Source organism: Ligilactobacillus sp. 110_WCHN (assembly GCF_030518115.1).
GTDB lineage: Bacteria > Bacillota > Bacilli > Lactobacillales > Lactobacillaceae > Ligilactobacillus > Ligilactobacillus aviarius_C.
Genome location: NZ_JAULLI010000002.1, coordinates 57,672 through 115,342 on the forward strand (window position 1 = coordinate 57,672; position 57,671 = coordinate 115,342).

General features: G+C 43.0%; 56 protein-coding genes (2 of these 56 cut by a window edge). 6 read left to right on the top strand and 50 right to left on the bottom strand.

Annotated features, from left to right (window positions below; translation table 11 throughout):
- From Q3C15_RS01195 to hisS, 3 genes are all read right to left on the bottom strand, one after another.
- Positions 1 to 130: the start of an AbiH family protein gene (locus Q3C15_RS01195; protein WP_302703571.1), read on the bottom strand. 458 nt of this gene lie to the left of the window's left edge; only the first 130 of its 588 coding nucleotides appear in the window; it begins with the start codon at positions 128 to 130; the stop codon falls past the left edge of the window.
- Positions 131 to 238: 108 nt separating this feature from the next.
- Positions 239 to 2,020, bottom strand: a complete 1,782-nt coding sequence (gene aspS, locus Q3C15_RS01200) for an aspartate--tRNA ligase (RefSeq protein ID WP_064212944.1) — start codon at positions 2,018 to 2,020, stop codon at positions 239 to 241.
- Between the two features lie 15 nt (positions 2,021 to 2,035).
- Positions 2,036 to 3,313: a histidine--tRNA ligase gene (gene hisS / locus Q3C15_RS01205; RefSeq protein WP_302703574.1), complete on the bottom strand. Its 1,278-nt coding sequence runs from the start codon at positions 3,311 to 3,313 to the stop codon at positions 2,036 to 2,038.
- Between the two features lie 373 nt (positions 3,314 to 3,686).
- Between hisS and Q3C15_RS01210 the strand changes: the two genes are divergently transcribed.
- Positions 3,687 to 4,580: an N-acetylmuramoyl-L-alanine amidase gene (locus Q3C15_RS01210; RefSeq protein WP_283573180.1), complete on the top strand. Its 894-nt coding sequence runs from the start codon at positions 3,687 to 3,689 to the stop codon at positions 4,578 to 4,580.
- Between the two features lie 179 nt (positions 4,581 to 4,759).
- Here the strand turns inward: Q3C15_RS01210 and Q3C15_RS01215 are convergent, their stop codons facing one another.
- The 12 genes from Q3C15_RS01215 to Q3C15_RS01270 all read right to left on the bottom strand — a co-directional run bounded on the left by Q3C15_RS01215 (position 4,760) and on the right by Q3C15_RS01270 (position 16,252).
- On the bottom strand, positions 4,760 to 5,392 hold the full coding sequence (locus tag Q3C15_RS01215; protein WP_302703577.1) for an HAD-IA family hydrolase: 633 nt from the start codon (positions 5,390 to 5,392) through the stop codon (positions 4,760 to 4,762).
- A gap of 18 nt (positions 5,393 to 5,410) precedes the next feature.
- Positions 5,411 to 5,857 carry a D-aminoacyl-tRNA deacylase gene (dtd, locus tag Q3C15_RS01220; RefSeq protein WP_057827375.1) on the bottom strand — a complete coding sequence of 149 codons (447 nt, stop codon included), beginning with the start codon at positions 5,855 to 5,857 and terminating at the stop codon, positions 5,411 to 5,413.
- A gap of 13 nt (positions 5,858 to 5,870) precedes the next feature.
- On the bottom strand, positions 5,871 to 8,096 hold the full coding sequence (locus Q3C15_RS01225; RefSeq protein WP_283599049.1) for a bifunctional (p)ppGpp synthetase/guanosine-3',5'-bis(diphosphate) 3'-pyrophosphohydrolase: 2,226 nt from the start codon (positions 8,094 to 8,096) through the stop codon (positions 5,871 to 5,873).
- Between the two features lie 63 nt (positions 8,097 to 8,159).
- Positions 8,160 to 8,489 (bottom strand): hypothetical protein, encoded by a 330-nt coding sequence (locus Q3C15_RS01230; RefSeq protein ID WP_302703581.1) that lies wholly within the window; start codon positions 8,487 to 8,489, stop codon positions 8,160 to 8,162.
- Between the two features lie 35 nt (positions 8,490 to 8,524).
- Positions 8,525 to 9,286, bottom strand: coding sequence for a 16S rRNA (uracil(1498)-N(3))-methyltransferase (locus Q3C15_RS01235; protein ID WP_302703583.1), 762 nt, complete (start codon positions 9,284 to 9,286; stop codon positions 8,525 to 8,527).
- A 1-nt stretch (position 9,287) separates the two neighbouring features.
- The gene (gene prmA, locus Q3C15_RS01240) at positions 9,288 to 10,172 is read right to left on the bottom strand and encodes a 50S ribosomal protein L11 methyltransferase (RefSeq protein WP_302703584.1); all 885 of its coding nucleotides are present in this window, start codon (positions 10,170 to 10,172) and stop codon (positions 9,288 to 9,290) included.
- A gap of 10 nt (positions 10,173 to 10,182) precedes the next feature.
- Positions 10,183 to 10,665 (bottom strand): DUF3013 family protein, encoded by a 483-nt coding sequence (locus tag Q3C15_RS01245; protein WP_302703586.1) that lies wholly within the window; start codon positions 10,663 to 10,665, stop codon positions 10,183 to 10,185.
- A 229-nt stretch (positions 10,666 to 10,894) separates the two neighbouring features.
- The gene (locus Q3C15_RS01250; protein WP_302703588.1) at positions 10,895 to 12,181 is read right to left on the bottom strand and encodes an extracellular solute-binding protein; all 1,287 of its coding nucleotides are present in this window, start codon (positions 12,179 to 12,181) and stop codon (positions 10,895 to 10,897) included.
- 28 nt (positions 12,182 to 12,209) lie between these two features.
- Positions 12,210 to 13,496, bottom strand: coding sequence for an MBL fold metallo-hydrolase (locus Q3C15_RS01255; RefSeq protein WP_302703589.1), 1,287 nt, complete (start codon positions 13,494 to 13,496; stop codon positions 12,210 to 12,212).
- Complete coding sequence (locus Q3C15_RS01260; protein WP_302703590.1) at positions 13,480 to 14,298, bottom strand: carbohydrate ABC transporter permease; 819 nt, start codon at positions 14,296 to 14,298, stop codon at positions 13,480 to 13,482. Before Q3C15_RS01260 ends, Q3C15_RS01255 begins: the two co-directional genes overlap by 17 nt.
- Complete coding sequence (locus tag Q3C15_RS01265) at positions 14,295 to 15,173, bottom strand: carbohydrate ABC transporter permease (protein ID WP_283579623.1); 879 nt, start codon at positions 15,171 to 15,173, stop codon at positions 14,295 to 14,297. Before Q3C15_RS01265 ends, Q3C15_RS01260 begins: the two co-directional genes overlap by 4 nt.
- Before the next feature lie 2 nt (positions 15,174 to 15,175).
- Positions 15,176 to 16,252: an ABC transporter ATP-binding protein gene (locus Q3C15_RS01270; protein ID WP_302703593.1), complete on the bottom strand. Its 1,077-nt coding sequence runs from the start codon at positions 16,250 to 16,252 to the stop codon at positions 15,176 to 15,178.
- Positions 16,253 to 16,558: 306 nt separating this feature from the next.
- Here Q3C15_RS01270 and Q3C15_RS01275 point away from each other — a divergent pair, with 306 nt between their 5' ends.
- Entirely contained in the window at positions 16,559 to 17,518 is a 960-nt protein-coding gene (locus Q3C15_RS01275; protein WP_302703595.1) for a nucleoside hydrolase, read from the top strand.
- 115 nt (positions 17,519 to 17,633) lie between these two features.
- Positions 17,634 to 17,984 carry a hypothetical protein gene (locus Q3C15_RS01280; RefSeq protein ID WP_302703597.1) on the top strand — a complete coding sequence of 117 codons (351 nt, stop codon included), beginning with the start codon at positions 17,634 to 17,636 and terminating at the stop codon, positions 17,982 to 17,984.
- 169 nt (positions 17,985 to 18,153) lie between these two features.
- Here Q3C15_RS01280 and Q3C15_RS01285 read toward each other — a convergent pair whose 3' ends face one another.
- Positions 18,154 to 18,642 carry a hypothetical protein gene (locus tag Q3C15_RS01285; protein ID WP_302703599.1) on the bottom strand — a complete coding sequence of 163 codons (489 nt, stop codon included), beginning with the start codon at positions 18,640 to 18,642 and terminating at the stop codon, positions 18,154 to 18,156.
- Positions 18,643 to 18,862: 220 nt separating this feature from the next.
- Here Q3C15_RS01285 and Q3C15_RS01290 point away from each other — a divergent pair, with 220 nt between their 5' ends.
- On the top strand, positions 18,863 to 19,828 hold the full coding sequence (locus tag Q3C15_RS01290) for a LysM peptidoglycan-binding domain-containing protein (RefSeq protein ID WP_302703600.1): 966 nt from the start codon (positions 18,863 to 18,865) through the stop codon (positions 19,826 to 19,828).
- A gap of 152 nt (positions 19,829 to 19,980) precedes the next feature.
- Here Q3C15_RS01290 and greA read toward each other — a convergent pair whose 3' ends face one another.
- The 9 genes from greA to Q3C15_RS01335 form a co-directional block, all read right to left on the bottom strand.
- Positions 19,981 to 20,454 carry a transcription elongation factor GreA gene (greA, locus tag Q3C15_RS01295; RefSeq protein ID WP_057827360.1) on the bottom strand — a complete coding sequence of 158 codons (474 nt, stop codon included), beginning with the start codon at positions 20,452 to 20,454 and terminating at the stop codon, positions 19,981 to 19,983.
- A gap of 14 nt (positions 20,455 to 20,468) precedes the next feature.
- Positions 20,469 to 21,125 carry a uridine kinase gene (gene udk / locus Q3C15_RS01300; protein ID WP_302703602.1) on the bottom strand — a complete coding sequence of 219 codons (657 nt, stop codon included), beginning with the start codon at positions 21,123 to 21,125 and terminating at the stop codon, positions 20,469 to 20,471.
- Positions 21,126 to 21,143: 18 nt separating this feature from the next.
- Positions 21,144 to 22,355, bottom strand: a complete 1,212-nt coding sequence (gene mltG, locus Q3C15_RS01305) for an endolytic transglycosylase MltG (protein ID WP_368045390.1) — start codon at positions 22,353 to 22,355, stop codon at positions 21,144 to 21,146.
- A gap of 55 nt (positions 22,356 to 22,410) precedes the next feature.
- Positions 22,411 to 24,831: a phenylalanine--tRNA ligase subunit beta gene (gene pheT / locus Q3C15_RS01310; protein ID WP_302703604.1), complete on the bottom strand. Its 2,421-nt coding sequence runs from the start codon at positions 24,829 to 24,831 to the stop codon at positions 22,411 to 22,413.
- A 14-nt stretch (positions 24,832 to 24,845) separates the two neighbouring features.
- Positions 24,846 to 25,892: a phenylalanine--tRNA ligase subunit alpha gene (gene pheS, locus Q3C15_RS01315; RefSeq protein ID WP_057827358.1), complete on the bottom strand. Its 1,047-nt coding sequence runs from the start codon at positions 25,890 to 25,892 to the stop codon at positions 24,846 to 24,848.
- A 327-nt stretch (positions 25,893 to 26,219) separates the two neighbouring features.
- Positions 26,220 to 26,561, bottom strand: coding sequence for a helix-turn-helix domain-containing protein (locus Q3C15_RS01320; protein WP_057827357.1), 342 nt, complete (start codon positions 26,559 to 26,561; stop codon positions 26,220 to 26,222).
- A 140-nt stretch (positions 26,562 to 26,701) separates the two neighbouring features.
- Positions 26,702 to 27,190: an HD domain-containing protein gene (locus Q3C15_RS01325; RefSeq protein ID WP_057827356.1), complete on the bottom strand. Its 489-nt coding sequence runs from the start codon at positions 27,188 to 27,190 to the stop codon at positions 26,702 to 26,704.
- A gap of 114 nt (positions 27,191 to 27,304) precedes the next feature.
- Complete coding sequence (locus Q3C15_RS01330) at positions 27,305 to 28,075, bottom strand: RNA methyltransferase (RefSeq protein WP_057827355.1); 771 nt, start codon at positions 28,073 to 28,075, stop codon at positions 27,305 to 27,307.
- 163 nt (positions 28,076 to 28,238) lie between these two features.
- A complete protein-coding gene (locus Q3C15_RS01335; protein ID WP_278851231.1) occupies positions 28,239 to 28,427 on the bottom strand; it encodes a hypothetical protein in 189 nt (62 codons plus the stop codon).
- A gap of 243 nt (positions 28,428 to 28,670) precedes the next feature.
- On the opposite strand from Q3C15_RS01335, the gene Q3C15_RS01340 reads away from it, so the two are divergent.
- Both Q3C15_RS01340 and Q3C15_RS01345 read left to right on the top strand, forming a co-directional pair.
- Positions 28,671 to 29,015: a hypothetical protein gene (locus tag Q3C15_RS01340; protein ID WP_064207805.1), complete on the top strand. Its 345-nt coding sequence runs from the start codon at positions 28,671 to 28,673 to the stop codon at positions 29,013 to 29,015.
- 18 nt (positions 29,016 to 29,033) lie between these two features.
- Positions 29,034 to 29,633: a hypothetical protein gene (locus tag Q3C15_RS01345; protein ID WP_302703609.1), complete on the top strand. Its 600-nt coding sequence runs from the start codon at positions 29,034 to 29,036 to the stop codon at positions 29,631 to 29,633.
- 82 nt (positions 29,634 to 29,715) lie between these two features.
- Here Q3C15_RS01345 and Q3C15_RS01350 read toward each other — a convergent pair whose 3' ends face one another.
- From Q3C15_RS01350 to purL, 25 genes are all read right to left on the bottom strand, one after another.
- Positions 29,716 to 30,453 (bottom strand): hypothetical protein, encoded by a 738-nt coding sequence (locus Q3C15_RS01350; RefSeq protein ID WP_302703611.1) that lies wholly within the window; start codon positions 30,451 to 30,453, stop codon positions 29,716 to 29,718.
- A 14-nt stretch (positions 30,454 to 30,467) separates the two neighbouring features.
- Positions 30,468 to 31,259, bottom strand: a complete 792-nt coding sequence (locus tag Q3C15_RS01355; protein WP_302703613.1) for a hypothetical protein — start codon at positions 31,257 to 31,259, stop codon at positions 30,468 to 30,470.
- Positions 31,260 to 31,355: 96 nt separating this feature from the next.
- The gene (locus tag Q3C15_RS01360; protein ID WP_302703615.1) at positions 31,356 to 32,312 is read right to left on the bottom strand and encodes a hypothetical protein; all 957 of its coding nucleotides are present in this window, start codon (positions 32,310 to 32,312) and stop codon (positions 31,356 to 31,358) included.
- The gene (locus tag Q3C15_RS01365; protein ID WP_302703617.1) at positions 32,305 to 32,901 is read right to left on the bottom strand and encodes a hypothetical protein; all 597 of its coding nucleotides are present in this window, start codon (positions 32,899 to 32,901) and stop codon (positions 32,305 to 32,307) included. Before Q3C15_RS01365 ends, Q3C15_RS01360 begins: the two co-directional genes overlap by 8 nt.
- A gap of 12 nt (positions 32,902 to 32,913) precedes the next feature.
- Complete coding sequence (locus Q3C15_RS01370) at positions 32,914 to 33,411, bottom strand: DUF4947 domain-containing protein (protein WP_283596531.1); 498 nt, start codon at positions 33,409 to 33,411, stop codon at positions 32,914 to 32,916.
- A gap of 143 nt (positions 33,412 to 33,554) precedes the next feature.
- Entirely contained in the window at positions 33,555 to 34,481 is a 927-nt protein-coding gene (locus Q3C15_RS01375) for an alpha/beta hydrolase (protein WP_302703621.1), read from the bottom strand.
- Positions 34,482 to 34,602: 121 nt separating this feature from the next.
- Positions 34,603 to 35,529 (bottom strand): manganese-dependent inorganic pyrophosphatase, encoded by a 927-nt coding sequence (locus Q3C15_RS01380; RefSeq protein ID WP_057827343.1) that lies wholly within the window; start codon positions 35,527 to 35,529, stop codon positions 34,603 to 34,605.
- Between the two features lie 40 nt (positions 35,530 to 35,569).
- Positions 35,570 to 36,535: a LysR family transcriptional regulator gene (locus tag Q3C15_RS01385; protein WP_057827539.1), complete on the bottom strand. Its 966-nt coding sequence runs from the start codon at positions 36,533 to 36,535 to the stop codon at positions 35,570 to 35,572.
- 295 nt (positions 36,536 to 36,830) lie between these two features.
- Entirely contained in the window at positions 36,831 to 37,454 is a 624-nt protein-coding gene (gene pyrE, locus Q3C15_RS01390) for an orotate phosphoribosyltransferase (RefSeq protein WP_283573201.1), read from the bottom strand.
- 1 nt (position 37,455) lies between these two features.
- On the bottom strand, positions 37,456 to 38,172 hold the full coding sequence (gene pyrF, locus Q3C15_RS01395; protein ID WP_283573202.1) for an orotidine-5'-phosphate decarboxylase: 717 nt from the start codon (positions 38,170 to 38,172) through the stop codon (positions 37,456 to 37,458).
- Positions 38,162 to 39,106 (bottom strand): dihydroorotate dehydrogenase, encoded by a 945-nt coding sequence (locus Q3C15_RS01400; protein WP_204778746.1) that lies wholly within the window; start codon positions 39,104 to 39,106, stop codon positions 38,162 to 38,164. The genes pyrF and Q3C15_RS01400 overlap by 11 nt, the downstream gene beginning before the upstream one ends.
- 12 nt (positions 39,107 to 39,118) lie before the next feature.
- On the bottom strand, positions 39,119 to 42,295 hold the full coding sequence (gene carB, locus Q3C15_RS01405; RefSeq protein WP_302703633.1) for a carbamoyl-phosphate synthase large subunit: 3,177 nt from the start codon (positions 42,293 to 42,295) through the stop codon (positions 39,119 to 39,121).
- Positions 42,288 to 43,373 carry a carbamoyl phosphate synthase small subunit gene (locus Q3C15_RS01410; RefSeq protein WP_278851260.1) on the bottom strand — a complete coding sequence of 362 codons (1,086 nt, stop codon included), beginning with the start codon at positions 43,371 to 43,373 and terminating at the stop codon, positions 42,288 to 42,290. Before Q3C15_RS01410 ends, carB begins: the two co-directional genes overlap by 8 nt.
- A gap of 1 nt (position 43,374) precedes the next feature.
- Positions 43,375 to 44,655 carry a dihydroorotase gene (locus Q3C15_RS01415; RefSeq protein ID WP_204778740.1) on the bottom strand — a complete coding sequence of 427 codons (1,281 nt, stop codon included), beginning with the start codon at positions 44,653 to 44,655 and terminating at the stop codon, positions 43,375 to 43,377.
- The gene (locus tag Q3C15_RS01420) at positions 44,655 to 45,605 is read right to left on the bottom strand and encodes an aspartate carbamoyltransferase catalytic subunit (protein WP_302703635.1); all 951 of its coding nucleotides are present in this window, start codon (positions 45,603 to 45,605) and stop codon (positions 44,655 to 44,657) included. Before Q3C15_RS01420 ends, Q3C15_RS01415 begins: the two co-directional genes overlap by 1 nt.
- 181 nt (positions 45,606 to 45,786) lie before the next feature.
- Entirely contained in the window at positions 45,787 to 46,314 is a 528-nt protein-coding gene (gene pyrR / locus Q3C15_RS01425; RefSeq protein ID WP_057827336.1) for a bifunctional pyr operon transcriptional regulator/uracil phosphoribosyltransferase PyrR, read from the bottom strand.
- A 138-nt stretch (positions 46,315 to 46,452) separates the two neighbouring features.
- Positions 46,453 to 47,358, bottom strand: a complete 906-nt coding sequence (locus Q3C15_RS01430) for an RluA family pseudouridine synthase (protein WP_283599015.1) — start codon at positions 47,356 to 47,358, stop codon at positions 46,453 to 46,455.
- Positions 47,351 to 47,803 carry a signal peptidase II gene (gene lspA, locus Q3C15_RS01435; protein ID WP_302703636.1) on the bottom strand — a complete coding sequence of 151 codons (453 nt, stop codon included), beginning with the start codon at positions 47,801 to 47,803 and terminating at the stop codon, positions 47,351 to 47,353. The genes Q3C15_RS01430 and lspA overlap by 8 nt, the downstream gene beginning before the upstream one ends.
- 70 nt (positions 47,804 to 47,873) lie before the next feature.
- Positions 47,874 to 49,532: a formate--tetrahydrofolate ligase gene (locus Q3C15_RS01440; protein WP_302703641.1), complete on the bottom strand. Its 1,659-nt coding sequence runs from the start codon at positions 49,530 to 49,532 to the stop codon at positions 47,874 to 47,876.
- A 59-nt stretch (positions 49,533 to 49,591) separates the two neighbouring features.
- Positions 49,592 to 50,842: a phosphoribosylamine--glycine ligase gene (gene purD / locus Q3C15_RS01445; RefSeq protein WP_302703646.1), complete on the bottom strand. Its 1,251-nt coding sequence runs from the start codon at positions 50,840 to 50,842 to the stop codon at positions 49,592 to 49,594.
- A gap of 18 nt (positions 50,843 to 50,860) precedes the next feature.
- Positions 50,861 to 52,399, bottom strand: a complete 1,539-nt coding sequence (purH, locus tag Q3C15_RS01450; protein ID WP_302703647.1) for a bifunctional phosphoribosylaminoimidazolecarboxamide formyltransferase/IMP cyclohydrolase — start codon at positions 52,397 to 52,399, stop codon at positions 50,861 to 50,863.
- The gene (purN, locus tag Q3C15_RS01455; RefSeq protein WP_302703649.1) at positions 52,396 to 52,995 is read right to left on the bottom strand and encodes a phosphoribosylglycinamide formyltransferase; all 600 of its coding nucleotides are present in this window, start codon (positions 52,993 to 52,995) and stop codon (positions 52,396 to 52,398) included. Before purN ends, purH begins: the two co-directional genes overlap by 4 nt.
- The gene (purM, locus tag Q3C15_RS01460; protein WP_302703651.1) at positions 52,992 to 54,056 is read right to left on the bottom strand and encodes a phosphoribosylformylglycinamidine cyclo-ligase; all 1,065 of its coding nucleotides are present in this window, start codon (positions 54,054 to 54,056) and stop codon (positions 52,992 to 52,994) included. Before purM ends, purN begins: the two co-directional genes overlap by 4 nt.
- Positions 54,046 to 55,503, bottom strand: coding sequence for an amidophosphoribosyltransferase (gene purF / locus Q3C15_RS01465; RefSeq protein WP_302703652.1), 1,458 nt, complete (start codon positions 55,501 to 55,503; stop codon positions 54,046 to 54,048). The genes purM and purF overlap by 11 nt, the downstream gene beginning before the upstream one ends.
- Positions 55,479 to 57,671, bottom strand: partial view of a phosphoribosylformylglycinamidine synthase subunit PurL gene (gene purL, locus Q3C15_RS01470; RefSeq protein WP_302703686.1) — the 3' portion only. 33 nt of this gene lie beyond the right edge of the window; 2,193 of the gene's 2,226 nt are visible here — the last part of the coding sequence; the start codon falls outside the window, past its right edge; it ends in the stop codon at positions 55,479 to 55,481. Before purL ends, purF begins: the two co-directional genes overlap by 25 nt.

Consider the following 57,671-nt stretch of genomic DNA (forward strand, 5'->3'; position numbering starts at 1 on the left):
TACTTATAAGTTTTCTTAAAATTTCTTTTTTCTTGAATGTGAAATAATCCTTAAAACTAGTTTTAAGTCCACAATGCAAGTCAAAGCCATTTCCTAGAATTATTAATTGGTCGGCATTATTAATTGTCACTATATCCTCTCCCGTAACAAATCAATCAATACTACTTTACACTATAACAATAAAAAAAACACCCCCAACCATTCCGGCGGGAGTGTTCCCTATCTATTCAGTTATTAACTATTCTTCACTATCTTCCTTGCCCTCATCTGCAACTTCGATGTGTAAGTCTTCAAGCTGTTGCGGTGCAACTTCGCTTGGAGCGTGAGTCAATGGTTCGGTTGCCTTTGAGTTCTTCGGGAAGGCAATAACTTCACGAATGTTGTCCTTCTTAGCAAGCAACATTGCGAACCGGTCTAATCCTAAAGCAAGACCGCCATGTGGTGGGAAGCCGTAGTCCAACGCATCCATAAACCAGCCGAATTGTTCTTCGGCGCGTTCCTTGGTGAATCCAAGGGCTTTGAACATGTCTTCTTGAACTTCGCGTTGGTGGATCCGGATTGAACCGCCGCCAAGTTCGTAACCGTTCAAGACGATGTCGTAACTTTGAGCGTGGCACTTGTGCGGATCCGTCTTCAATAATTCAAGGTCTTCTTCATTTGGCATTGTGAATGGGTGGTGAGCAGCGATGTATTGTTGGAATTCTTCGCTGTATTCGAACAGTGGCCAGTCAACGACCCAGATAAATGCAAATTCATCTTCGTTGATCATGCCTTGTTCCTTGGCAATTTCCTTCCGCAAGTAGCCTAATGAATCAGCAACGACTTTGCGGGTTGAAGCAACGAAGAGCAATAAGTCACCTGGTTTAGCTTCAGCAGCTTCAAGGATTTGGTCACGGCGATCCTTGAAGAATTTGGCGATTGGTCCTTGCAAACCATCGTCAGTAACCTTCATCCATGCTAAGCCCTTCGCACCAAAACGCTTGATGTATTCTTGTTTAGCATCGATTTGTTTCCGTGAGTAAGCATCAGCGCCACCAGGAACGGCAATTGCCTTAACTTGGCCGCCATCTTCAAGGGTTGAATCAAAGACCTTAAAGCCGGCACCCTTCACAGCAGCTGACATGTCTTTCAATTCCATGCCGAAGCGGATATCTGGTTTGTCAGAACCGTAACGATCCATGGCTTCGTCCCATGTAATGTGCTTGATTGGGGTTTGAATATCAATTCCAAGCGTATCCTTCATTACGGCTTTCAATAATCCTTCCGTCATTTCCATGATTTCGTCTTGATCCATGAATGACGTTTCAATATCGATTTGGGTAAATTCTGGTTGCCGGTCACCCCGTAAGTCTTCATCCCGGAAGCACCGTGCAATTTGGTAGTAACGGTCAAAGCCAGCGCCCATCAACAATTGCTTGAACAATTGTGGTGATTGCGGCAATGCGTAAAAGTGTCCTGGATATACCCGTGAAGGAACTAAGTAATCCCGGGCCCCTTCAGGAGTTGACCGTGTCAAGTATGGCGTTTCAATGTTGATGAAGTGGTTTTCATCAAGGTAACGGTGGACCGTTTGGGTGATGCGGTTCCGGATCATCAATGCTTTTTGCATTTCTGGCCGGCGCAAATCAAGGTAACGGTACTTCAACCGCATGTCATCGGTTGCGTTGGTGTTGTCAGTGATTTCAAATGGCGTTAATTTGGCCTTGTTTAAAATGTGGACGTCACTGACTTCAACTTCAACTTTTCCGGTCTTCATGTTCGGGTTGATGGCATTTTCGTCCCGCGCAACAACCTTGCCGACAACTTCGATAACGTATTCGCTTCTCAATGAGTCGGCGATCTTCAATGCATCCGGGCCGAATTCTTGACTGAAGACTAATTGAACAATGCCTTCCCGGTCCCGTAAATCAATAAAAATCAAGTTTCCCAGGTTCCGCCGTTTTTGAACCCAGCCTTTTAATACAACTTCTTGGCCTAAATACTTTTCATCAACGAGGCCTGCATATGTCGTTCTTCTCAAAATAAACTTCCTCCGCTACTTAATTACTTTTGCAAAATCATTGATCACATCGTCAAGGGAAACGCTGATTTCGTTTCCGGTTTCCATATTCTTCACGTTTGCCTTGTTTTCTTGTAATTCACGTTCACCGATCGTGATCGTGTACTTGGCATTCAAGCGACTTGCGGTCTTAAATTGGCCCTTTGGCTTGCGGTCAAGGTAATCGCGATCAGCCGTGTATCCTTGATGGCGCAATGCTTGAACGATTTCTAATGACTTAACGTTTGTTTCGCCACCAATGCCGACAACGTAAGCATCCAGTTCATCATCCAACGGCAAATTGTCTTGTTCAGTATCCAACACAAGCAATAACCGTTCAACCCCAAGACCAAAGCCGATCCCAGGGGTTGCAGGACCACCGAGTTGTTCAACTAACCCGTTGTAACGGCCACCGGCACAAACCGTTGTCCACTTGCCGCCAAAGGCCTTTGAATCACTCATGATTTCAAAGATCGTGTGGTTGTAGTAGTCCAATCCCCGCACCATGTTGGCATCGACTTCGTATTCAATGCCGAGGTCTTCAAGCAATTGTTTAACCGTATCAAAGTGCTTTTGGGAATCTTCCGTCAAGAAATCAAGGATCGATGGTGCATTTTCAACGATCTTTTGGTCATTTTCATCCTTACTGTCAAGGACCCGCAATGGATTCTTGTGCAACCGTTCCTTTGAGTCTTCTGATAATTGATCTTCAAATGGTTCAAGGTAGTCGATCAATGCTTGGCGATAGTTCTTCCGTGTTTCCAAATCACCTAAAGTATTGATCACCAGTTTCAAGCTGTGAACCCCAACTGAATTCAATAAGTCCATTGCCATTGCGATAACTTCAACGTCAAGCGTTGGGTTATCAACGCCGAAAGCTTCAACCCCGATTTGGTGGAATTCACGTAACCGTCCGGATTGTGGCCGTTCATAACGGAACATTGGTCCCATGTAGTAAACCTTATATGGCTTTTGATATTCTGGTCCGTATAACTTGTTTTCAACAAATGACCGCACAACGCCCGCGGTTCCTTCCGGCCGTAACGTAATATGCCGATCACCCTTATCGTGGAAATCGTACATTTCCTTCGTTACGATGTCAGACGTTTCCCCTGAAGTCCGTGAAAAGACTTCAAAGTTTTCAAATGTTGGTGTCCGCATTTCGTGATAACGGTACTTCTTGAATAACTCACGTGCTTTGGCTTCAACATATTGCCATTTTGCAGATTCATCTGCCAAAATATCAGCTGTTCCCTTTGGTTTTTGATACTTCAAAAGACTCATTCCTTCCATTCAAATTCCGATTAAAAAGAAAACGCCCCTGTCATTGCTGACAAGGGCGCACACTGTGCACGGTACCACCTTAACTTCTTACTTTAGAATAACGCTCATCACGGTACATCAGTACACCTCAAAAGTGTCTTCGTTAAATCGCACCTGTAAATTCACACCAACCATCTACTCTCTGAAATTGCAAATTCAACTACTGGTCTTTCTCACCGGTCTTTTTCGTTACCTAAAGTTTACAAAGGAAAATTAACAAAGTCAAGCGTGATTGTTACAAAACTCTTAAATTCCGCGGTTAGTTGCACTAAGTCAAAATATTTTGCTAATATGGTATTTGATAATATCTTTGGAGATTTGATTTATGAAAGAAAACAATCAGTTAAAAGTTGAGGATACGTTCGGCTTTCTTTGGATTCTTTTAATTGGGGTTGCGCTTTTTTTAGGTTACCGGACATATACCTATATGCAACAGATGCCAATCGAAACTGAAGATGCCGCGCTTTACCAGCAACCGAGTGTGTTTGCGCATAAAGACCGTGACTTGGCAAAGGGCAGCCGGGTCAAAGTATTGAAACACAAGTACAACTGGGTCTACGTTAAAACCAATGAAGATCAGTACGGTTGGATGGGAACCTGGATGATCAATTCGAAGTATCACAATCCGGTTAATAACCTTTCTGAAGCCACGATCGTGATCGATGCCGGCCACGGTGGTGCCGATTCCGGCGCCCTGTCAACGAACGGCAAAAAAGAGGAAAAGACGTTCACCCTGCGCTATGCCAAACAACTTCAGTCAAAATTGAAAAAGGCCGGCGCGCGCGTTTACATGACCCGTGACAGCGACAAAACCGTCAGCTTAAGCAAACGGCCTGAACTGGCTGAAAAAGTCCATGCCGATGCGTTCATCAGTTTCCACTTTGACTCATCACCGCAGGACAACAGCGCGAGCGGATACACGACGTACTACTACCATAAGGATAATGGTTCATTCCGGTTAGCCAAGGACATCAATAGTCAGCTGACGTCGATGGGCCTGGATAACCGGGGTGTTGATTTCGGGAACTTCTTAGTTTTACGGGATAACACCCAACCAGCCGTCTTGCTTGAAAGCGGCTATATCAATTCTGACCGTGATTTAAGCTTTATCGATGACAGCAGTTATGAAAATAAAGTCACAAACGATGTCGTTAAGGGCTTGCAATTATACTTTGAAGGTAAAGATGAAAACGCGTTGATCGCAAATGATCCAAATTAAAAAAGAAGAGGATGTGATTAGTCACATCCTCTTTCGTTATATCTGCATAATCGGGTTCCAAAACAAACGAGCTACGACGCGAAGCTAGTGAAGTTCGAAAACCTCCGAATCTATGCTGACGCGATTCGTTCGCTTTTCTGCTTCCACCACACTCGTTTTTACTGTTTTGTCACACTTTTCTATTTAATCCAATTCAAAATATCATGCATATCTTGAATGCGGTGTTCCGGTGATGCTGGTTCGATGATCAGATCATCCGGATCAAATAAAATCCCGCTCATCTTAGCGTTGTGAGCCGCCGCAATATCAAGCACCCGGTCACCGACCATGACGCAGTTTTGCGGATCAAGGTCATACTTTTCAACTAATGAATTCAATGAAGCTGGATTTGGTTTCCGCGGAAACTTCTTTTCAGCTGTGACCGCATCCGTGAAGTACTTCTTCAAGTCAAACTTGGCTAACATTTCCAATGAACTCTTGTTCCGGTGGGTCATTAAGTAGTTGTGCCCGCCGTTCGCAACGACCTTGGCCAACACTTCTTGAACCCCGTCAAACGGCCTCATCTTGTCTTCAAGCTTGGCTTCAATTGGATTATATTCTTCACGCAATGCTTCTGGTTCTTCTTCAAGGTTGTTTTGAGTCCGGTAGTATGCAAACGTCTTTCCTAACGAAGTTTGCCGCATATGCCGATAAACTTCATCCTGATCAAGCTTGACACCTTTTTGTTCAAAGACATCCATAAAGGCTTCAACCATGCCTGGATACGTGTTGTATAACGTCCCGTCAAAATCCCAGAAAAATTCTTGATACATTATCGTCACTCTTTCCGCTTATTTTTGGTTCGAATCGTAAATGATCGTTATCGGCCCGTCATTGACCAATGCCACGTCCATGTCGGCTCCAAACTGACCGGTTTGAACTTCAATGCCGTATGACCGGAGTTTTTCATTGAAGTAGTGGTAATTCTCCTTGGCCAATTCTGGCTTTTGTGCTGCCCCAAAGCCTGGCCGGTTGCCGTTCTTGGTTGAGGCATACAAAGTAAATTGCGATACCGATAAAATTGCGCCTTGAACCTGTTTGATTGACAGGTTAATTTTACCATTTTCATCGGCAAACAACCTAGCATTTGCAACTTTGCGCGCAATGTAGTCGATATCTTCGATCGAATCATCGTGGGTAAAGCCGACTAACAGCATGTAGCCCTTGCCGACTTTGCCAATTACCTGATCATCAACCGTTACACTTGCGGATTTAACCCGTTGTAAAACTACTCTCATCTTATGATCTCCTTTAGTGAATTGGACGTTCAACCAGGTAAACGTCCGGTACCCGTTTGATGTTATCGATCAGCCGTTGCAGGTGTTCCTTATTGCGAACGCCGACCACGATACTGATCACCATCATTTGATTATGGTCAACATTTCCGTTGACGGACTTCAACGTCTTCGTTGAATTATTGACCATTTGCAAAATGTCGCTTAATAATCCAGTTCGATTATAGCCTTGAATCTTCAATTCTGCATCATATAACTTATGTTCACTTGGCAAGCCGTTCCATGAAACATCGATCAACCGGCTGCCATTTTCATTTTCAACCTGAACATTCGGACAATCAACGCGGTGAATTGATACTCCGCGCCCTTTTGTAATGTAACCCACGATTTGATCACCCGGAATCGGGTTGCAGCACCGACTAAGGCGCACCATCATGTTATCGATCCCGGCAATTAAAATGTGGTCATTATTCTTCCCGCTTCGTGGAGCTTCCTTTGCCGGATTTTCAATTTGCTTGTGATCTTCAAGTAGCTCTTTTTCCTGTTGTTTACGTTGCTCATCCGCCCGCTGTTGCCGAATATCCTTTGTCAGCAGGTTCACGATTCCCAACGGTTGCACGTTACCAAAGCCGATTCCGGCATACAACTCATCCACCGATGGCAGTTGCTTTTTATCAAGTACCCGCTGAATGTTTTTTTCGGTTAAAACTGCGCGCGGATCAAAGCCCTCTTCAACTAGCGCGTTATGCAAGATTTCTTGACCTTTTTCCCGATTTTGAATGTAATCGCGCTTCTTGAAGAATTTCCGGATCTTGTTGCGCGCGCGGTTCGTGTGAACGAGCTTCAACCAGTCATTACTTGGGCCGGCAGAGTTCGCCGACGTTAAAATATCGACAATGTCGCCGTTTTTAATTTGATAATCCAACGGAACGATCTTGCCATTGACCTTGGCGCCCGTGGCATGGTTTCCAATTTCCGTGTGGATCGCATAGGCCATATCAAGCGGACCGGCACCTTTTGGCAATTCGGTTACATCGCCTTTCGGGGTAAAGGCGTAAACACGATCACTAAATAGATCGCCTTTAACGCTTTCCATAAAGTCCTTGGCGTTGGCTGCTTCATCTTGCAATTCGATGATTTCCTTAAACAGGTTCAGCTTGTCGCCCGTTGCGGTTTCCTTGACCGGACTCTTCTTGCCTTCCTTGTAGGCCCAGTGTGCTGCGATCCCGTATTCCGCTACCCGATGCATTTCTTCAGTCCGAATCTGAACTTCAAACGGTTTGCCTTGCGGACCGATAACCGTTGTGTGCAGTGATTGGTACATGTTGGCTTTTGGCATTGCAATGTAATCTTTAAACCGCCCTGGCATTGGTTTCCACCGCGTATGAATCGCTCCTAAAACGGCATAGCAATCCTTAATCGATTTGACAACAACCCGCACCGCTAACAAGTCATAAATCTGGCTGAATTGCTTGTGCTGATCACGCATCTTCCGATAAATCGAATAAATATGTTTCGGCCGTCCATAAATTTCACAATCAAGATTCAAGTCCTTAATAGCATCTTTGATCTCTTCAATCGCTTCGTTGATATACTTGATCCGTTCGGTCCGCTTGGCATCCATCAAATGCACGATGCGGTAATACTGTTGGGGATTCAAGTAGCGCAACGAAATATCTTCAAGTTCCCATTTGATCGTACTGATTCCAAGCCGATCAGCTAATGGTGCATAAATTTCAAGGGTTTCATTTGCAATTCGGCGTTGCTTATCCGGTCGCAAATGATTCAACGTTCGCATATTGTGCAAACGGTCCGCCAATTTAACGATGATTACCCGCAAATCTTTGGCCATCGCCAGTAACAGTTTCCGGTGGTTTTCGGCTAACTGTTCCTGATGCGATTTGTAGCGAATCTTACTTAATTTGGTAACCCCATCAACAATTACTTCAACATCATGGTTGAAAAGCTCACCAATGTCTCCCAATGTCACGTTCGTATCTTCAACAACGTCATGTAAAAAGCCGGCCGCAACCGTTTCAGGATCCATCTTCAAATCAGCCAAAATTCCCGCAACCTGGATCGGATGAATAATGTATGGTTCACCCGATTGCCGGGTTTGTTCACGGTGAACGTAAGTCGCAAACTTGCAGGCTTTCTTTACTAATTCAACGTGTTCTTCATTCATATATTGACTGCACATTTGAAGCACATCGTCAGCAGTCCAAATCACTTCTTTATCCATTCATCTTCACCCGTTTCAATTTAAATCATAGTAAAAATGAGACTGTTACCAGCCTCACTTTCGTTAGTTCTTCGTTATTCCGTACGCCAAAAGACTTGCTGCAAGGTAGACTACTCCAACAACCCGTAAAATTCCCATAAAGAAACCTCCCGCCGTGATCACAAATAAAATTGGGAAGAACAATAATGGAATCCATGAGTCGTCATTCTTGCCGGCATATAACCCGACAAGGACAGAAAAAATCATATCAAAGCCAAACATAACAAAGCCGATCTTCGTAACGTCATTGGCCTTGCATACATTAAAAATAATCGGAATGATCAATGCAAAAATTGCAGCCGCTACCAAATACCACAGCATGCGAATAATAAAGGTCTTTTTTTCGTCAGTCATATAAATCCTCTTCAATTCAAATCTTTGTTATTATTCTACTCCAACTCCGTAGCAAAGGAAAGCGCCGCGAGTAAATAAAGCGGGGCGGTTTCTGCCCGTAAGATTCGCGGTCCAAGTCCAGCACATTGGTACCCCGCTGCTGTAAGCTGGTTAATTTCTTCGAGAGCAATCCCGCCTTCCGGTCCAAAAAATGCTACTAATAAGGTTGAACCTTTTTCGCGGGCCTGCGTTGCAATCTGCGCTAAAACCGTTTTTTCGTCTTGCTTGGCCGATTCTTCATACGCTACGACCTTAAAGTCGGCATCCGCATTCATTGCAATCACATCATCCAGTGAATCCGCCCATTCAACTTCTGGAACGTGATTTCGATGCGACTGTTCCGCTGCATTCAGCGCAATCGTCTGCAATCGCTTGATTTTCTTGGCTTGCTTTTGATTTTTCCACCGGGCAACTGAATAACGGCTGTTTAAAAAAATGAACCGGGCTGCTCCAAGCTGGGTCCCCTTCTTAACAATTTCTTCGGCCTTATCGCCCTTTGAAACGCCGCAAACAATCGTAATCTTAACCGGCATCTCAACTTCCCGGTCAATTGCTTTCACGATTTTAAATTGACCTTCATGCTTCTCAACCTTCGTTAACTGGCACTGATAAACCTTTTCATCGGCCGTGACTAATTCAAATTGATCATCAACTTTCATCCGCAAGACATCCACGGCGTGATGAAAAATTTCTTGCGGTAAAAGTAACTTTTCATTTTTAAATTCAGTTGATTTTTGAACTGTAAAAAAACGTTGCATCCTATTCTCCTTCGCTCGGCAAATGCGCAATAATTGAATACCAATCCTTTTGGTTCAAAATCTCATCGATCACAAAGCCATGCTTTGTTAATTCGTTTACGATTAAATCTTTCTTATCATTGATGATTCCTGAAGTAATGAATTTTCCATCGGGATTTAAGCATTCTTTGGCTTGCGGAATCAACGGGACAATGATTTCCGCTAAAATGTTGGCCACGATCAAATCGACTTTTTTACTGATTCCATCAAGCAAACTATTTGTTCCGATATTAATATCCTTCGCAATCGGATTCAACGCCACGTTTTCCTTCGTAGCTTTGATTGCTTCGTCATCAATGTCATATGCATCGATTTCGCCGGCTCCAAGATACTTCGCTGCAATACTTAAAACTCCTGAACCAGTGCCGACATCGATCATTGATTCACTCCCGCGAATTTCTTTTTCAAGTGCCAAAAGGGCCAGCCTGGTTGTCGGATGTGTTCCCGTTCCAAATGCGCGTCCTGGATCAAGCCGGATCACCTTTTCATCATCATTTTCCGGTTGATAGTCTTCCCAACTTGGAACGATCGTTAAGTACCGCGTGATGCGCACTGGATGGTAATACTTTTTCCAAACATCGCGCCATGAACCGTCGTTAACATCACTTAACTTCACGGTTGCTTTCCCCGGGTCGATCCCGAATTGGCTTAATCCCTTGATCTGCATTTCTAATTCCGGAACCTTTTCCGCCACGTTGACGTTAGCTGGAAAATACGTGATGATTCGGACATCATTCAAATCATCGTCATCGATTTGAACGCCGCCCGCTTCATTTTCCATTAAAATATTCGTTACCGCGTCAATTGCTTCATTCGTTGTTTCAACTACAAGTTCTGTCCAGTCCATGTTCAGCCTCCTAGAATTTCGGATAATTTAATTGTTGAGTTTCATCTTGGCGGGCTGCCAGTTGCTTTTGAAATTCAACTTCATCCCACTTAAGATTAAATGTCTGAATTGAATCATCGCTTACAAAATCAAGTAAATCTGACTCACCGTTATCAAGCGTATCTTGCAAAACATCTAAAAAGGCATCTGCTTGCCCCTTCGTCCAGCCTTTTTTGCCATTGAATCCCAATGTTACTAAGTAATCTTCCGGATCAAAATCAAATGGTTTGGTTTCGTCATATAACAAAATCGCGTCATCAAACGTGATGATTGGTTCAACGGATTCCGTATCATCTGAATCAACGATTTTATGCCCGCTTTGATTTTCAACGTAAAATTCCATTTCAAGCTCAAATGCCCGCTCATGCTTGAGCCAATTCCAAGCCAATGTTCCATCAAAATCTAAATTTTGAACCCCATCGTCAAGGTAATCAATTAATGATTGCTTCTTCATTTTCGTATCCTTTCACTTCATGTATTAGTAATATTTTAGCGTGATTTCGGTAATGATGCAAAAAGAGGTTGTGACTTTTATCACAACCTCTTTGCTATATTCACATAATCGGGTTCCAAAACAAACGAGCTACTTGGAAGTTCGAAAACCTTCGAATCTTTGCTACGCGATTCGTTCGCTTTTCTGCTTCCACCACGCTCGTTTTTACTGTTTTGTCACACCTTCTATTTTATTGGTTCCATGCATTCTTAAATTGGCTTTCACCTTGTTTGATGAGTGAGTTAAGGTTGCCATTCTTGGCGTGACTCAAGATGTTTTGCATGATCGTGTTCATTTGTTGATATGCAGCATTTGAGTTCTTTGTTACAGGAACGGTGTAAAGGTTCTTTGTTGCAGCTTCAACTTGGGCTGGGACCTTTGAATCCTTGTTGTTCTTGTATTCACTACTGTTAATTACATCTTGTGATACTGGGATGTAACCAGTTTGTTGTGCCCAGTATAATTGAGACTTCTTGCTTGTCAAGAACTTCATGTACATGAAGGCTGCTGTCCGTTGTTCCTTGCTTGCATTCTTGAACATGTAGATGTCAGTTCCTTGTTGCATGTTCCACTTGCCAGGACGAGGAGCAACTTCGTAATCGAACTTGCCGTTGACACCCTTCTTAACGAAGCTTTCGCCAGCACTTGTTCCGATGAACATTGCAACTTTTTGGTTAGCAAAGTCGCCTGAAAGGTAACCTTGTGAACCAGCAGTCTTGAAGTAGCCACCCTTGATTCCGTCAGCATAGTAGTCGATGACTTTCTTTGACTTAGCTGATGTCAAGTTGATCTTTGAAGTGAAGTCCACGCCTTCGTTTTTCATTCCTAAAACATAGTAGTTTGATAATGAGTCAAAGCCGGCACCGACAACTTGGTGATTTGATTTTTCATAAATTGTCTTGGCTGCTGACTTCAATTGCACCATGGTTGTTGGAACCTTAACGCCGTATTTATCAAGCATTGTCTTGTTGTAAACTAAAACTTCAACTGATTTGTTGAACGGAATTCCGTATTGGGTTCCGTTAATTTGAGCACCCTTCATCAATGATGGTTTGATGCCACTCTTTGCAGCGCTTCCCCAGCCAATCTTTGAATTATTGATGTATGGCTTTAAATCAACCAATAAATCATTCTTTGATGCATTGTACAACCAGCCTGGATATGCCTGAGTGATAGTTGGCAAATTCTTTGGTGATTGCAATGTTGATGTGATCTTTGATTGCAAATCTTTGTATTGGCCTTGGTTTTCAAGCTTAACCGTGATATTCGGGTTTTCCTTTTCGAATTCTTGGGTTAAGGTTTGCAAAGCCTTTTGTTGATTACCTGACATCCCATTCCAAAATGTAATGGTTGTCTTTTTTGTAACCTTTGTCGGGATACTGTCAGCACTTACAGTTGATGATAAACCTCCTGCAACTGTTGCAAAAAGAGTTACTGCAGTTGTTGCGGCAACTGCAAGTTTTTTGATGAACTTCATAAAAGCTCTCCTCCTTAAAATTTTTTGTTTAATGCAAAACAAGCGTTTGCCCATTTTGCGGTAAAACACGACTTCCAAACGGGTTTTTCAAATTTTCTGGATGAAAACTATGAATGGGGGTCAATAATTGCGGCTTGATGCCCGCAACGATTTCATCCAGTTCGGCTGCCGTTGCATGCCCCGAACATGCAAGCCGAACAAATTCAACGTGATGGGCCGCTAACATATCAAGGAACTTTTGATATGCCGGGTCAAAGTCGCCCAACGGTTCCGCATCGCTATGAATGTACAAGGTATTTGGTTGCAGGTTTTCGAAATGATCTTCAACCTGCCATAAATACGTCCCCTTATCAGCCAAAAGGATTTGGTAATCAACTTCCAAACTTGGATCAAGTTCTGGAAGCGGCTTGGCGGACGGTGAGTAATAATAGTTGACCTTCCGTCCCGTAATCTGTTGAAGCAGCCATGCCCGGTCAGCAGTTAAAACGACTGTCCGCGGTTGTGCATCACAAATTGCCTCTAACCGGCTGATATTGCCCGGATAGGTATTAAAGGTCGTCGGCCGTCCAGCGGCATTTTTAACAAGATCAACCAGCTTTTCAATCAAAAGCTGTTCACTCCACGGTTTGCGCGACTTATCCAAATCTTGCGGAAAACTGACGCCAACGCCTTCGCTGATCAGCAAATCACATCCGGCAGCGGCCTTCATCATTGCCCGTGTCCATTCCGGATGGTATCCGTGTAACCGCAGATCACCGGTATAAACGATAAATGCATCCGGTGTATGGATCAGGAATGCAACTGCGCCATCGGCATCATGATCAACGGGATAAAATTCGACCTCGATCTCGCCGACCTTCATCTTGTGATGAACCGGCAATTCGGTCAATGGCCGCAGGTATTCTTTCGGATGCCCAGCTGCCGGAAGCAGAAAATCACCATCCCGGTTTAGCCGCTTCAACAACTTGACCGTTGCGGGAGTGCTGTAAACCGGAATGCGCTGATCAACAAAATTTACCATTTTAGTATGATCTAAATGCAAATGCGAGATAAACGCCGCCCTGTGTTGAAACTTTCCTTTCCACCGCGGTGCTCCGGTCAAATGTTCATCATAAAAGTCATCCAGTTCTGGAATCAAATGATTTTGAATCAGCGTTTGATAAGATTCATCCGGCAAATCGAGTTCTGGCCGATATTCGGTTCCCAGATCGAAAAAGATATGCGCATCGCCATATGCAATCTCGATATTCGTTCCGCCGATCGTATCGACCCCTTTATGGTAAGTTACGCGCGTTTGCTTATCCTTTAAGGCCATCACGTGTAACCCCCTGAATAATTTGCTTTCTAAAGATGAAGTAAATGATCAAAATCGGGATAACCGTTAATGTGGCTGCTGCCAATTGCAACTGCGTTTGGGCCCCGCCATCAGAAGCGAAGTTCGCCAATCCATTGTTCAACAGCCGCATATTATCGTTATTCGTTACCAATAATGGCCAGAGGAATGAATTCCAGCCGGCGATGAATGAAAGTAATCCCACCGTCGTTAATGCCGGTTTTGACATTGGAACTAAAATCTTCCATACATATTGCCAGTTGCTTGCGCCGCTGATCTTGGCCGCTTGGTAAATGCTACGCGGAATTCCTTGGAAGTAACTGTTTAAGTAGTAAATATAGAAGACACTCGTTGTAAATGGTAAGAACAATCCAACATAGGTGTTCAACAAGCCCCACTTGGCAATCGTATTGTAGTTTGTGAAAATGATTGCTTCTGAAGGAACCATCAACAGTGAGATCATCAAAATCCTAATGGCTTTTTTGCCTTTGAAATCTAAACTTGTTAATGCAAATGCAGCAAACAATGAAGTAATCAATACACATACGGTATCAATTGATGATGTTAACAATGTATTCCAGAAATACTTCAAAAATGGTGCCTGATGGAAGACTTGCACGTAGTTTTCAAAGTGTAAATGATGCGGAATGATCGTTGGTGGAATACTTGTTGTTTCTGCATAGGACATCAATCCGCCAAGGACCATGTAAATAAACGGGAAAACCGTAATGATGCTTAGAAGAATGATAAAAATCCACGTAATTACGCCGGTAACTTTTTTCATCTGCGACCCACCTTATTCAATAACTTATTTTGAAGGAATGATACAACTAAAATTATCAAGAACAGTAAGACGGTTGCGGCCATTGCGACCCCCGGAGTTCCAACTGTCTGGAACTTGTTGAAGATGTAGTAAACCGCCGTCATCGCACTGCCCGCGATTCCCGGTTGCCCGTTAAACAAAGCATAAATTGATGTATATACTTTGAACGCACTGATCAAGTTCACGGTCAACAGGAATGCTAAGGTTGGGATCAATTGCGGCAAGGTGATCCGGAAGAACATTTCCGAATCGCTTGCCCCGTACATCTTGGCAATCGTGTAGTGTTGCGGATCAATTCCCCGTAAAGCTGACATCAAAATAACAATGTTAAACGCTAAGCTGAGCCAAACCCCAAAGATGATCACGGTGATCATGTTCATGCTAGGGTTATCTAACCAGTTCGGGGTTCCTAAATGGAAGAATCGTAAAATATAGTTCAATAACCCGTACTGCCCGTTGAAAATGTAACGGAAGACGATTCCAATCGCAATCGTACTTGTAACGTATGGCATGAAGAATAATGCTTCAAAGAACTTCGAATGCTTGATCCGGTTAAATAAGTTCCATGCAATTGCAATTGAAATCACCATTCCGATTGGAACAACCGTAAAGGCATACAAAGCGGTATTTTGAAGCGCCTTCGCAAAGTACGGATCTTGAATTACATATTTATAGTTGCTCAACCCTGTCCAGTGCATTGAAATTAATGAACCAGATTGAAAACTCATTACCAATGCCCGTAAAATTGGGAAAACACTGAAAAGGAGAATTCCTAAAAGAGCTGGTCCAAGGAACCACCATGCGCTCCATTGATTTTTTCGCCGTTTATTTTTCATTTTTAATATACCCGCTCTCCGTCCTTATTAAAGATAAATGCTTTCTTCATATCAAACCGTAAGTTGACTTCATCGCCTGCTCCGATTTGATCTTCGATATCAACTAATGACCGGTACTGCTTATCGCCAAAGTAGAACTTCAAGATCCGTTCCCGGCCGATCAATTCAATATCATCAACCTTAATTGTGAAATCTGCCATTTCAGCCGTTGACGGTTGCAAGTTTTCCGGCCGGATTCCAATTACATAATCCCCGGCAGCTAACTTTTGCTTCAATTTCGTATCTGATAACCGTTCAGCCAACAAGTTGAAGTGTTCATCATTAAATTGATTTCCGTCAAACTGAACATCAAATAAGTCAATAACTGGGTTCCCAATGAAGTTGGCAACAAATTGATTTACTGGATCAAGGTAAAGGTTTTGCCCCTTATCAGCTTGTTGAATGACTCCATTATTAAGTAAGATGATCCGGTCACCAATTGAGAGCGCCTCTTCTTGGTCGTGGGTAACAAAAATTGTTGTAATTCCGACTTCTTTGACCAATGCCCGGATTTCTTCCCGAATTTGAAGTCGTAACCGTGCGTCCAAGTTACTTAATGGTTCATCCATTAAAAGAACTTTCGGTTGTTGAACAAGAGCACGTGCAATTGCAACCCGTTGTTGCTGTCCACCGGATAACTGGCCCGGCTTCTTCTTCGCAATATCGGTAATATGAGTTAATTCCATATATTTTTGTGCAATTTCACGTGCTTCGGCTTTCGCTTTTTTATTTTTACCAACAGTTAATGGAAACATTACGTTTTCTTCAGCTGTCATATGCGGGAATAATGCATAATTTTGAAATACAAAACCAATGTCCCGGTTTTCTGGGGCAACATCAAGAACTGATTTTCCTTCAAATTTCACATCACCTGAGGTTGCATCAAGCAAACCTGAAATGATATTAAGCAATGTTGACTTACCACAACCACTTGGGCCTAATAAGCAAACTAATTCACCTTTTTCCACTGAAAAATTAACATTTTTCAATGCTTCATATCCGTTCTCATATGTCTTATTGAGGTTTGAAACTTCAATCATTCTGTTACTTTCTCCTTTACGCGGATCCGCTAATATCCACAAAATATGATGATTGTTAATCATTTAACTACAACAAATTGTATCAATTATTCCAAAATAATCAATATAAAATTCGCAAAAAATTCATCATTTTAAGTAAATTTTGCACAATATAACCTGCTTGCAAATTATTCGTCTTTTCCTGAACAATTCGATTCCCATTTTAATAATTGGTCCGCTCCAAAAAATCCAGAAAAAAGTTTCTCAAATTAGGCTTCACTTCTGCTAAAATAAAATCAAATATCAAATACTAAAGGAGAACTTTTCATGGCTAAGTACAAAATGATTTTAGATCTCGACACCGGCGTTGATGACGCCTTAGCACTCGCATATGCCCTCGCCACTCCCGAATGTGACTTAATCGGCGTCGTTGCTTCTTTTGGAAACATCGTTCCTGAAGAAGCTGCCCAAAACACGCTTAATTTATTGGAAATGCTCGGACATCCTGAAGTTCCAGTTTTCATCGGCGCAACCCACTCTTCACATACTGATCACTTTGATGTAATGCCGATCAGCCAAACGATCCATGGCAAAAATGGAATTGGTGAAGTTGAAGTGCCAACTGCTAAACGGAAAATTGAAAGCCAAAACGGAATCGACTTTTACATTGAAGCTGCGCACAAATATCAAGGTCAATTGTTGATCGTTCCAACTGGTCCATTAACTAACCTTGCTGCCGCAATCGAAAAGGATCCTGAAATCATTGACTTGATCGGACATGTAACGTTAATGGGCGGCGCATTGACCGTTCCTGGAAACGTTAATCCGGTAACCGAAGCGAACATCAATCAAGATCCACCAGCCGCTGATAAAGTTCTCCGTAGCAAACTTCCGTTAACAATGGTTGGCCTTGACGTCACCTTACGGACATTGCTTACAAAGAAAGAAACCCAAAAATGGCGTGAAATCGGAACAACCTCAGCCACCAAATACACGGACATCGTTGACTACTACATCAACGCATACAAAATCACCAGTCCTCACCTTCACGGTTGCGGATTGCATGATCCGTTAGCAGTTGCAGCAGCGGTTGACCCAAGTCTTTTACAAACCATTTACTTAAACATGAAAGTTGATACTGAAGGCGCATATGCTGGACGAACAATTGGCGATGAAAAACGGTTAAATGAACCGGCAACAACCACTCAAGTTGCCGTGAACGTCGATGTTCCCCGGTTCTTGGACATGTTTATGACTAAACTTTCCGCCTTCTTTAAAGAACATTAATCACAAAATTACCGGCTTGACGAACTTGCAAGCCGGTTTTTATATGGTATTCTTAAATAGATGTTATTGAATAAGTGAAATAACAAGTCATTTTAATCATGAGGAGAGAGCCATCATGAAATACGTTGGTGTAGCTTTATACGTTTTTTGGCTACTTTTGACAATGTTTAAATTTGAATCGATGCCCAAGGATCGGAATTTATCGTATCGCGATGTTTTTTTCGGTAACATTGTATGGTATCACAATTTAAGAACGCTATTATTTGCGGCGGCCGTAATCATTACCGTTGTCTATGCCCCGCTTAAAATTATTTACCTATTAATTCTTATTTCATGTGTCATTTTAGGAATCGTCTGTCTGCGTAATTTCTTCAATTTAGTTGGGAATCCATGGATCGATTTAGGATTTTTGATGGGAGCAATTATTTGCGGGATCTTAAGCGGACTGTTTGTTTTTAAGATGTAAAAAAGAAGGTGTGACAAAACGTTAAAAACGAGCGTGGTGGAAGCAGAAAAGCGAACGAATCGCGTAGCGTAGATTCGGAGGTTTTCGAACTTCCAAATAACTCGTTTGTTTTGGAACCCGATTATGCAGACATAGCAAGGAGGTTGCGATTTTCGTCACAACCTCCTTTTTAATTTTGATGAGCATTAATAAAGTCTGAAATCTTTTCGTCAAAGTCATACCGAATAATTCGTCCATGATCAACACATAATAATGCTGGCGGATTTTTAACCTGCAAATCTTCAAGCAAATGCCGCAAAATCGGATTCGTTGCTTCCTTCGTCGTATCTAAATAATACACATTCGTGCCGACTTGTTGGGCGGCATAACTCAACCGCGGTGCAAAACTTAAACATTGCGGATTATTCCGGGTTCCAATGTAAACAAAAAAGTGATCGCGATTCCGTAACAATTCATTCCAGTTATGGGCTTTTAGCCGAATAAAGAATTTAATTTTCTGATCATACACTTTCCGTTGCCAAAAGATGATATTCTTTTCAGCAAATGATAAATGATTGTCTAAGTTATGATGATTTCGATAATGTTCCCAACCAATGGCGGCAACCGCTGTTAATCCTGAGATACCAAGCAAGAGTTTCAAACTGTTCTTCTTATCCATTAGATTCGCCTCCATATCATTCTATTAATTATTATATCTTATTAAATCAGATGGTTCTTATACCTTAATGTTACAAATGTTACAAAAAATATCAAAAAGTAACATTTTTGCTATCTTATTGTTATGTAAATTCGCTATACTGCTATATGAAAGTTCATCAGGTTGGACTGTAAAGATAAACATAAATAAAATACATGTTTTTTAGGAGTGAATTTTCTACATGAAGTTAAACAAAGTTTTAGTATCAGCTGCTGCCCTTTCAGGGATTGCTGCAGCGGGAACAGCCGCTAATGCTGATACAGTATCAGTTAAAGCAGGAGACACTGTTTCAGAACTTGCTCAAAAATTCAATACAACAGTTGAAGCAATCCAAAAGGCCAACAACTTAAAAGATGTAAACTTCATCGTTGTTGGCGAGCAATTAAACATTCCAACAAACGACAATACTGAACAACAAGTTCAACAACCACAAGCCAATGCAGCTCAAGTTCACCAAGAACAAGCCGCTCAACAAGCTGCAATTGCTCAACAACAAGCAGCTCAACGTCAAGCTCAATTAGCTGCTCAACAACAAGCTGCCCAAGCTCAAGCTGCATTGCAAGCCCAACAAGCTGCCCAAGCAGCTGCCGCTCAAAAGCAAGCTGAAGAACAAGCCGCTCAACAAGCTGCTGTCACTGCTCAAGCTGCTAAGGAACAACAAGAAAAAGCTGCTCAACAATCACAACAGGCTGCTGCTCAAAAGCAAGCTGAAGAAGCCGCTGCTAAGAAAGCTCAAGAAGCTAAGGAAGCTGCCGCTGCTCAAGCTGCTGCAAATGCTAAGGCCGCTCAACAACGGGTCGCACAACAAGCTCAAGCTCAACAGCAACAACAAAAGCAACAAGTTGCTCAACAAAATACACAACAACAAGCCGCAAATAACAACAACCAACAATCAAGCAACAATAATAACAACAGCAGCAACTCTTCAGAAGCTGCTGCCAAAGCATGGATCGTTGCTCATGAATCAGGCGGTAACTACAATGCTCGTAACGGTCAATACATCGGTGCTTACCAATTGAGCGCAAGTTACTTACACGGTGACTACTCACAAGCTAACCAAGATCGGGTTGCAAACCAATACGTTGCAAGTCGTTACGGTAACTGGGTAAACGCTCAAAAGCACTGGGAACAATGCGGTTGGTACTAAAATAAATTTAGTCAACGTAAATAATTTGAGACTGAACAAGTTTGTTCAGTCTCTTTTTTTGTAAATCAACAACGCCCTCTTTCAACTAAACCTTCATAAAAAATAAGGTTGTGATCAAATCACAACCTTATTTTCTTTATGTTATCAATGACTTACTTTACATCAATAATTGTAACCGTCATTTCACCACCAGGAGTTGTAACGGTTACCTTTTCACCCTTCTTGTGGCCAACTAAGCCCTTCGCAATTGGTGATTCGTTTGAAATCTTGCCGTTTAATGGATCAGCTTCTGCAGCCCCAACGATTTGGTATGTTTCGGGATCGTCATCTTCTTCTTGGAATGTTACTGACTTTCCAACTGAAACTTCATCAACATCAACGTTTTCGTTGTCGATGATTTCAGCATGGTTCAACATGTTGTCAATTTCCTTGATCCTGCCTTCAACAAATGATTGTTCATCCTTAGCTGATTCATATTCTGAGTTTTCAGATAAATCACCGAATGAACGGGCGATTTTGATCCGTTTGATAACTTCAGCCCGTTTATTTGTCTTTAAATCTTCAAGTTCTTCTTCAAGTTTTTTCTTACCTTCCAATGTCATTGGAAATGTTTTTTCTTCAGCCATTTAAAGTCCTCCTCTTATTCAGCACTTAAATTGTTCTTTTGAATAATATCACGAATCTTCGTTACCAACAAGTCAATTGCGACTTGGTTTTCGCCGCCTTCAGGAACGATAATGTCGGCATACCGTTTCGTTGGTTCGATAAATTGGTGATACATTGGTTTAACCGTTGCTAAATACTGGTCAATTACAGATTGCAATGAACGTCCCCGTTCTTCAATATCCCGTTGAATCCGCCGAATGATTCGAATATCATCATCGGTATCAACGAAGATCTTAATATCCATTAAATCACGAAGCCGCGGATCGTTTAATACCAAAATTCCTTCAACCAAGATGACTTCTTTTGGTTCTTGGTGGATAACTTCCTTGCTTCGGTTGTGGCTTGCATAATCGTAAACCGGAATATCGATTGCTTTCCATTCAAGTAAATCATGCAGTTGTTCAACCAAAAGGTCTGTATCCAATGAATTCGGGTGGTCATAGTTGACCTTTGTCCGTTCGTCAAATGGAACGTCGTCCTGACTCTTGTAGTATGCGTCTTCTTGGATCATTGCAAGTGAGTGACCGTGAAGTTGTTCAAGAATTGCGTTTGAAACGGTCGTCTTTCCGCTTCCTGAACCCCCTGTAACCCCAATAATTACCGGACGATGTTTCTTTTCGTTGTTTATCATTCCCAATTCCTCGACTTCCTATTTTTCGTATCCGTTTGCTTTTTGAACTTTACTTACATTTTCTTGATGTTGCTGATATGACTTCGTATAGTAGATCTTACCTGTCTTCATATTGGCAACAAAGTACAAGTATCCCTTATCCCGGTCTTTTGGATAAAGAACCGCCTTGACCGCATTGATTGGCGGATTATTAACTGGTCCTGGTCCTAAGCCATTATTTTGATACAGGTTATATGGTGAATTAACCTTCAAATCATCATATGAAATGTTTTGTTGATGTTTCCCCAATGCATATGACACTGACACATCCGTTTGTAATTTCATATTCTTTTGCAGCCGGTTTTCAAATACCCCGGCAATCATTTCCAAGCTTTCCTGATTTGTTCCTTCACCTTGAACAAGGGAAGCCAACGTCAAAGCTTGTTGAACTGACATGTGATCATCTTTGATCTTTTGGTAGTATGGTTGCATTTCTTGATTTTCCTTGGCAACCATTTGTTCAACTAATTGCTTCAAAGTTTCATTTTTTGAAACCGAGTACGTTGCCGGATATAAGTAACCTTCAAGTTGATACTTAACATCCTTGGCACCAACCGCTGATGAAAGCAGATCAGGATACTTCTTCTTTAATTCATTTAAAAATTGCTGATCATTAAGCAAATTCAAAAAGTCTTGTTTTTTGAATTTCGTATTCTTTTGAATCACGTCACCGATTTGATCAGCCGTAACCCCTTCGCGTACCAGAACTTTGCCGGAACCGATTGGGGTGCTTGAACCGCCCTTTTGCAATTCCGTTGCGATCTGGGCCAAAGTCATTGACGGTTTAAAATCATAGTAACCGGCTTTGAATGCTGCCAGTTGTTTTGACTTAACATAGTAATTGAAGACGAAACCGCTGCGGATAACGCCTTTCTTTTGTAAAATATCGCCAATTTGTTTGTCTGTACTTCCAATCGGAACCTTAACTTCAATTGATTCATTTGAAGTTGGGTCAAGCGGTTTAAGCGACCGTTGAACATACCGGTAACCTAAGAAACAGAAAAAGAGAATTACAACGACCAGCACGCCGATCGTCCAGTGAATAATTCGTTTCGCTGAACTTGGAGCTTCCTTGGCAACGTGGGAAGTTGACTTCGTCTTCGCTGTTTCAACCCGTGATGGCGTCGTTGATGGTTGCTTTTCCGCCTTCGAATTTGATTCTGGTTGATGTTGTTGATTATTTTGAGTCAAAATATTCCTCCTCAAGATTTTGCTTGAATCAAGCTAAAGTCTTATCCTTAATCAATTACCGAACGGTGACTTCAAGTTCTTCTTGAAGTTTCTTAACAACCTTATCAAATGCTTGGTTAATTTCATCATCGCTCAATGTTCCTTCACTGTTACGGTATACAAGGGTATAAGCCAATGACTTGAAGCCGTCATCGATCTTTTCACCTTGGTACAGATCAAAGAGCTTAATGTCAGCTAAGAAGCGGCCGCCATTTTGCTTGATCGATTCAACGATTTGGTCATTTGTAATTTCGTTTGGAACAAGCAATGCAATATCGCGGGTGACTTCCGGATACTTCGAAACTGGGACGTATGTTTCAGCATTCTTTGGCAAGTCGATCAGTTTTTGCAAGTCTAATTCAAAGACATAAGTTGGTTTGATCTTCAATTCCTTAGCAAGACTTGGGTGAACTTCCCCGATCAAGCCGACTAATTCATCATTGACGTAGATCTTGGCTGTCCGACCTGGGTGCATTTCTTCGTATTCAGCAGTTGCTTCATACCGAATTCCATCTGTAATTCCAAGAGAGTTCATCAAGTATTCAACGATTCCCTTTGTTAAGTAGAAATCAACCGGCTTCTTGGCATCGTGCCATGTTGCTTCATGGAATAATCCCGTTAATGCGCCAGCAATGTGTTCGATATCATTTGGCCGTTCAGCATCCTTTTCCCGTAAGAAAACCCGTCCTTGTTCGTACAGTGCAACATCATTGACTTTCCGGGCTTGGTTATATGCTACGTCATCTAACAAGCCGCTGATCAAGTTCATCCGCAATGTTGTATGGTCTGAACTCATCGGGAAGTCAAGTTGGGTCATTTCAGCTTCATCGAGCATAAAACGTTTGGCTTTTAATTCCGTTGTCAATCCGTATGAAATTGCTTGACTTAATCCTGCACTTTCAAGAATTGCGCGCGCATCCCGGATAATCTTTTGAGCCTTTGTATAGTGGCCTTCCGTTAACGGCATGGTTGGTAACGTTGTTGGAATATTGTCATAACCGTAGATCCGGGCAACTTCTTCAATTAAGTCTGCTTGGATCGCAATATCCCAGCGGCGTGGAGGAACGCTCACCGTTAATGTGCCGGTTTCATCCTTCGCAACTCCAAATCCGAGTTGTTCAAAGATGCCCACAATGGCTTCATCCGTTAAGTCCGTTCCTAAAACCTTGTTGATCCGTTCTGGCATGATTTCAACATCCACGTTTTCAGGATCAACATGGTTGATTTCCAATGTTCCGCTAACAACTTGACCATCACCAAATTCAGCAATCATTTGGGCAGCAGCATCCAATGCTTCTTGAACCGTTGCAACGTTGATTCCGCGTTCGAACCGTTGGGATGCTTCTGAATGCAGGTTTTCGCGCCGGGCAGTCTTCCGAATCTTTGATGAATTAAAGATTGCGGCTTCTAAAACAACGGTTTGCGTCTTATCAGAAACTTCGGTATCTTCGCCGCCCATTACGCCGGCAAGGGCAATTGCGCGGTCACCGTCAGCAATTACTAAGTCCGTTGCCTTTAATTCACGTTCTTCATCATCAAGGGTCGTCAATTTTTCACCTTCATTAGCTAAGCGCACCGTTAACTTCTTTGAATCAAATTTATCATAATCAAAAGCATGCAATGGTTGACCATAGTCCATCAAAATGTAGTTTGTAACGTCAACCACGTTATTGATTGGCCGAATACCGGCATTCCATAACCGTTTTTGCATCCACATCGGACTTGGCTTGATCGTCACGTCCTTAACCATCCGTAACTTGTATGGCGCAACTAATTCTTGATCAGCGTCTTCAAGGCTTAATAAGTCTTCGATCTTTGAAGAAACGTCTTCCTTAACCGTTGGATGCGGAAGTGAAACTTGACGGTCATAAATTGCTGCCACTTCATGAGCAACCCCACGCATGCTTAACATGTCGCCACGGTTGGGCGTGATGTCAACATCAATGATGCTTTCATCCATTCCAAGGTAATCCCAAACTGGTTCGCCCGGAACAGCATCTTCTGGTAAAACGTAAATTCCATCAGCAAATTCCTTAGGAACAACTGCATCCGGGAAGCCGATTTCTTGTAACCCGCAAATCATTCCCATTGAAAGTTCGCCACGCATCTTGCTTTTCTTGATCTTAATGTGGCCGGCGATCCATGAGTTTGGTAACGCAACGATTACATTTTGACCTGCAGCAACATTTGGTGCCCCGCAGACGATTTGATATGGTTCTTCATCGCCAACATCGACTTGGCAAATGTGCAGGTGGTCTGAATTCGGATGCGGCACACATTCTAAGATGTGACCAACAACAATTTTCTTTTGACCGTCTGCGCGCCGAGAAACGCCATCAACTTCAACGGCTGTGCGTTCAATTTTTTCGCCGAGTTCTTCTGGTTTTAAATCATCAACTTTAACGTATTCATTAAGCCATTTGGTTGAAACTTTCATTGATTAACACCCTCCTAACCTTTCTGTGAGAATTGATTTAAGAAGCGCATGTCATTCAAGTAGAATTCCCGAATGTCATCAACGCCGTACTTCAACATTGCAAACCGATCTGGGCCTAATCCAAAGGCAAATCCGCCATAAACTTCCGGATCCACGCCAGCCATCTTCAAAACGTTCGGGTGAACCATGCCGGCGCCTAGTACTTCGATCCAGCCGCTGTTCTTGCATACGGCACATCCTTTGCCGCCGCACTTAAAGCATGAAACATCCACTTCGGCAGATGGTTCAGTAAATGGGAAGTAACTTGGACGTAACCGAATTTCACGGTCTTCGCCAAAGATCGTCTTCGCAACTAATTCCAATGTTCCCTTTAAGTCGGCCATTGTAATGTTCTTATCAACCACTAATCCTTCAACTTGGTGGAATTGGTGCGAGTGCGTTGCGTCATCTGTATCCCGTCGGTAAACTTTCCCAGGTGAGATCATCTTTAACGGTCCCTTTGAAAAGTCATGTTTTTCCAATGTCCGGGCTTGAACTGGTGATGTCTGAGTCCGCATTAACGTCTTCTTTGTAATGTAGAACGTATCTTGCATATCACGCGCTGGGTGATCCGGTGGTAAATTCAACATTTCAAAGTTGTAGTGATCTTCTTCGACTTCAGGTCCTTCAATAATTTGGAATCCAAGGCCTAAGAATAACTTTTCAATTTCATCGATAATTTGGACAAGCACATGCGGCTGACCAGCCTTTACCGGAACTCCTGGTAACGTAACATCGATTTTTTCAGCTTCAAGCTTCTTTGCTGTCTTTTCAATTTCAAGTTCATTTAACCGATCCGCAATCGCATTTGCCAATGCATCGCGCACCTTGTTAGCTAAAGCTCCGACTTTTGGTCGTTCTTCCTTGTCTAAATCACGCATTCCGCGCAAAACTTCCGTAATTGGGCCCTTTTTTCCAAGATACTTTACCCGAATATCGTTAACCGCTTTGGTATCATTGGCAGCTTTGATGGCTGCTAACCCTTCAGTTTGTAATTCTTCAAGGCGATCTTGTAAATTCATATGTTTCATTCCTTTCTCAACCACAATTTGCGTAAAAAGAAAAGCCCCATCCCTCAAAAAGGGACGAGGCTTCGCGGTACCACCCTTGTTTTGCCGCTTATCTCCTTTTCCAAAATAAGCAAGCAACACTCACTAAGTCAGATAACGGCCTAACACCGGGCTACCTTCGTCATTTCCCAGTAACCACTCAGGAAGTGAATTCGGTCACGGACAAATTAAACCATTCACACTCTCTGGTTCTCACTGAAATTTACCCATTGACTTACTATTTTCCGTCTACGCTTTTCTAACTAAATAGTCTACCGTGAAACCGGCATTTCGTCAAGGTTAATCTTGATGACAATCCGCAAGTGAATACCATTTATCGGCCCACGTGTGAATTGCATCCATCACGTCTTTCAGGTCACTTCCGCGGTCCGTTAATTCATACACACTGTGCGCTGAATCAGTCGCCGTGTGCTTGATCAATCCTTCATTCTCAAGTTCGCGCAACCGTTCAACTAAAACGCGGTCGCTGCATTTTTTAACTTTGCTTGCAATGTCCTTAAACCGTTGCGGACCTTCGCATAGCAATACTTCGATAATTAAACCGTTCCATTTCCGGCCAAGAATGCTGAAGGTCTTACTAAATTTCGGACATAGATTAAATTCACCATTACAGTCTGCCATTTACTTTCCGCCCTTCAAAAAGAGGCTATGATATTCATCATGGCCTCTTGAATGTTTTTGAGTTCCAACCACAATTAAGTGCTTTGGCGCACTTTTTACTGTGATTATTGTACACTATAACCTTACTTTTGCAAAGTAAATTAGTATGCTGACCGCACCATCCGTTCAACCTTGTCAACAAGGTGATGGCTGTATTCATCAACCGCTGAGATCTTATCAACGGCCGTCACAATAAACCCTTCCGGATATTTCGGAGGAATCAGCGTTGCCCCCCACATGTGCTTGATAATAATGTCTTTTTCTTTGGCAGTTAAAGTCGTAATCTTTTCGGCATTGCGCACGGCTACTCGTGGGTGAATCCAGGCGTGCGTTCCAAGATTAAACTTGGTATCGCGCCAGTCATAATAGAATAAGTCATGCAATAGTCCAGCCCGCGCAACTGCCCGGGCATCGAGATTCATCTTTTTGGCAATCTTGTATGATTCATATGACACCGTGATCACATGATCAAGTCGCGTGCAAAAATGATGCTGTTCATATTCAGATAATTTTTGAACTTCCGGCTTGACTAATAAATTCCCAACGTAACTCATGTATTCCGCATCATTACGCCATTCGTTTTCTTTCATAGAGCCTCACGATCTTTTCATTAAGTTCTTACAATCCATATGCTAACGGGCTTGGTTTCAAAAAGCAAACGTTATAACCGAATTGTATTAATAACTTAACAATCTTAAATAAGATTAATTTGCTTTAAGCTGGAACATCAAAACACCGGCCGCAACCGCGACATTCAATGATTCGGCTTTCCCGATAATTGGAATGTAAAGGTTCAATGATGTTTGTTTCAAAAGATCCTTGTTCATCCCGTTACCTTCATTCCCCATGATCAATGCAAAATCGGCATGCTTGCCGACTTGATCATACGGCCGCGCATCTGGATTTAATTCGGTTCCGAAAACCGGTTTGTTTTGCGCTTTAAAGGCTTTGATCCATGGTTCAAGCGGGGCCGTGACCATCTTCAAATGGAATTGACTGCCCTGCATTGAACGGACGATTTTTGGATTATAAACGTCAGCGGTCCCGTCACCAAAGACGATTCCGCTAAAGCCGGCTGCATCCGCCGTCCGCACCATCGTGCCAATGTTACCGGGATCTTGAACATTATCCATGAAAAGCCATGCGCCAGTAACGTCTTCCGGTGCAATTTCTTGTTGTTCCGGAATCTTGATCACGGCCATGACCCCCTGCGGATGCTTCGTGTCGCTTAAATGCTTGACCACGTTATCCGTAATTTGGATCAAATCAGCACCTTCCGGAACTTCAATTTCTTGCAAATGCTTGAAATCCGGTTGAACCATGATCGTTTCGATCGGTTCATGCGTCCGAATCGCTTCCTTAACAAGGTGCCAGCCGTCAAGCAAATACTTGCCCTGCTTCAAGCGGCCCTTCTTCGTATTCAACTTTGACCATGCTTTAACTTGTGAATTGTTAACTGATGTAATAATCTTCAATTTTGTTTTGATCTCCTCGATGTAAAAATTCCGTTTCCATTATACTATATCAAGTCAGCGAATTTCATCTTTAAAAACAAATGAGGCTGAGAACAATTCTCAACCTCATGATTAATGGGTTCCAAACCATCAAAATGAATGTTTTGGGACACCTTTTCTTCATTTAACCTTTCTTCCGATATCTAACCATTCCCGCCAGCATCAAAATCACGCCGACGACTACTAATCCGTGTTGGGCAAATGAAACACCGGGAACTTTGCCGATAAATGGGAAAAGACATGAAAATAAACTTAATCCGATACAAAAAATCCCGACAACCCAGCAAAAATCTTTTTGTAATAATTCACGCATGTTTTTCACCCTCTTCATTTCAATAGGCATTATATCATTTTATCTGAATTCATTCAGTGATAAGTGCTTGTTATAAATAAGTTGAAAGATAACGTAAATTTTACTTATCAATCTTTTTCGATAAGTTCAGCTAATACCAATCAAACATTGATTTCTTTTGGCATTGTCAGTACAATTTTAGTGATTGAGAGGCTTCAGCGAACCCCTTTTGAAGTCTCCACGTTATAATTAAGGAGTATGCAAATGATTCAAGACGGTTTAATTCCATTTTCACCAAATCAGCAAAACGCAATTTGGATGTTGATCAACGCTGAGTATTATCGGGACGCAATCAATTTAAAGATCAAGGATTTAACGATGAATACCCATGGGATTTTTATTCACGACAACCAGCTCTTTTCAAGCGAAGAACTAGTTTATCTGATCAAATTGATCCAGCAGCCCGCAGCCGATCATTCACACCTGAACCTTGATTTTGATGAAGATGGTAATCTCATTCACTACATCAATAATTACAGCGTTGAAGTTTTGTTTAACGCCTTGCAGGTTAAATTCATCAAACTTCTTTGCCTGTATTTTAATAATTAATAAATTCGAGGCACAGTCATGGCAGCAATCCACAGCGACATTTTAACATTGACGATCAATGAAACTCCGGTTGACTTGACCGCATTTATTGATTTAAACAAAACAACTTTTCTTTCAGATCATCACGGGCGGTGTATCGTTTTTAACGTCCGGCCACCGCAGGAAATCAAAGAGCAACTTAAAATTGTCCCTGACCTGGATGCCATTGACTTCAATGTCCGGTTGAATTACTTTACCGAAATTCCCGGAATCTATAAATCAAATTATGAACTGATCGTTTTCCGGGTCTTCACCGGCGCACAAGCCGCCATCAACGTGATGTATTATGACCGGGCGCGGACTTTCAGCGGCGACCTTGCTTACTGGGAACAGCGGCTGGCAATCAGGTCGGTCGTTTACCAAAGCTATTCAACGGCCAAAGTTTGCACCTTCTATCCGCCAACATTGACTTTCAAGTATCAAAATCAAGTTTACGTTGGCAAGTGCATTGAAAATCCCGGAAAAGGTAAGTACCGGTTCTTCGCCGATGACGGTAAAAAGATCGTTACCCCATATTCGCGCAGTGTGGAGGCCTACGAATTTCGGAAACATTTAAATTTATTAGAATATCAACACTAAAATACCCCCTTCGCTGTAATGGCGAGGGGGTATTTTGATACGCTAATGTTAAAATGTTAATCATAATAATATCTGTTGCAACTTAATCATCATTTGAATCTAATCCTAATTTCAAAATTTCTTCGATTGCAACTAACATTTCTAAATATAATCCTATTGCTTCTTGAATCATAAATGGAAGTAAATTTATTTCTCTTCGCTTTCCGTTATTAGTTAAATAGTCAAACTTATTTGATACTTCCTTTACATTAATTTTTAATTCCAATAAAGAAAAAATTACCGCGATTATATCTACTATTATTGTTAAAACTTTTCCTTTTACAATGAATAACTGACAAACATATATACCTACCATTCCCCAAACCACGGTTTTCTTATTCCTTTTTAAAAATCCACTTATGTTTGAAAATATTGAATATACATATGTCAACATAGTTACTAATATAGCAGGGATAATTTGTCTACCATTTCCTGCCTCAATGATAAAATGAAAAAAGTTTCCCAATGTCATTCCAAACAATATATCGCTTACTAACATTCCAAATATATAATATAAATTCACTACAATAGCAACTAACTTTTTATTGTATATTTTTTTTGTAAAGTATAACGAAAGTAAATATGGGAAAAAAATAATTACTGTGTACTTTACTGCATTATCAACAAATTGATCATTTTTTACTAAGTAAAAAGCTACAATTAACGTAAGCAAAACATTTATGGTTGAAATAATATATGTTCCATAAACAAATTTTCGTCGTTCTTTTCCAACTTCTTTATCTATTCTTTGTTGTCGTTGATCAATTATTTTATATCTCACTGCAATACCTCAATTTAATATGCATCTTGGTACTTATCAATCTGTTTTTTCGTCCAATTAACTTCTGTCTTCTTGACCTGTTTTAATGATTGACGCACTGGTTTGCCATGTTTCCGCATCGTTAACCCGTATTTCGCAGCCAGGGCTTGCCGTTTGCTGAATGGTTCGTTTTCATCTTCTTGATCGATCAAATAATTATAGTCATCACTTGAAATCTTTTTCCCATTAATTCTAACTATCGGAGTGTCAGGATGTGTGTTGTGTAAATCTGAAAGTGAAAATTTATTTGCCGGAACGATTGCAAATTCTACTTTATGAACCCCGCTCACATAATCTGTAAGTGATGATAATTCTGAATTTTCACTTGATTTAATTGATTTATTATATCTGACATTTTCTATAATTGATTGAGAATGCCACTGGACAGCTGTAATTACCGATAAACCTAAAACTAAAAATCCTCCACCAATTAAACCAATTTTAGCAATCAACTTTGATCTCTCTTTTGACAATTCACCTAGCATCAATGCCATAACAATGCCAATCATAATACAAAAAATTAGTCCGGCTAACCCTAAAAAACGCAGACCAAATTCATACTCAAATGTACCATCATTTAAATATGGAACCGACGACAGATGATTAAAAAGCGCACCATAAAGAATATTAACAAGCATTGAATCAATAACTGTATACGAATCTTTATTATCCAGTGCCTTTATCATCAAAAATCCCGGAATTGCCAGGATATAAAGCGGAATTCCGAGTGTAAAAAGAAATCCCCATCCGCTAATATAAGAATCCACCCGATTTACACACCAAAAATAAAATGGAATAAAACAAATTAAGTATAGAATTCCAAGTCTTGAAAAAATTTTATTAGACTTTGAAGAATCTTTCATTTAATTTTCCTCTGTAACTTGATCAATCTGCTTTTCCGTCCAATTAACTTCTGCCTTTTTGACCTGCTTCAATGATTGCCGCGCCGGTTTGCCATGTTTCCGCATCGTTAACCCGTACTTCGCAGCCAAGGCTTGCCGTTTGCTGAATGGTTCATTTTCATCTTCTTGGCCAATCAAATAATTGTAATCATGATTCGAAATTGGTTTCCCGTTAACTTCAATTAAAATCACATTATCTTGAAGATCAGAATTCGTTCCGCATACGTCCGTTGAAGCCAATGTGATTTTCGAAGTTGGAACGACCGCAAACTTTGCCGTTTTAATTCCGACCACATCGGAACTTAAATCTGATAATTGATTGTTTTCAGTTAATTCGCGATTTTTGACGTACTGCGCTTTCATCATTACTAACGTTGAATGGCGTTGAACAAGAGTAAATGCTCCAACTCCGCCAATCAGCCCGCAACTCACGATTGCTGTTATCAATAACGCAATTTTATTCTTTTTCAACGACCATTTTGCGTGGTTGATCAAAATCAACAGAGCGATCCCAAACGCAATACTAATAATCAGGCAGCTTAATGCGATAAAGCGCCAATTGAAAGCGTAGTGGTACTCTACTCCACCTTCGTCATCATAAACAAGTGGACGTTTTAATAATCCGCCGAAAATAAGTAAATAAATAATATTAACAACTACGGAAGCAACTATAACTTCTTTGTTCTTATTTTTTAACGCAATTCCCATTAAAATCTCTGGAACAATAAAAATTACACATACTGTTCCCATAGTAAAAATCAATATCCAAGGACCCGCACCGGTCAAAACATCACGGGCACACCACGTTGAACCAACCAATCCGGTCAAAATATATCCAACTGCTAACCAAACAAATAAATTCTTAAACAGCGGTGAGCGGCCTTTAAAAACTCCGCGTTCATGCTTTTCGTTAATCATTATTACCAATCCGCGTCAACGTAGCATCCTGAAGGTCAACATATAAATGATCACCATCTTTAAGTTGCACCCGATGTTGCCGGTGTTCATCACTTTGAAGCTTCTTCAAACCCGAAAGATTAACAGCACCCCGGCCAATGAATGAGCTGTTAACCGCGTATTCGCCGGCACACTTTCCGGGTTTGATGACATACATTCCCGGTTGAATATCGGCCCCGGCATCATTGCCGACCCGGTATTCGCCGTAGGTAACTTTTCCCTGTTGGGTAATTTTCGGTGAATTGTCTGGTTGGAAGTTGGCATCAAAGTCATTCACGATGATCTGTTGTCCCGCCTGAACATTTAAGTGTTCTGACTTATGAATGCCATTGACCTTGCGTTTGCCGTTTGTAAGAACAAAGTCAAAGTCGTAAGTTGAATTGTAAAGATCACCCGTTCCGTTCTTGGAAGTGACGGTATACTTTCCGGGATTTAAATCTTTTCCGACCTGATATGTACGGTATTGATCAGCGCTGACTTGACCAGAAATCAAGCCAACGCCCAAAATAAATGTTAAGCAACTTAATCCAATTTTTTGAATCCTTTTCATGATGTGATCCCCCTATCTGAATGTTACAAAGTCTTTGTTAGGTGTGGCGTAAAAGACTTGGTCCTTTTGCGTATCGAGGTAAACGTTGAACCGGTCATGATCATAACTTAATTCTTCAACGTGGGCGCCTTGACCTTTATCGTTGCCAAAGTCTTCACCCATTGAACAGTCAGCAATTTGGTCGCCAAAAGCCCATCCTTCGTTCGTGGTGATTTTGCCGTCATGCGCAAGAATTTCATTTAAGGCAAACTCATGATTAAGCAATGAATTATAAACAATTTGCCCGTTCTTTTCATCGCGTTCCGGTTGACCATACATCCGGATAACATCGGCCCGGTTATACTTCGACCAGTCTGGAACCGTGGCGTCAACGTCCCCCGGCTTCGTCTTCTTGCGTTCGACCTTATCCTTCAAGTCCGTCATTTTATGCTGCGGACCAGCCGCCATGACCGAACTTCCTGACAAGAAAAGCATTAAAAATGCCATTAATCCTAAAAACTTTCTTTTCATTTACACTAACTCCTTTAAATTAAATAAGTAAATTTTATCAATTTTAAAGTATTTTGTAAATTAATCTTTGGATTTTGAAAGAAAATCATAAAGTTTAATTTATCAAAAAGAGGCTGCGACTTATGTCACAGCCTCTAACTAAATCATTCCTTTTTCACCGGAACGCCGATCCGCTTGAAGAACTTTTCAACTGTTCCTTGGTATTTGTCCCAGTCAACCAATAAGCTGATATCATGCGGTCCTTTTGGAATCGTTAATAACATTTTGATCGGTGATTTGCATGCCGCGTAGTTTTGATGCGCCATTGAACACGGGACATAGCGGTCATCTTCACCATGAATGATCAAAACCGGTAACTTGGTTTTCTGAACCGCCTGAATTGGCGATGATGCCTCCAAGTTAAAATGCCCGAAAAGTTTGGCACTCAGCTTCACGAACGGATACATGATCGTTGGCGAAAGGTTCATTCGCTGAATAACCTTTTTAATGATGGCTTTCGGCGAAGTGTATGCACTATCGGCCACCACCCCGACAACGTTGACCGGTAATTTCAATTTGGACGCCATTAAGACGGTCGCTGCGCCAAGTGACCCGCCGACCAGAATAATTTTCATCTGCGGGTAACGGTGCGCAATATACTCTGCCCAGGCAACAACGTCGTACCGCTCGTTGATTCCGAATGAGATCACATTACCGTCGCTGTCCCCGGTTGCCCGTTGATCAACGACCAGCATGTTATGCCCTAACCGCCGGGCAATCTGAAATACACCGCCGCAATCATGGATTCCATCGGTTCGATAGCCGTTAAATGCCAGTTCGATCGGTGCATGTTCATCATAAATATATAACCGGCCGCGCAACGTCAATCCATCAAACGATTTGATTGAAACCGCCTCATACGGTTCGTTATTCAACGCATCAACCAGGTGGACCATCGCATGATAGTATGGCTGATATTGTTCGTTTTGCGGTAAATTATACGGATCTTCATGATGACCCGGCTTAACATAAAATGCTGTCCGGTAACAATACATCAAAATCATTAAGATGATCATTAATAATAAAAGCATCTTACTCACCCTCATGTAAACTGTTTTCAATTCCACTATACATCAAATTATATGAATGTTGTCAGAAAAAAGAAAGCTATGACAAATGTCATAGCTTTCTCCCTTAATATTTGATTTAATCTTAAGCGTTAAATGCTGCTTCCAACGGAGGAACAATTTGCTTCTTCCGTGAAACAACACCCGGCAAGTCCATCTTGTTATCTTCAAGCTTCTTGCCGAATGCTTGTTCAACAACTGATTGCGGTTCACCAACAACCAATAACCGTGTATCTGAGTTAAGGATGTTTGTAACCATCAATAAGAACAAGTCATAGCCGTTTTCTTTGTTTTGCTTTTCAATAGCAGCACGCAAGCCATCTTCACGATCAAAGACTTCATTCAAGTCAACGGTGTTGATTTGGTCAACGCGAACTTGAGTACCGTTCATATCAAATGACTTTGCATCTTGTGAAATCAATGTTTCGTCTGACTTGCTTGCAAGATTTGTCCCGGCCTTTAACATATCCAAACCGTACTTTTCATAATCAACGCCAGCAATCTTTGCTAATTCCTTCACGGCAGCAACATCTTCGTCAGTTGTTGTTGGTGATTTCAATAATAATGTATCTGAAATAATTGCTGATAACATCATGCCGGCAATGTTAGCAGGAACTTCAACGCCGTGTTGCTTGAATTCCTTCAAGATAATCGTACTGCTGCATCCAAGCGGTTCAGCATGGTAGTATAATGGAGCTGAAGTTTCAAAGTTCGCGATCCGGTGGTGGTCCACAACATGCGTTACTTGAACGTCTTTAATGTCGGCAACACTTTGTTGAGCTTCGTTGTGGTCGATCAACATTACAGCGTCAACTTCGTTTGAAGCAGTCTTGATTACCCGTGGTGCTGGTTCATTGAAATAATCCAAAACGAATTGGGTTTCTTCGTTTGGTTCGCCTAAAGCAACGGCTTCAGTATCTGCGCCTAATTTATTTTGTAAATATGAGTATGCCTTTGCGGCAACGATTGCATCTGTATCTGGATTCTTGTGTCCAAAAACTAATTCTTTCATCGAAATGCTCCTTTAACTCAATAATAAAATCACTTTAAGGTTATTCCATTTTATTAAGCTCTGTCAAGCGAGAAATGTAGTCTTTTTGGACTAAATATTCATCAAATTCGTCAAGCAAGTTTGAGATCCGTGGAATCCGTTCTTTCCCCTTTCGAAAGACAAATGAAAGCTCAAATTCGATCTTCGGATTAAAGAACGCACTTGCCATCCGATCAATGCCATAGTTATATGCATTCGCACATGACGCCGGCAAAACGGTGCTGACCTTTGCTTCCTTGGCAAAGTGATACAATGCCCGTGATTGGGTAAAGTGCGCAACGCTCTTTGGGGTATTCAACATTGCTTTACGGAATTGTTCATTAATAATATTGCTTAAATAGTAGTTTTGCGGATAATCAACCCATGGCTGATCAACCACGTCTTTCAAATCGATTCGGGTCTTATGAGCAATTTGTTCGTCATGCCCTAAGTAGATCAATTCATCCCGAATAATCGTCTTTTTAACGTAAGGTTTCCAATTTTTAATACTTGAATCTGGAAGGTACATAATTCCAATATCGATCCGGTTATCTTCAAGCTGCTTCCACAACTCGTGCCGGGTCAGTGTGTGGAATGAAACTTCAACATCAGGATGAGACTTGTAATATGAAATTGCAAAGTCAGTAAAGACATCATTTTCAATTGAAGCTAAAATTCCAATGTTCACACGTCCCTGATTAATTTCAGTTGAACGTTGAATTTGATCTGTCGCCTGACTAACAGTTTCATAAATTTGATGAATTGCATCTAACATCGTATAGCCAGCATCAGATAAGTGAAGCTTCTTCCCTACACTATAAAAAAGCGGCGCCCCAATGCTTTTCTCTAACTTCTTGATCTGTTGGGTCAATGCAGGTTGCGAAATTCCTAAAATTTGTGCAGCTTGGGTATAATTCATCGTTTCAGTCAATTGCAGAAAATAATCAAGCGATCTTGATGGCAAAAAGCTGCCCCGCGTGTCTTTCATATCCAAAATTCCTTTCACTCAGCCTAATCTCGTTAACTTTCGGCAGTCAGCGAACGATAATATCAATTAAATATTACCCGGTCTTTTATAGTACCATAAATTCAATAAAAAAAATAGGAAAATTTTTCATTCTATTAAAAATAGCATTTAAATAATGTTTCTTCTGCTAATATTTATTCAAATTGATAATAAAAAATTCACTTATGCTTGTTTTTTAACTAAATTTTATTCAAAATCTAATTGAATGATAACTGAACAATAAAGAATGAATTAAATTATTTGTTAGGCTCATTTTCTAGTCATTATTCCACTTTTCGGGTGCTTTGCGCCATTTTTTCAACGTTTCTAATTGATCTGCGGCAATGTAATTTTCTTCAGTTGCCGCTTCAAGCAATTCAGAGTAATTGGTCAGCGTTGTAAATGAAAGGCCGGCGTGTTTAAAGTTCGCTGATACTGCTGGTAATTGATAACTGAAAATTGCGCCGACGCCGATCACATCGGCGCCTTCATTTTGAGCTGCTTGAACAGCTTTTAACACACTGCCGCCCGTTGAAAGCAGATCATCAATCAGGACTGTTTTCGCATGGGCTGGTAAAACTCCTTCAATTTGTTTTCCGCGTCCATGGTCTTTGGGTTTTGACCGCACATAGATCAACGGTAATCCTAATTCATCCGCAACCCATGCAGCATGCGGAATGCCGGCCGTTACAACTCCGCCGATCACTTCGACATCGGGGAATTCAGCTTTGATTTGCGCTGCTAATCCTTGAGCAATCTGTTTGCGAATTTCAGGGTAACTGATTGTCAACCGGTTATCACAATAAATGGGGCTTTTGATTCCGCTGGCCCATGTAAACGGTTTGTTCGGTGATAATTTCACTGCTTTAATTTTTAATAAGTCTTTTGCAATTTCTTTCATCTTAATTCTCCTTCAACCATTCATTTTTGACCCGTTGATATGCGGCTTGAACGTCGGCTGCTTGGGTGATCGACCGGCCAACAACCAGTCCGTTTGAGTGTTGTTGAGCTGCCTTGCCAGGTGTCATGACCCGTTTTTGGTCGTCAACACTTTCGCCGGCTAACCGAATTCCAGGAGTGATCTTCAAAAAATCTTCCCCGCATGTTTGATACAACATTTGGGCTTCATTGGCAGAACACACAACCCCATCTGCGCCGTTTTGCTGGGCAACCTGCGCATAATGCTTGACACTGTCTTCAAGCGGCACCGTGATCAATTGTTCATCCGTAAGCATTTGCGGCGTAATCGATGTCAACTGGGTAATTGCCAAAATTTTGGCCGGCGCATGCTGGTTACTGCCGGCAAGCATTCCTTCCCTGGCAGCGTGGATCATTGCGGATCCGCCTGCAGCGTGGATCGTGGTTAAATCAACGTGCAACTTTCCAATGACCTTCATTGCCCGTTCAACCGTGTGCGGAATGTCGTGGCATTTCAAATCAAGGAAAATTGAGTAGCCGCGGTCCTTAAGTTCCTTGATCAGTTCCTGCCCTTCACTGTAATACAGTTCCATTCCAACCTTCACAAAGAGGTGTTGGTCACGCGGAAATTGATCAAGGAAATTCAACGTTGTCTGCTTATCTGGAAAATCCAATGCAATAATCGGTTCACTAATCTTCATTTCGAAATTCATTCCTTACTTCTTTTCGTAATTCTTCAAGCGATTCAATGTTCAGTTCATCCATTCGCTGTTCAAGCTGGGCGGCAAGATGCGGGATCACTTCCATATCATCAAAGTGAGCGGCACCAACTCCAACGGCTGAAGCACCTGCCAAAAACATTTCAAGCACATCGTCAACCGTTTCGACCCCGCCGATTCCAATAATCGGTAAATCAGTTACATGCGCAACTTGATAGATCATCCGCACGGCAAGCGGTTTGAGAATGGCACCCGACAAACCGCCCATTCCGTTACCAATCACTGACTGCCGGGTTTCGACATCAATATGTAATCCCAGCAAAGTATTGATCATCGTTAAGCCGTCTGCTCCGCCGCGTTCAGCTGCCTTGGCAATCGCCGTAATGTCCGTTACGTTCGGTGAAAGTTTGACGTAAACCGGAATCGATCCGGTTACTTCCTTCACCTTGCGGGTTACTTCTTCCACGGTTTGCGGGTTCGTTCCAAATGCCATTCCGCCTTCTTGAACATTAGGGCATGAAATGTTGAGTTCCAATGCGTTTAACATGTTGGAATCCGCTAATTTTTGTGCAACGCCCCGGTAATCAGCAACACTTGAACCGCCAATACTGCCCATGATTGGAAGGTCCGGATACTTTTGCCGTAAATACGGTAATTTTTCATTCACAACCGCATCAACCCCAGGATTCGTTAACCCCACCGAGTTGATCACGCCATTTTTCAACATTGCGATCTGCGGATGCGGGTTACCTTTCCGCGCATGCGGCGTCGTCGTTTTAATTACCAAAGCGCCTAATCCATTAAGATCCATTTTTTCAGCAGCGGGAGTATCCCCAAAGCCAAATGTTCCGCTTCCCGGCATTAACGGATTTTTCATCGTTAATCCCGGAAGCTTGACTGTTAATCGTCGATTCATCTGATCTCCCCCTTACAGTGCATTGGTCATAAATGTCCGGTTTTCCATGGCTTTCAACAAGGCATCCGCCGTCCGCAAGGCAGTCAGCAACGGAATGTTGTGTTGAATTGCGGCTTGCCGAATGATAAAGCCGTCCGAATTGTGGGCTTGATCATGACCCATCGTGTTGATTACCAGATCAAGCTTGCGATCTTTAATTTCATTTAACAGGTTTGGTTGAATGTCGTGGATCTTGCCAACCACTTTAGCGTGTAAGCCATTGTCCTGTAAGAACTTCGCCGTTCCTTTAGTGGCTGCGATCTGGTAACCCATCTTTTCAAAGCGCCGGGCAATTTGAAGGGCTTCTTGCTTATTGCGGTCATCGATCGTCAACAAGACCGTTCCGGTTTCTGGTAACTGCATTCCAGCCCCTTCAAAGGCCTTGTACAATGCCTTTTCAAATTCGCGGTCGGTTCCCATAACTTCCCCGGTGGACTTCATTTCCGGTCCTAAGTAGCTGTCAACATCGGCTAACTTGTTGAACGAGAAGACCGGTGCTTTAACCGAAACATTTTGGCTTTCAGGAGCTAACCCTGGCTTGTATCCTTGTTGAACAAGAGATTCACCCATAATCGCCCGGGTTGCGACTTGCGCCATTGGGATCCCGGTGATCTTGCTTAAAAACGGCACTGTCCGACTTGCCCGCGGGTTAACTTCAAGAACATAAACTTCGCCGTGATGAACGATGAATTGAATGTTCATAATGCCGACACACTTCAGTTCGATCGCTAGTTTAGCCGTAATTTCAACGATTTGTTCCTTGATCTTTTGACTGAATGATTGCGGCGGGTAAACGGCCATTGAGTCTCCAGAGTGAATTCCGGCTTGTTCAATGTGTTCCATGATTCCTGGAATCAAAACATTTTCACCGTCACAGATGGCATCAACTTCACATTCTTTTCCTTCAAGGTAGGCATCGACCAAAATTGGGTGGTCGCCGTTTGCCGGGGCGTGCTGACTTAAGTATTCATCAAGTTCATCATCGGAATAAATGATTTCCATTGCTCGGCCACCAAGAACGTAACTTGGTCGTACAAGAACCGGATAACCTAACCGGTGGGCAATTTCTTTAACCTGTTCCGGGGTGGTTGCCGTATCGCCTTGCGGTTGCTTCAATCCAAGTTTCTTGATTGCTTGATCGAACAATTCACGGTCTTCGGCCCGGTCAAGATCCTTCACGGTCGTTCCTAATACCCGCACACCGTGTGCATCCAATCCGGCAGCCAGGTTGATTGCAGTTTGACCACCAAACTGAAGAATGACACCTTCTGGTTGTTCAAGGTCGATCACATTCAAGACATCTTCAAGGGTCAATGGTTCAAAGTACAACTTATCGGATACCGAAAAGTCCGTTGAAACCGTTTCGGGGTTCGAATTCATAACGATTGCTTCATAACCAAGCTTTTGCAAAGCCTTAACACAGTGAACCGTTGCGTAGTCAAATTCAACCCCCTGACCGATTCGGATCGGGCCGGAACCGATAACCAGTACTGATTTTTGATCTGACTTGCAGCTTTCGTTTTCTTCATCATATGTACTGTAAAAATATGGCGTTTCAGATGCAAATTCGGCAGCACAGGTATCAACCATCTTGTATACCGGAACTACGTGGTTGTCCAACCGGAATTGCCGGACATCATCAGGCGTTGTCTGCCATAACTTTGCAATCGTTAAATCACTGAAGCCATAACGTTTAGCTTTCTTCAACGTTTCAAGATCATTGACATTTGCAGCAAGATCCTTTTCAATTTCCACAATGTGGATTAAAACATCAAGGAAGTAGCGGTCGATCTTGGTTAATTCATGAACTTCTTCAAGACTATATCCTCGCCGAAAAGCTTCTGCCAAATAAAAGATTCGGTCGTCTTGGGCGTTGACTAACCGATTTTCAACTTCTTCATCCGATGCTCGGCGGCATGTTTCAGAAATCAAGTCGTCTTCATCAATTTCCAATGAACGAACCGCTTTTTGAAGGGATTCTTCAAGGTTACGACCTAAAGCCATGACTTCTCCGGTGGCCTTCATTTGACTGCCTAACCGGCGATCAGCATCGCGGAACTTATCAAATGGCCAGCGCGGAATCTTCGTAACAACGTAGTCCAATGCCGGTTCAAATTCCGCAAAGGTCGTTTCGGTGACGGGGTTCTTGATTTCATCAAGGGTCAAGCCGACCGCGATCTTAGCTGCCAACTTGGCGATTGGGTAACCAGTGGCCTTGGAAGCCAACGCTGATGACCGTGAAACCCGCGGGTTAACTTCAATGATGTAATACTGGTAACTCTTCGGATCCAACGCAAGCTGAACGTTGCAGCCACCTTCGATCTTCAATGCGCGGATCAATTTCAATGAGCAATCGCGCAGCATTTCATAATCACGATCTGATAATGTTTGGGTTGGCGCAACCACGATCGAATCGCCGGTATGCGTTCCAACCGGGTCAACGTTTTCCATTGAGCAAACGACCATTGCATTATCCGCTGCATCGCGCATTACTTCAAATTCAATTTCTTTAAACCCGGCAATTGATTTTTCAATCAAACATTGGGTTGCGGGTGAAAGGTCAAGGCCGTTTGCGGCGATCCGTTCAAGTTCTTCGCGGTTCTTGCACATGCCGCCACCAGTTCCGCCCATCGTGAAGGCTGGGCGCACGATTACCGGATAGCCGATTTCTTCAGCATAATCCGTTGCTTCCTTGACCGTATTGACACTGCGTGAAGGCGGAACGGGTTCATTCAATTCTTTCATCAACGCCTTGAATTTTTCCCGGTCTTCGGCTTCATCAATGGCTTGAAGGTTCGTTCCCAGCAATTCAATGTTGAATTCATCTAAAATGCCGGTTTTGTCCAATTCAATCGCCAAGTTCAATCCGATTTGACCGCCTAAAGTTGGTAAAATCGCATCCGGATATTCTTGCCGAATGATTCGTTCAACCGATTCAACCGTTAACGGTTCAAGGTAAACATGATCGGCAATTTCGTTATCCGTCATGATCGTTGCGGGGTTAGAGTTGACTAACACAACTTCATACCCTTCTTCTTTCAAAGCCAAACATGCTTGCGTTCCGGAATAATCAAATTCAGCCGCCTGGCCAATGATGATTGGACCAGATCCAAGTACCATAATCTTGTGAATATCAGTTCTCTTAGTCATCTTGTTCGCCCCTTCTCTTGTCGATCATTTGCATAAAGTCATCGTACAAACTAACTGCATCGTGCGGCCCCGGAGCTGCATCCGGGTGGAATTGAGTTGAAAATGCCGGATACTTGCGGTGCCGAACGCCTTCGATCGTTCCGTCGTTGATTTCAATGTGGGTCGGCATTAAGTCGGTTCCCTTTAATGATTCCGGATCAACGGCATATCCGTGGTTTTGGGAAGTAAATGCAATTTCACCCGTCGCAATTTCCCGAACCGGGTGGTTGAATCCGCGGTGGCCGAATTTCATCTTGAACGTGTCCGCCCCGTTTGCAAGGCACATTAACTGATGACCTAAGCAAACACCCATGATCGGGACTTTTCCCATAATGCCTTGGATCATCTGGATGGCTTGCGGCAGGCTCTTCGGGTCACCAGGGCCGTTTGAAAGCAAAACGCCATCCGGATGAAGTTGCAAAATTTCTTCCGCCGTTACGGTATACGGCATCACGATCGTATTGCAATTACGTTTAGCTAATTCCCGCAAAATACTGTGCTTGGCGCCAAAGTCAACGACAATCACATTCCGTTCCGTCCCTGGATTTGGATACGGTTGTTTGGTTGAAACCATGTCAACCAGCTGGTCGGTCAAAACCGTTGCCCGTAATTGTTCGATCGTGTGTTCCTTATCTTCGATCGAATTTACAAGGCACCCCTTCATCGTCCCGTGTTCGCGAATGATCTTCGTCAGCCGCCGCGTATCGATTCCGCTGATTCCCGGAATGTGATTTTGTTTCAAAAAGTGATCAAGGGTGTCCTGCTTGCGCCAGTTGCTTGCATACCGGGCCAATTCGCGGCAAACGACCCCGCGGCACTTCGGTTGCAACGATTCATAATCATCAAGGTTGACCCCATAATTTCCAATCAGCGGGTTTGTAAATACTAAAATCTGATCAGCATATGATTGGTCGGTGATTGCTTCTTGGTAACCCGTCATTCCGGTTGAAAAAACAACTTCACCAGTCGTAATGTGACTTGAACCAAATGCTTCGCCTTCAAACACATTTCCGTCTTCCAAAACCAAGTATCGTTTCATCTTAAAGCTCCTTCTCTCGTTGGTATTTAATTTCGCCATCAACAATTGTCATTATCGTTTGCCCGTACAATTCACGTCCCGTAAACGGCGTATTTCTTCCTTTTGATAAATAGTCTGCTTCACTGAATTTGAATGGATGATCTAAATCAAACACCGCAATGTCAGCGGCATCGCCGATCCGCAGCATGCCGGCCCGCGTTAAGTTGAATAATTTTGCGGGTTGCACGGTCAGCCAATCAATCAACTGTTCAAGCGAACACTTACCCGGCTTTACCAAGTGCGTGTACAAACTTGAAAAGGCCGTTTCACTGCCAGTGATTCCGAATGCCGCACCAACCATTCCATGCAGTTTTTCATCATCTGCATGCGGTGCGTGATCAGTGGCAATCATGTCAATCGTTCCGTCAAGCAATCCTTCAATCAGGGCTTCCTGGTCTTCAGCAGTCCGCAACGGCGGATTCATTTTGTAATACGCATCATCCGTCGTGATCATCCCGTCATTTAATAACAAATGATGCGGCGCTGCTTCACAGGTTACGTTGATTCCCATTGACTTGGCGATGCGAATCATCTCCACGCTTTCCTTCGTTGAAACATGGCAGACATGATAATGCACGCCCGTTTTTGCTGCTAAAACCAAATCCCGTGCTAATTGTGAAGATTCACATTCCCCTGGGATTCCGGCTAATCCTAATTTCTCCGCGTTTGCGCCTTCGTTCATCACCCCGTTGAATTTCAGTGAATCATCTTCAACATGTTCCGCCAATGGCAAGTTGACTGCTTGAATCCCCTGCATTGCCTTGTACATTGTGCCGCCATGCTGAACGCCGTGCCCGTCATTACTGAAGCCGCAAACTCCAAGTTGTTGCATTGCTTGATAATCGATCAGTTGATCTGAAGTTAAATCAGCGGTGATCGGAGCGTACTGGTAAACATGCACAACCCCGGTTTGCCGGTTATGCTCCATCATCTGGTGAATCAATTCCGGGGTATTCGGAACCGGATCAACGTTTGCCATCGCACATGTCGTGGTAAAGCCGCCATGCACCGCTGCCATTGTCCCGGTATGAACATCTTCTTTGTATGTTAGACCCGGATCACGGTAATGAACGTGAACGTCAACCAGTCCGGGAACAACGATCTTACCGGTAACATCGACTTCCTGATCGGCGCTACAATTTAACTTGCCAATGGCCTTGATTTTCTGCTCTTCAATCAAAACATCTGCATTGATAAAACTATTATTTTGATAAACTTGACCGTTTTTTAACAATAAGTGCATTATTGAAGCCCTCCAAGATGATTGCCGCGCAAAACCGCTTCGATCATTGCCATCCGCATGAAAACGCCATTTTGCATTTGCCGGAAGAACCGTGATTTTTCAGCTTCAACCAAGTTTGATGAAAGCTCAACATCACGGTTGATCGGACCTGGATGCATGATGATGGCTTCCTTCTTCATTTGTTGGTAACGTTTATTAGTCAAGCCGTATTTTTCGTGGTAGCTGGTTGCTGAGAATTGGTCTTCATTTTCATCGCCGGCATGGCGTTCATGTTGCACCCGCAAAAGCATCGCAACGTTGATTTGATCGATCACATCGTCAAAGTCAACGTGCTTGCCGTACTTATCGAATTGGGAATCGTACCAGTAGTCCGGACCAGCAAAGTACAATTCAGCGCCTAAATGATGAAGGGCTTGCATGTTACTGCGAGCAACCCGGGAACTTGTAATATCCCCAACAATGGCGATCTTTAATCCATCGAAATGGCCGAATTCTTCATAAATCGTCATTAAATCAAGCATGCTTTGAGATGGATGCTGGCCGCTACCGTCGCCCCCGTTCATAATTGCCATGTGGAGGTGTTGATCATCATTTAAATTGATCAATGGTTCGTAGTAATTATTCGTTGAGTGCCGGATCACACTTAATTGAACCCCTAAAGCTTCCAACGTTAATAACGTGTCATATAATGTTTCCCCTTTGTTAACTGATGAATGGCTCGGATCAAACGGAATAACTTGGATTCCTAATTTCCGTTCTGCCATATCAAAACTGGTGTGCGTCCGGGTTGAATTTTCGAAAAAGAGGTTGGCCGCATATACCGGTTCGGTTAAGCTCACTTTCCGGGTTTGATTCTTAAATCCTTCTGCATTGTGGATCAATGTTAAAATTTGATCATTTGTTAAATTTTCAACTGAAACAAAATGGTTAAGTGCAATTTCATTTTCCATGATGATTTCTCTCCTTTATTTTGCGTATCAAAAAACGCCTACCTGAATTTGACTTCAGATAGGCGTTACCCTTTTTATGGTTCTGATTTTGGAATACAGTTATCGATTACAATTATATTTCAGAACAGAATACCAACCGTTTTGCCCTCTCTGGAGTCAATTAAATGGTTAATATAAATGTTTAGTTTTTAATTAAATCAATTCCATCTTTACCGTCGATTTCTTTTACGTAAACGGCAACCTGTTCATCCATCGCTGTTGGAATGTTCTTTCCAATAAAGTCTGGCCGAATTGGAAGTTCACGGTGCCCCCGGTCAACCAATACGGCAAGGTTGATTCGATCTGGCCGGCCTTGATCCATCAAGGCATCCAATGCAGCCCGAATCGTCCGGCCGGTAAAAAGCACATCATCAACTAAGATCACGTGTTTGCCGGTAATGTCGAATTGCAATTGTGAATCCTTTACGACCGGATCATCAGTATGCTTCCGGTCATCCCGGTACATTGAAATGTCAAGTTCGCCAACGGGAACACTTGCACCTTCAAGTTGTTCTAAGCGCTTAGCGATCCGTTGAGCAAGATATGCTCCGCGGGTCTTAATTCCAACGATCACCAGGTTGTCAATTCCTTTGTTGCGTTCGATGATTTCGTAAGTCATCCGGGTAAGGGCCCGTTTGACCGCCATTTCATCATAAATTTCCTTTGCCATATTGATTCCTCCTCAAAAACAAAAGGGCTCAGCCTCTACAAAACTAATTTCGTATCGACTAAGCCAGCTTGCTAACGAACGTTTGCGAACCTTTTTAGCCTCACGGGACTAGTTTCAAGGTCTTTTATCAATTTAAATTTAACCTTTGTGCTGTTGCTTGTCAAGCTTATCCAGCATTTTTTGAAAATTTTCTGGAAGCGGGGCTTCGAAGACCATTTCCTTGCCCGTCCGCGGGTGCTTAAACCCTAATAATGCAGCATGTAAAAACTGCCCATTCTTCCCGATCACCTTGCGCGGACCGTATAACGGATCGCCGACAAGCGGATGCCCAATGTACTTCATATGAACCCGAATTTGATGCGTTCGGCCAGTTTCAAGAATACATTTTACAAGCGTAAAGTTGTCATACCGTTTGATTACCTTAAAGTGGGTCACGGCGTGGCGGCCGCCCTTGACGACCGCTTGCTTTTTGCGATCTTGCGGATTCCGGCCGAGCGGCGCATCGATTGTCCCCTCATCTTCTTTGATCTGACCGTACACCAATGCGAGATATTCCCGCTTATTAGTTTTGTTACGTAACTGCTCAGCTAAACTTTGATGCGCTAAATCATTTTTCGCAACCATCAATAAGCCAGACGTATCCTTATCGATCCGGTGAACGATTCCGGGTCGAAAAGTCCCGTTGATCGTTGATAATGGTGAATGATACAACAAGGCATTGACCAGCGTATGATCCGGATGCCCGGGAGCGGGATGAACCACCATTCCTTGCGGTTTATTGACCACGATCACGTCATCATCTTCATAAACAATATCAAGCGGAATATTTTCCGGTGTCAATTCTAACGATTGCGGTTCAGGTTTGACCAGTGAAATTTTATCGCCAGCCTGCACCTTATATTTCGGTTTCACCGCCTGCCCGTTGACCGTCACATGCCCGTCATTGATCAGATTCTTCAATTGCGAGCGGGTAATTTCCGGTTCAAGGGTCGTTAGCACCTTGTCAATTCTTCCCGTTTGATCAGTAATTACATAATCACTCATTGTCATCACCTGTAAATAACGCAATTATCAGTAAAATCACCCCGACCGTTAATGCACAATCGGCGACGTTAAAAATCGGGAAATTCATAAAATCAAGGGTAAACATATCAACCACGTATCCTAACCGCAACCGGTCAAGAAAGTTACCCAATGTTCCCCCGACCATCAGGGTCAATGCCCAGGCAAACAATCGATCATTCCGATTTTTCTTTAATAAGACAAGCATGACCATCAACGCCGCAACCGTAATCACAAACAGGAGTAACTGCTGTCCTTGAAGAATACTCCATGCCGCGCCATCATTGCGCACATTGCTCAATGAGAGCACATGCGGAATAAAACTGACCGTTGTATCCAGTTTGATGTGGGTCACCACGAGATATTTCACTAACTGGTCAAGTCCGAAAATCATCAGACTGACCGCCAGATAACCAATTAAAGGCATCTTCCTACCTCCGTTTTTAAACTTCGATATTAAGTTTACCTTTTTTTGGATGATTTGTATAATTCAGGAATTAATACAAGCCGCTGATCTTGCCGTTTTCATCAACGTGCATTCCGTTGGCCGCTGGAACCTTCGGCAACCCCGGCATGGTCAAAACATTCCCGGTCAACGCAACGATAAATTGAGCTCCTAATTTTGGCACAAATTCTCGGATGTGAACGGTAAAGCCGGTTGGAGCACCAAGCAACTTCGCATTATCTGAGAATGAGTATTGGGTCTTGGCCATGCAGACCGGCATTTTATCCCAGCCAAGTTTGGCAAATTGTTTGATTTGGCGCTTAGCCTTTGGACTGTATTCAACCTTTACGCCGCCATAGAACTTCGTAACCAAGGTTTCGATCTTTTGTTCAATTGAATCTTCTGGTTGATAAAGTGGCTTGAAGTCCGATTCTTGGTCACAAGCATCGACAACTGCGTGAGCTAAATCAATTACGCCTTTTGAACCCTTTGCCCAACCATCTGAAATGTACGCATCCGCATCATCAGCCTTGCAAAGGTCAATTACTTGATTTAATTCCGCATCGGTATCCGTTGCAAATTTATTAACCGCAACCACAACCGGAACGCCATAGCGTTTCATGTTACGGATGTGCCGTTGTAAGTTGACGTATCCTTTTTGAACAGCTTCAACGTTTTCTTCGTTTAAGTTGTCCTTGGCAACCCCGCCGTTCATCTTCAATGCGCGAACAGTGGCAACGATTACGATTGCATCCGGTGTTTTGCCTAACCGGGGACATACAATGTCTAAGAATTTTTCAGCGCCTAAGTCAGCTCCAAAACCGGCTTCCGTCAACGTATAATCAGCTAATTCCATACTTGTCCGGGTTGCAATAATACTGTTGCACCCGTGAGCAATGTTTGCAAATGGGCCGCCATGAACTAAAGCGGGAGTGTGTTCAAGGGTTTGAACTAAGTTTGGCTTGATAGCATCCTTCAAAAGCAGTGTGATCGCATCGGTTACGCCTAATTGATCAACTGTTACTGGTTCGCGGTCAAAGTTATAGCCGATTACGATTTGGCCGATCCGCTTTTTCAAATCATTCAGATCCGTTGCCAAACATAAAACAGCCATCAATTCAGAAGCAACCGTAATGTCAAAGCCGTCTTCACGCGGAACCCCTTGTGTTGGACCACCTAAGCCGATCACCGTATGCCGCAATGCGCGGTCATTGATGTCCAAAACGCGTTTCCAGATCACCCGGCGCTGATCGATTCCAAGTTCGTTGCCCTGGTAAATATGGTTATCGATCAAAGCAGCTAAGGTATTGTTAGCGGCGGTTAAGGCGTGCATATCACCGGTAAAGTGCAAGTTGATGTCTTCCATTGGGACAACTTGTGAATAACCACCACCGGTTGCACCGCCTTTAACCCCCATGACCGGTCCTAAAGAAGGTTCACGCAAAGCAACCATTGTCTTTTTACCGATTGCACTCATTGCATCGGCTAACCCGATCGTTACGGTTGATTTTCCTTCACCCGCAGGCGTTGGGTTGATCGCCGTTACCAGGATCATCTTCCCTTTGGTTTGCGTTTTCTTCTTCAATGGTAGTGAAACCTTGGCCTTGTACTTTCCGTATAATTCAAGGTCGTCTTCAGTTAAACCAACTTTGTGAGCAACATCAACAATTGGTTCCATTTCTGTTTGTTGAGCAATTTCAATATCATTCATTGCGTAAACCTCCCATGTAAATTAAGTAATTTTTATTATATCTTATTTAAGCCAAAAACTCATTTCTGAACTGCGCGATTTGCAATATCATGCCGGTAATATGTCTGATTGACTGGATGATTGCTTAGGATTTCGTAAGCATTCGCTTGGGCTTCCTTGATCGAATCGCCAATCCCAATTACGGATAAGATTCGACCGCCGTTTCCGACCAATCGTTCTTGATCATCAACAGCAACGTTGGCGTAATCGATCATCCCTTGCCCTTGAATTTTAAAATCTGGCAATTGTTGACCTTTAACATAGTTTTGCGGATAGCCCTTGGCTGCAAGCACAACGTTGACGTAGGCTTGCGAATCAACTCCAATTGGATCAAGGATTTCCTGATCAACACATTCCGTCAGCAATTTGCCAAAATCATTTTTGATCCGTGGCAAAACGACCTGGGTTTCAGGATCACCCAACCGGACATTATATTCAATCACTTTCGGGCCATTGGCCGTCATCATGATCCCAATATAAATAATTCCGGTATAATTGAAGCCCATGGTGTGAATTCCGTTGATCGTTGGTTCAACAATTTCTTTAACCGTCCGGTCAAACGCCGCTTGATCAAATTGCGGAACGGGACTGTAAGCCCCCATGCCACCGGTGTTTGGCCCGCGATCATGGTCAAAAATTTTTTTGTGATCCTGTGCCACCGGTAAAATTTGAAATGATTTTTGATTCAAAAGAACGAAAATCGAATATTCCGGACCGTCAAGATATTCTTCAAAGATCACTGGGGTTTGCGGTGAAACTTTAAGGGTTGCAAGAACCTTCAGGGCTTCCTTTTGGTTTTCAACGATAAAGACGCCCTTTCCCCCAGCGAGGCCATCTTCCTTAATGACCGTTGGATATGAGGTTTGGGCAAGGACTGCATCAACCTCTTCCATTGAGGTGCATGTTTGGTGCTGAGCCGTTGGAATATGGAATTTTTGCATAAAGTTCAACGCAAAATCCTTTGAACTTTCCAATTGGGCCGCCTGTTTATCCGGACCGATGATTTTCAATCCATTGCTCGTAAAATAGTCAACAATCCCATCTGCTAATGCATCTTCCGGTCCAACCATTGTCCACGTAATTGCATGTTGGCTTGCAAACGCCGCTAACGCTTCAAAGTTATTTTCTTGAATTCCGACCGGATGAACTCCGATCCGTTCCATTCCAGGATTGCCCGGAGCACAGTAAACTTCATCAATCAGGGCACTCGCCTTTAATTTTCGGCAAATCGCAAATTCACGTCCGCCGCTTCCAATTACTAATACCTTCATCTTATTCACCGTTTCTTTTTAGTGCCGGAAGTGCCGGTGACCAGTCATCACCATTACAATTCCATACTTATCAGCCATCTTGATCGAATCTTCATCCCGAATCGAACCCCCTGGTTGAACGATCAGTTTAATTCCGTGTTGGGCAGCATATTCAACGGAGTCATCCATTGGGAAGAAAGCGTCACTGGCAAGCACAGATTGATCATTCAGCTTGTCTTTGGCATGGTCAATCGCAATTTTAACCGCATCGATTCGGTTCGGTTGACCAGCGCCGACGCCGATTGTTTGATTGGGATTGGCAACTAAGATTGCATTTGACTTGACAAACTTAACGGCCTCCCATGCAAATGCCATTGTCTTCAATTCGTCAGCGGTTGGTTTCTTTTGGGTAACGATCTTCCATTGAGTTGGATCTTCTTCTAGGTCATCCTGTTCTTGCATCAACATGCCGCCCATTACCGAAACGGTCTCAAGCCGTGGTTGTTCACTGCGGTGATCGAAGTCTAACGTCAACAACCGGACATTTTTCTTCTTTGCCAATACATCATAAGCATCATCGTCAAATGCCGGTGCAATAATGATTTCCAAGAATAATTGGTGCAATTTTTGCGCAGTTGCCAAATCAACTTTCCGGTTCAACGCAACAATGCCGCCGAAGATCGAAACCGGATCAGCTTCATAAGCGCGGTTCCATGCTTCTTCAATGGTCTTTCCGCGGCCAATTCCGCATGGATTCATGTGTTTCAAGCCGACCGCTGTTGGTTCATCAAATTCGCGGATAATCCGCAATGCCGCATCCGCATCCTTAATGTTGTTATATGAAAGTTGCTTGCCGTGAAGCTGTTTTGCTTGGCTGATTGAAAAACTCTTCGGGATAACGTCTTCGTAGAACCATGCTTTTTGGTGGCTGTTTTCACCGTACCGCATCGTTTGCTTCAATTGATATGGCAACGTTAATATTTGCGGCGCCGGATCATCAGTTTGGTAATCGAAGTATTGGGCGATCAAAGCATCATATGCGGCTGTTTCGCGAAAGACTTTTGCTGCCAACTCTTTCCGGGTTGCCAAACTCGTTTCCCCATTGGCTTGAATTTCATCGATCACCTTTTGATAATCGTTGATGTCCGTAACAACAGTTACATCCTTGAAGTTCTTGGCCGCTGCCCGCAACATACTTGGACCACCGATATCGATCTGTTCAATTGCCCCTTCAAAATCATCTTGATCCTTTAAAATGGTTTCTTTAAATGGATACAAGTTAACGCATACCAAATCAATCGGATCAATTCCGTGGTCGGCTAAGGTTTGCATATGATCGGCATGATCACGTTTAGCAAGTAAACCAGCATGGACATTCGGATGAAGGGTTTTAACCCGGCCATCTAAAATTTCTGGGAAATGAGTTACTTCTTGAATGTCAGTCGTTTGAACGCCGACTTGTTTTAAGAAATTCCGGGTGCCCCCCGTTGAAATAATTTCATAGCCGTTTTCAATTAATGCTTGGGCAAAAGGAACAAGATTCGTTTTATCTGAAACACTGATTAATGCTTTTTTCATTCTTTTTCTCCTTTACTGATTTGACAAATGACTTCATTTAATACTTGAGGATAAAGCCGATGTTCGGTTTGATGAATTCGCGTTTCAAGTTCATCCAACGTATCATCCGGCTTGATTGGAACATGTTCCTGGCGAATCACCGGACCGGTATCCAATCCTTCATCAATGTAATGCAGCGTTACCCCGGTTTGTGTCCGGCCATTTTGCAGGTGATCATCAAACGCGCGTTCAATGGCATGCAGCCCTTGAAATTCAGGCAAATATGCGGGATGAAGGTTAATGATTCGCTTCGGATAGTGGCTCAAAATCGTTGGCCCAATCACGCGCATATAACCGGCAAGAGCAATCAGATCAACCTGATATTCCTGAAGCTTGGTTAAAATTGCCTGTTCATATTCTGCTTTCGAAGCAAACTGTTTCAACGGAAAGGTTTCGTACGGAATCTGCAACCGCTTTGCCCGCTGAATCACGGGTGCATTCGGGTGGTCGCAGAAAAGCAAAACCACTTTGCCATGCTGAATTTCATGCTGGTTAAATGCCTGGACTAACGTTTCAAAGTTCGTTCCGTTTCCGGAAGCAAAAATCGCAATTCTCATTCGATCTCACCTCCATCGATCAAAATTTTGATTGAGGCTTGATTGGCTTGCCGCCTTGATAATTTGCCGATCATCCACGCCGTTTCACCTTGCGCCCGCAATTGATTCAAAACTGTATCTGCATTTTGCGGGGCAACGGCTAACACGAGGCCAATTCCCATGTTGAACGTCAGGAAACAATCATGCCAATCTAAATTTCCTTGCTTTTGCAAAAGGTTAAAGATTGCTGGAATCGGCCAGTTAACCGTGACTTCAGCTTTTAAATTCGATGCAAACATCCGCGGAACGTTTTCAAGCAACCCGCCACCGGTAATATGCGCAATGCCGTGAATCTGTCCTGCTTTGACTAACGGCAAAACTGATTGAACGTAGATTTTTGTCGGTGTAAGCAATGCTTCGCCTAAGGTTTGCCCGTCAAGCTCATCAAGTTGATCCGTAACCTTGAACCCCGCTTCATTGAATAAGATTTGCCGAACAAGGGAAAAGCCGTTTGAATGCAAGCCAGATGATGCAATGCCAATCAAAACATCGTCAGCTTGCGGATCATCAGTGGTCAATAACCGATCACGTTCAGCAATTCCCGTTCCAAAGCCAGCAATGTCATACTCGTTAGCCGGATACATTCCAGGCATTTCCGCCGTTTCACCGCCAATGATTGCCATTCCAGCCTGGCGACAACCGGCCGCAACGCCCTTAACGACTTCAGCAAGTTTATCCGGATCATTTTTCCCCGTCGCAATGTAGTCAAGGAAAAACAATGGTTCTGCTCCCTGGGCTAAAATGTCATTGACACACATTGCAACACAGTCAATTCCAATCGTTGAGTGGCGATCCATCATTTGGGCAATCATTAACTTGGTTCCTACGCCATCGGTTCCGGAAACAAGCACCGGCTGCCGATAATGACCAAGCGCACTCAAGTCAAACATTCCACCAAACTCGCCGATTTTTCCGTCAGCGCCAATCCGTTGCGTTGATTGGACATCCTTTTTGATTTGATCAACCAATTGATTCCCGGCTTCAATATTCACGCCTGCTTTTTGATATCGATTAGTCTTCATCAAACATTCCCCTTTGCTGTTTTAATGACTTTAAATATCCCGCTTCATAGTCATATAACGGTGTTGGATACTTGCCGGTAAAGTAAGCAACGGTCATCCCTCCGTTGGGCGCATCGCCCGCATCCGGAACGGCAATTGAATCGATCAATCCCTGAACACTCAAAAAGCCAAGGCTATCAACATCAATCAACCGTTGCATTTCCGCAATACTATGGTTAGCAGCCATTAACTCCGCCCGGGTTGAAACGTCAATTCCGTAAAAACACGGGAACCGGAATGGCGGTGAAGCGATCCGAAGATGGACTTCGCGAGCACCGGCATTGCGTAATAGTTTAACCAGTTGAATGGAAGTGGTCCCTCGAACAATCGAATCATCAACAACAACGATCCGTTTATCCTGAACGACCCCGCTGACCGCTGACAATTTCATCCGGACGCTTTGTTCCCGCAATTCTTGGGTCGGTTCAATAAACGTCCGCGCAACGTATTGATTTTTGATCAGTCCCATTTCATACGGAAGATGGGCGGCTTCAGCATACCCGGATGCTGCTGATAATGACGAATTGGGAACACCGATCACCATATCGGCATCCGCCGGTTGTTCTTTTGCAAGCCGCATTCCCATCCGCTTCCGTGCCCGGTGAACGTTCACCCCGTGAATATTCGAATCGGGTCGAGCAAAATAAATATATTCCATCGAACAAATTGCCAGTTGCGTTTCGGTCGTGTAATGATCGATGTGCATGCCGTCGCGGTCAATGATGATCAATTCACCTGGCTGAACATCGCGGACAAACGTTGCCCCCACAGCGTCAAGCGCACACGTTTCGCTGGCGACAACATATGCCCCGTTTGATAATTGACCCACACATAATGGTCGGATTCCATTCGGGTCCAACGCGGCAATCAAGGCATCCTGCTTTAAAATCAAGAATGCAAAGCCGCCGTGAATCTCATTCAGGCTTTGCTTCAATGCATCCATAAACGGCATTGAATGTTTTTGCCGAATCAAGTGAATCAAGACTTCCGAGTCTGAGTTCGATTGGAAAACCGCTCCTTTATTTTCCAATTGAACCTTTAATGACCGGGCATTTGTCAAATTACCGTTGTGGGCTAATGCGAGATCACCATCGTTAAATTTAAAGAGAAACGGTTGGACATTCGCAATCGAATTATTACCACTTGTTCCATAACGCACATGACCGATCGCGGTTTGGCCCTCTAACCGATGAAGGTCATTTGAATCCTTAAAGACTTCACTTAAAAGTCCCCGATCACGATGCTGATAAAAGCGATGATCATCATCGACCGTTACAATTCCCGCTCCCTCTTGACCGCGGTGTTGTAATGCATGCAGTCCAATATATGTTAACTGATTGGCATGCGGTGAATTAAAAACCCCGAAAATGCCGCATTCTTCATTTAATCCTTTGATTTCATTAAGCATGGAATTGCATCCTCCCATTGACGTTGAAGCTGCGTTCCGTTCAACTTGAATTCCGCATCGGTTGTCTTGACTTTTAATTCATGGGTCGCCGTTGTCTTTCCGATCAACATTGCGGCGCTTCCAAGAACCTCTTCAAAGGCAGCTTGGTCCGCCGGTTTAACCGTTAAGACGATTCGTCCCGGAGTTTCACTAAACAACCGGTTGGCCTGATCGTTCATTTCAACGTCCATTCCAAGTGATGTGTCAAAAATCATTTCAGCAAGGGTTACCCCAAGGCCACCTTCGCTGACATCATGTGCAGCGGTTACCAGTTGGTCTTGCATGGCCGTAAGTGTTTTTTGCAAAGCAGATGCGGCTTGATGATAATCAAATTCATTGACCTTGCCGTCAATTTTGCCCGTCAGCATTTTTTGAAGTTCTGAACCACTGAAATCATCTTTCGTTTGGCCGACAACATAAACTAGGTTTTCATCTTGAATAATATGGTTTGAAATTGCATGATCGACATTTGAAATCAATCCGACCATTCCAACCATTGGTGTCGGATAAATTGCTTGACCATTATTTTCGTTATAAAGGGAAACATTTCCTGAAATGACTGGGGTATTAAGTTCCCGGCAAAGTTCTGCCATTCCGGCGATTGATTGGTGAAGCTCCCAGTATACTTCAGGATCATTTGGGTCACCAAAGTTTAGACAGTCAGTAATCGCAAGCGGTTGAGCCCCCTTCGCGATCACATTGGCTGCGGCTTCAAGAACCGCAATTTGACCGCCGACCCGCGGATTCAAATATCCAAACCGACCGTTTCCGTCCGTGGTCATCGCCAATCCTTTTTGCGTTCCGCGAACCCGAATCACGCCGGCATCGTTGGTTGCATTCGGGCCGGCAACGGTTGAAGCCCGGACTTGCGAGTCATACGTTTGCGTTAAAACTTTCTTTGATGCAACGGTTGGTTGTTGTAATAAGCCAACTAACGTTTGTGCAGGATCATCAATTTTTGGAAGAGAATTTACTTTAAGATGGGTCAATCGTTCCGGTTGCTGTTCAGGGCACTTTTCTTGCAAAACATCGTCGGTTAATGACGAAACCGGAATATCAGTTACGGTTTGATCGTGATGCGTTAATACATATTGATGATCAGAAGTTACTTCCCCAATAACGACAACATCAAGGTTATACTTTTCAAAGAGTTGCCGCACATCTTCTTGATTTCCTTTTTTCACACATAACAGCATCCGTTCTTGCGATTCACTCAGCATGATTTCATATGCTGACATGCCGCTTTCCCGTTGCGGAACCAGGTCAAGGTTCATTTTGACCCCGCTATTCGCTTTGGATGCCATTTCACAACTTGATGAAACTAAGCCGGCAGCCCCCATATCTTGAATTCCGACTAACCAGTCAGCATGCTTTTGAATCAATTCAAGGCAGGCTTCCATTAACAGTTTTTCCATAAACGGATCACCAACTTGAACCGCTGACCGTTGGGTTTCATGTTCACTGTCAAAGTCGGTTGATGCGAAGGTGGCACCGTGAATACCATCCCGGCCGGTTTTGGCACCGACATACATGATCAGATTTCCTTCGCCTGAAGCGCGACCTTTTTGGATATCCTTTTTATTCATCAACCCCACACTCATGGCATTGACTAACGGATTGCCTTCATAGCATTCATCAAACGTCGTTTCTCCCGCAACGGTTGGGATTCCCATGCAGTTACCATAACCACCGATTCCCGCAACGACCTCGTTGATCAAATAACGGGTGTGCGCATTATTGATCTCACCAAAATGCAGTGAATCAAGTGATGCGATTGGTCGGGCACCCATACTAAAGATGTCCCGCAAAATTCCGCCGACTCCGGTTGCTGCTCCTTCGTATGGTTCAACGGCTGATGGGTGGTTATGACTTTCAGCCTTGAAAACAACCGCTTGATCATTACCGATATCAACGATGCCGGCCCCTTCCCCTGGACCTTGTAAAACCCGTTCGTTTTTATTCGGGAAAAGTTTCAACAATGGCTTGGATTTTTTATACGAACAGTGTTCACTCCACATTACCGCAAACAATCCCGTTTCGGTATAGTTCGGCAACCGATGAATCAGGTGATTGCAAATGTAATCATATTCTTTTTCAGTTAATCCCCATTCAAGATATGGCTTTTGGGC

Bases quoted from the DNA above. Each gene is read 5' to 3' on its own strand.
- Q3C15_RS01210 (WP_283573180.1), top strand. From the start codon at position 3,687: ATGAAAGAAAACAATCAGTTAAAAGTTGAGGATACGTTCGGCTTTCTT.
- Q3C15_RS01215 (WP_302703577.1), bottom strand. From the start codon at position 5,392: ATGTATCAAGAATTTTTCTGGGATTTTGACGGGACGTTATACAACACG.
- dtd (WP_057827375.1), bottom strand. From the start codon at position 5,857: ATGAGAGTAGTTTTACAACGGGTTAAATCCGCAAGTGTAACGGTTGAT.
- Q3C15_RS01225 (WP_283599049.1), bottom strand. From the start codon at position 8,096: ATGGATAAAGAAGTGATTTGGACTGCTGACGATGTGCTTCAAATGTGC.
- Q3C15_RS01230 (WP_302703581.1), bottom strand. From the start codon at position 8,489: ATGACTGACGAAAAAAAGACCTTTATTATTCGCATGCTGTGGTATTTG.
- Q3C15_RS01235 (WP_302703583.1), bottom strand. From the start codon at position 9,286: ATGCAACGTTTTTTTACAGTTCAAAAATCAACTGAATTTAAAAATGAA.
- prmA (WP_302703584.1), bottom strand. From the start codon at position 10,172: ATGGACTGGACAGAACTTGTAGTTGAAACAACGAATGAAGCAATTGAC.
- Q3C15_RS01245 (WP_302703586.1), bottom strand. From the start codon at position 10,665: ATGAAGAAGCAATCATTAATTGATTACCTTGACGATGGGGTTCAAAAT.
- Q3C15_RS01250 (WP_302703588.1), bottom strand. From the start codon at position 12,181: ATGAAGTTCATCAAAAAACTTGCAGTTGCCGCAACAACTGCAGTAACT.
- Q3C15_RS01255 (WP_302703589.1), bottom strand. From the start codon at position 13,496: ATGGCCTTAAAGGATAAGCAAACGCGCGTAACTTACCATAAAGGGGTC.
- Q3C15_RS01260 (WP_302703590.1), bottom strand. From the start codon at position 14,298: ATGAAAAAAGTTACCGGCGTAATTACGTGGATTTTTATCATTCTTCTA.
- Q3C15_RS01265 (WP_283579623.1), bottom strand. From the start codon at position 15,173: ATGAAAAATAAACGGCGAAAAAATCAATGGAGCGCATGGTGGTTCCTT.
- Q3C15_RS01270 (WP_302703593.1), bottom strand. From the start codon at position 16,252: ATGATTGAAGTTTCAAACCTCAATAAGACATATGAGAACGGATATGAA.
- Q3C15_RS01275 (WP_302703595.1), top strand. From the start codon at position 16,559: ATGGCTAAGTACAAAATGATTTTAGATCTCGACACCGGCGTTGATGAC.
- Q3C15_RS01280 (WP_302703597.1), top strand. From the start codon at position 17,634: ATGAAATACGTTGGTGTAGCTTTATACGTTTTTTGGCTACTTTTGACA.
- Q3C15_RS01285 (WP_302703599.1), bottom strand. From the start codon at position 18,642: ATGGATAAGAAGAACAGTTTGAAACTCTTGCTTGGTATCTCAGGATTA.
- Q3C15_RS01290 (WP_302703600.1), top strand. From the start codon at position 18,863: ATGAAGTTAAACAAAGTTTTAGTATCAGCTGCTGCCCTTTCAGGGATT.
- greA (WP_057827360.1), bottom strand. From the start codon at position 20,454: ATGGCTGAAGAAAAAACATTTCCAATGACATTGGAAGGTAAGAAAAAA.
- udk (WP_302703602.1), bottom strand. From the start codon at position 21,125: ATGATAAACAACGAAAAGAAACATCGTCCGGTAATTATTGGGGTTACA.
- pheT (WP_302703604.1), bottom strand. From the start codon at position 24,831: ATGAAAGTTTCAACCAAATGGCTTAATGAATACGTTAAAGTTGATGAT.
- pheS (WP_057827358.1), bottom strand. From the start codon at position 25,892: ATGAATTTACAAGATCGCCTTGAAGAATTACAAACTGAAGGGTTAGCA.
- Q3C15_RS01320 (WP_057827357.1), bottom strand. From the start codon at position 26,561: ATGGCAGACTGTAATGGTGAATTTAATCTATGTCCGAAATTTAGTAAG.
- Q3C15_RS01325 (WP_057827356.1), bottom strand. From the start codon at position 27,190: ATGAAAGAAAACGAATGGCGTAATGATGCGGAATACATGAGTTACGTT.
- Q3C15_RS01335 (WP_278851231.1), bottom strand. From the start codon at position 28,427: ATGCGTGAATTATTACAAAAAGATTTTTGCTGGGTTGTCGGGATTTTT.
- Q3C15_RS01340 (WP_064207805.1), top strand. From the start codon at position 28,671: ATGATTCAAGACGGTTTAATTCCATTTTCACCAAATCAGCAAAACGCA.
- Q3C15_RS01345 (WP_302703609.1), top strand. From the start codon at position 29,034: ATGGCAGCAATCCACAGCGACATTTTAACATTGACGATCAATGAAACT.
- Q3C15_RS01360 (WP_302703615.1), bottom strand. From the start codon at position 32,312: ATGATTAACGAAAAGCATGAACGCGGAGTTTTTAAAGGCCGCTCACCG.
- Q3C15_RS01365 (WP_302703617.1), bottom strand. From the start codon at position 32,901: ATGAAAAGGATTCAAAAAATTGGATTAAGTTGCTTAACATTTATTTTG.
- Q3C15_RS01370 (WP_283596531.1), bottom strand. From the start codon at position 33,411: ATGAAAAGAAAGTTTTTAGGATTAATGGCATTTTTAATGCTTTTCTTG.
- Q3C15_RS01375 (WP_302703621.1), bottom strand. From the start codon at position 34,481: ATGCTTTTATTATTAATGATCATCTTAATGATTTTGATGTATTGTTAC.
- Q3C15_RS01380 (WP_057827343.1), bottom strand. From the start codon at position 35,529: ATGAAAGAATTAGTTTTTGGACACAAGAATCCAGATACAGATGCAATC.
- Q3C15_RS01385 (WP_057827539.1), bottom strand. From the start codon at position 36,535: ATGAAAGACACGCGGGGCAGCTTTTTGCCATCAAGATCGCTTGATTAT.
- pyrE (WP_283573201.1), bottom strand. From the start codon at position 37,454: ATGAAAGAAATTGCAAAAGACTTATTAAAAATTAAAGCAGTGAAATTA.
- pyrF (WP_283573202.1), bottom strand. From the start codon at position 38,172: ATGAAGATTAGTGAACCGATTATTGCATTGGATTTTCCAGATAAGCAG.
- Q3C15_RS01400 (WP_204778746.1), bottom strand. From the start codon at position 39,106: ATGAATCGACGATTAACAGTCAAGCTTCCGGGATTAACGATGAAAAAT.
- carB (WP_302703633.1), bottom strand. From the start codon at position 42,295: ATGACTAAGAGAACTGATATTCACAAGATTATGGTACTTGGATCTGGT.
- Q3C15_RS01410 (WP_278851260.1), bottom strand. From the start codon at position 43,373: ATGAAACGATACTTGGTTTTGGAAGACGGAAATGTGTTTGAAGGCGAA.
- Q3C15_RS01415 (WP_204778740.1), bottom strand. From the start codon at position 44,655: ATGCACTTATTGTTAAAAAACGGTCAAGTTTATCAAAATAATAGTTTT.
- Q3C15_RS01420 (WP_302703635.1), bottom strand. From the start codon at position 45,605: ATGGAAAATGAAATTGCACTTAACCATTTTGTTTCAGTTGAAAATTTA.
- pyrR (WP_057827336.1), bottom strand. From the start codon at position 46,314: ATGGCAAAGGAAATTTATGATGAAATGGCGGTCAAACGGGCCCTTACC.
- Q3C15_RS01430 (WP_283599015.1), bottom strand. From the start codon at position 47,358: ATGAGTGATTATGTAATTACTGATCAAACGGGAAGAATTGACAAGGTG.
- lspA (WP_302703636.1), bottom strand. From the start codon at position 47,803: ATGCCTTTAATTGGTTATCTGGCGGTCAGTCTGATGATTTTCGGACTT.
- Q3C15_RS01440 (WP_302703641.1), bottom strand. From the start codon at position 49,532: ATGAATGATATTGAAATTGCTCAACAAACAGAAATGGAACCAATTGTT.
- purD (WP_302703646.1), bottom strand. From the start codon at position 50,842: ATGAAGGTATTAGTAATTGGAAGCGGCGGACGTGAATTTGCGATTTGC.
- purH (WP_302703647.1), bottom strand. From the start codon at position 52,399: ATGAAAAAAGCATTAATCAGTGTTTCAGATAAAACGAATCTTGTTCCT.
- purN (WP_302703649.1), bottom strand. From the start codon at position 52,995: ATGAGAATTGCGATTTTTGCTTCCGGAAACGGAACGAACTTTGAAACG.
- purM (WP_302703651.1), bottom strand. From the start codon at position 54,056: ATGAAGACTAATCGATATCAAAAAGCAGGCGTGAATATTGAAGCCGGG.
- purF (WP_302703652.1), bottom strand. From the start codon at position 55,503: ATGCTTAATGAAATCAAAGGATTAAATGAAGAATGCGGCATTTTCGGG.